The 57,671-nt window shown below is 55.0% G+C and carries 52 protein-coding genes, 1 tRNA gene and 3 pseudogenes (1 of these 56 running past the window's edge); 34 read left to right on the top strand and 22 right to left on the bottom strand.

The window, feature by feature from the left end:
- The 5 genes from GY33_RS0108005 to GY33_RS19725 all read right to left on the bottom strand — a co-directional run.
- On the bottom strand, positions 1-930 hold the 5' portion of the coding sequence (locus GY33_RS0108005) for a hypothetical protein (RefSeq protein WP_051822419.1). It extends 774 nt beyond the left edge of the window; the window shows 930 of its 1,704 coding nt (coding positions 1-930); its start codon is at positions 928-930; its stop codon lies beyond the left edge, outside the window.
- Entirely contained in the window at positions 927-1,436 is a 510-nt protein-coding gene (locus GY33_RS0108000; protein WP_031386839.1) for a hypothetical protein, read from the bottom strand. Before GY33_RS0108000 ends, GY33_RS0108005 begins: the two co-directional genes overlap by 4 nt.
- Positions 1,437-1,444: 8 nt before the next feature.
- On the bottom strand, positions 1,445-2,005 hold the full coding sequence (locus tag GY33_RS0107995; protein ID WP_031386838.1) for a hypothetical protein: 561 nt from the start codon (positions 2,003-2,005) through the stop codon (positions 1,445-1,447).
- A gap of 3 nt (positions 2,006-2,008) precedes the next feature.
- The gene (locus GY33_RS0107990; RefSeq protein WP_031386837.1) at positions 2,009-3,967 is read right to left on the bottom strand and encodes a type IV pilus biogenesis protein PilM; all 1,959 of its coding nucleotides are present in this window, start codon (positions 3,965-3,967) and stop codon (positions 2,009-2,011) included.
- 123 nt (positions 3,968-4,090) lie between these two features.
- A complete protein-coding gene (locus GY33_RS19725) occupies positions 4,091-5,515 on the bottom strand; it encodes an AAA family ATPase (protein WP_051822418.1) in 1,425 nt (474 codons plus the stop codon).
- 545 nt (positions 5,516-6,060) lie between these two features.
- On the opposite strand from GY33_RS19725, the gene GY33_RS0107980 reads away from it, so the two are divergent.
- From GY33_RS0107980 to GY33_RS0107965, 4 genes are all read left to right on the top strand, one after another.
- Entirely contained in the window at positions 6,061-7,227 is a 1,167-nt protein-coding gene (locus tag GY33_RS0107980; RefSeq protein ID WP_031386835.1) for an LL-diaminopimelate aminotransferase, read from the top strand.
- 78 nt (positions 7,228-7,305) lie between these two features.
- Positions 7,306-7,812, top strand: a complete 507-nt coding sequence (gene folK / locus GY33_RS0107975) for a 2-amino-4-hydroxy-6-hydroxymethyldihydropteridine diphosphokinase (RefSeq protein ID WP_031386834.1) — start codon at positions 7,306-7,308, stop codon at positions 7,810-7,812.
- 104 nt (positions 7,813-7,916) lie between these two features.
- On the top strand, positions 7,917-8,879 hold the full coding sequence (locus GY33_RS0107970; RefSeq protein ID WP_200874850.1) for a restriction endonuclease: 963 nt from the start codon (positions 7,917-7,919) through the stop codon (positions 8,877-8,879).
- A gap of 10 nt (positions 8,880-8,889) precedes the next feature.
- Positions 8,890-9,150, top strand: a complete 261-nt coding sequence (locus tag GY33_RS0107965; protein WP_031386832.1) for a transcriptional regulator — start codon at positions 8,890-8,892, stop codon at positions 9,148-9,150.
- A 275-nt stretch (positions 9,151-9,425) separates the two neighbouring features.
- Here GY33_RS0107965 and GY33_RS0107960 read toward each other — a convergent pair whose 3' ends face one another.
- Positions 9,426-10,337, bottom strand: coding sequence for a lysophospholipid acyltransferase family protein (locus GY33_RS0107960; protein WP_031386831.1), 912 nt, complete (start codon positions 10,335-10,337; stop codon positions 9,426-9,428).
- A 250-nt stretch (positions 10,338-10,587) separates the two neighbouring features.
- Between GY33_RS0107960 and GY33_RS0107955 the strand changes: the two genes are divergently transcribed.
- From GY33_RS0107955 to GY33_RS0107870, 19 genes and pseudogenes are all read left to right on the top strand, one after another.
- The gene (locus GY33_RS0107955; protein ID WP_031386830.1) at positions 10,588-12,342 is read left to right on the top strand and encodes a hypothetical protein; all 1,755 of its coding nucleotides are present in this window, start codon (positions 10,588-10,590) and stop codon (positions 12,340-12,342) included.
- Positions 12,342-13,418 (top strand): glycine cleavage system aminomethyltransferase GcvT, encoded by a 1,077-nt coding sequence (gcvT, locus tag GY33_RS0107950; RefSeq protein WP_031386829.1) that lies wholly within the window; start codon positions 12,342-12,344, stop codon positions 13,416-13,418. The genes GY33_RS0107955 and gcvT overlap by 1 nt, the downstream gene beginning before the upstream one ends.
- Before the next feature lie 21 nt (positions 13,419-13,439).
- Positions 13,440-14,216, top strand: coding sequence for a 16S rRNA (uracil(1498)-N(3))-methyltransferase (locus tag GY33_RS0107945; RefSeq protein WP_031386828.1), 777 nt, complete (start codon positions 13,440-13,442; stop codon positions 14,214-14,216).
- 41 nt (positions 14,217-14,257) lie between these two features.
- Positions 14,258-15,070, top strand: a complete 813-nt coding sequence (locus GY33_RS0107940) for a hypothetical protein (protein ID WP_031386827.1) — start codon at positions 14,258-14,260, stop codon at positions 15,068-15,070.
- Positions 15,067-16,284 carry a replication-associated recombination protein A gene (locus tag GY33_RS0107935; protein ID WP_031386826.1) on the top strand — a complete coding sequence of 406 codons (1,218 nt, stop codon included), beginning with the start codon at positions 15,067-15,069 and terminating at the stop codon, positions 16,282-16,284. Before GY33_RS0107940 ends, GY33_RS0107935 begins: the two co-directional genes overlap by 4 nt.
- Positions 16,285-16,583: 299 nt before the next feature.
- Positions 16,584-17,555 carry a flagellin N-terminal helical domain-containing protein gene (locus tag GY33_RS0107930; protein WP_031386825.1) on the top strand — a complete coding sequence of 324 codons (972 nt, stop codon included), beginning with the start codon at positions 16,584-16,586 and terminating at the stop codon, positions 17,553-17,555.
- 153 nt (positions 17,556-17,708) lie between these two features.
- Positions 17,709-19,382, top strand: coding sequence for a flagellar filament capping protein FliD (gene fliD, locus GY33_RS0107925; protein WP_031386824.1), 1,674 nt, complete (start codon positions 17,709-17,711; stop codon positions 19,380-19,382).
- Between the two features lie 70 nt (positions 19,383-19,452).
- Positions 19,453-19,935 (top strand): flagellar export chaperone FliS, encoded by a 483-nt coding sequence (gene fliS, locus GY33_RS0107920; protein ID WP_084184957.1) that lies wholly within the window; start codon positions 19,453-19,455, stop codon positions 19,933-19,935.
- Between the two features lie 102 nt (positions 19,936-20,037).
- A pseudogene (locus GY33_RS21960) lies at positions 20,038-20,133 on the top strand (zinc-ribbon domain-containing protein); the annotation flags it as partial.
- Positions 20,134-20,400: 267 nt separating this feature from the next.
- The gene (locus tag GY33_RS21390; RefSeq protein ID WP_162531421.1) at positions 20,401-21,063 is read left to right on the top strand and encodes a YIP1 family protein; all 663 of its coding nucleotides are present in this window, start codon (positions 20,401-20,403) and stop codon (positions 21,061-21,063) included.
- A 37-nt stretch (positions 21,064-21,100) separates the two neighbouring features.
- Positions 21,101-21,436 carry a hypothetical protein gene (locus GY33_RS0107910; RefSeq protein WP_031386821.1) on the top strand — a complete coding sequence of 112 codons (336 nt, stop codon included), beginning with the start codon at positions 21,101-21,103 and terminating at the stop codon, positions 21,434-21,436.
- A gap of 27 nt (positions 21,437-21,463) precedes the next feature.
- A complete protein-coding gene (locus tag GY33_RS0107905) occupies positions 21,464-22,174 on the top strand; it encodes a hypothetical protein (protein WP_031386820.1) in 711 nt (236 codons plus the stop codon).
- 104 nt (positions 22,175-22,278) lie between these two features.
- Positions 22,279-23,079 (top strand): inositol monophosphatase family protein, encoded by an 801-nt coding sequence (locus GY33_RS0107900; RefSeq protein WP_031386819.1) that lies wholly within the window; start codon positions 22,279-22,281, stop codon positions 23,077-23,079.
- Positions 23,080-23,109: 30 nt separating this feature from the next.
- Positions 23,110-23,625 (top strand): ribosomal protein S18-alanine N-acetyltransferase, encoded by a 516-nt coding sequence (gene rimI / locus GY33_RS0107895; RefSeq protein WP_051822415.1) that lies wholly within the window; start codon positions 23,110-23,112, stop codon positions 23,623-23,625.
- Complete coding sequence (locus tag GY33_RS0107890; RefSeq protein WP_031386817.1) at positions 23,622-24,812, top strand: phosphoglycerate kinase; 1,191 nt, start codon at positions 23,622-23,624, stop codon at positions 24,810-24,812. Before rimI ends, GY33_RS0107890 begins: the two co-directional genes overlap by 4 nt.
- Positions 24,809-25,579, top strand: a complete 771-nt coding sequence (gene tpiA / locus GY33_RS0107885) for a triose-phosphate isomerase (protein WP_031386816.1) — start codon at positions 24,809-24,811, stop codon at positions 25,577-25,579. The genes GY33_RS0107890 and tpiA overlap by 4 nt, the downstream gene beginning before the upstream one ends.
- A gap of 21 nt (positions 25,580-25,600) precedes the next feature.
- Positions 25,601-25,966, top strand: coding sequence for a preprotein translocase subunit SecG (gene secG / locus GY33_RS19065; protein ID WP_035271578.1), 366 nt, complete (start codon positions 25,601-25,603; stop codon positions 25,964-25,966).
- Between the two features lie 17 nt (positions 25,967-25,983).
- Positions 25,984-26,070 (top strand) — tRNA-Leu (locus GY33_RS0107875).
- 232 nt (positions 26,071-26,302) lie between these two features.
- Entirely contained in the window at positions 26,303-27,544 is a 1,242-nt protein-coding gene (locus GY33_RS0107870) for a tyrosine-type recombinase/integrase (protein WP_031386814.1), read from the top strand.
- 300 nt (positions 27,545-27,844) lie between these two features.
- Here GY33_RS0107870 and GY33_RS0107865 read toward each other — a convergent pair whose 3' ends face one another.
- The 6 genes from GY33_RS0107865 to GY33_RS0107845 all read right to left on the bottom strand — a co-directional run bounded on the left by GY33_RS0107865 (position 27,845) and on the right by GY33_RS0107845 (position 32,668).
- Entirely contained in the window at positions 27,845-28,288 is a 444-nt protein-coding gene (locus tag GY33_RS0107865) for an NIF family HAD-type phosphatase (protein ID WP_031386813.1), read from the bottom strand.
- A gap of 84 nt (positions 28,289-28,372) precedes the next feature.
- Complete coding sequence (locus GY33_RS0107860) at positions 28,373-29,227, bottom strand: PDDEXK family nuclease (protein WP_031386812.1); 855 nt, start codon at positions 29,225-29,227, stop codon at positions 28,373-28,375.
- 85 nt (positions 29,228-29,312) lie between these two features.
- Entirely contained in the window at positions 29,313-29,858 is a 546-nt protein-coding gene (locus GY33_RS19720; protein WP_051822414.1) for an SMI1/KNR4 family protein, read from the bottom strand.
- Positions 29,859-29,939: 81 nt separating this feature from the next.
- Entirely contained in the window at positions 29,940-30,830 is an 891-nt protein-coding gene (locus tag GY33_RS20985; protein WP_152555137.1) for a hypothetical protein, read from the bottom strand.
- Between the two features lie 513 nt (positions 30,831-31,343).
- Positions 31,344-32,087, bottom strand: coding sequence for a metallophosphoesterase family protein (locus tag GY33_RS0107850; protein WP_031386810.1), 744 nt, complete (start codon positions 32,085-32,087; stop codon positions 31,344-31,346).
- The gene (locus GY33_RS0107845; RefSeq protein ID WP_031386809.1) at positions 32,078-32,668 is read right to left on the bottom strand and encodes a restriction endonuclease subunit S; all 591 of its coding nucleotides are present in this window, start codon (positions 32,666-32,668) and stop codon (positions 32,078-32,080) included. Before GY33_RS0107845 ends, GY33_RS0107850 begins: the two co-directional genes overlap by 10 nt.
- Before the next feature lie 142 nt (positions 32,669-32,810).
- Here GY33_RS0107845 and GY33_RS0107840 point away from each other — a divergent pair, with 142 nt between their 5' ends.
- From GY33_RS0107840 to GY33_RS21420, 6 genes are all read left to right on the top strand, one after another.
- Complete coding sequence (locus tag GY33_RS0107840; protein ID WP_031386808.1) at positions 32,811-35,015, top strand: type IV secretion system DNA-binding domain-containing protein; 2,205 nt, start codon at positions 32,811-32,813, stop codon at positions 35,013-35,015.
- Between the two features lie 46 nt (positions 35,016-35,061).
- Positions 35,062-35,757, top strand: a complete 696-nt coding sequence (locus GY33_RS0107835; RefSeq protein ID WP_051822413.1) for a metallophosphoesterase family protein — start codon at positions 35,062-35,064, stop codon at positions 35,755-35,757.
- Positions 35,758-35,914: 157 nt separating this feature from the next.
- The gene (locus GY33_RS0107825) at positions 35,915-36,397 is read left to right on the top strand and encodes a LexA family protein (protein ID WP_084184951.1); all 483 of its coding nucleotides are present in this window, start codon (positions 35,915-35,917) and stop codon (positions 36,395-36,397) included.
- A gap of 19 nt (positions 36,398-36,416) precedes the next feature.
- Positions 36,417-37,118 carry an SOS response-associated peptidase gene (locus GY33_RS0107820; protein ID WP_035271575.1) on the top strand — a complete coding sequence of 234 codons (702 nt, stop codon included), beginning with the start codon at positions 36,417-36,419 and terminating at the stop codon, positions 37,116-37,118.
- 141 nt (positions 37,119-37,259) lie between these two features.
- A complete protein-coding gene (locus GY33_RS0107815) occupies positions 37,260-38,540 on the top strand; it encodes a Y-family DNA polymerase (protein ID WP_031386804.1) in 1,281 nt (426 codons plus the stop codon).
- Between the two features lie 104 nt (positions 38,541-38,644).
- Positions 38,645-38,821: a hypothetical protein gene (locus GY33_RS21420; protein ID WP_162834854.1), complete on the top strand. Its 177-nt coding sequence runs from the start codon at positions 38,645-38,647 to the stop codon at positions 38,819-38,821.
- Positions 38,822-38,842: 21 nt separating this feature from the next.
- Here GY33_RS21420 and GY33_RS0107805 read toward each other — a convergent pair whose 3' ends face one another.
- From GY33_RS0107805 to GY33_RS0107775, 7 genes are all read right to left on the bottom strand, one after another.
- Positions 38,843-40,285, bottom strand: coding sequence for a type I restriction-modification system subunit M (locus GY33_RS0107805; RefSeq protein ID WP_031386803.1), 1,443 nt, complete (start codon positions 40,283-40,285; stop codon positions 38,843-38,845).
- A 12-nt stretch (positions 40,286-40,297) separates the two neighbouring features.
- Positions 40,298-40,813: a GNAT family N-acetyltransferase gene (locus tag GY33_RS0107800; RefSeq protein WP_031386802.1), complete on the bottom strand. Its 516-nt coding sequence runs from the start codon at positions 40,811-40,813 to the stop codon at positions 40,298-40,300.
- 6 nt (positions 40,814-40,819) lie between these two features.
- Positions 40,820-41,095: a type II toxin-antitoxin system TacA family antitoxin gene (locus GY33_RS0107795; protein ID WP_031386801.1), complete on the bottom strand. Its 276-nt coding sequence runs from the start codon at positions 41,093-41,095 to the stop codon at positions 40,820-40,822.
- 152 nt (positions 41,096-41,247) lie between these two features.
- Entirely contained in the window at positions 41,248-42,603 is a 1,356-nt protein-coding gene (locus GY33_RS0107790) for a restriction endonuclease subunit S (protein WP_031386800.1), read from the bottom strand.
- Positions 42,603-45,374, bottom strand: coding sequence for a type I restriction endonuclease subunit R (locus tag GY33_RS0107785; RefSeq protein WP_031386799.1), 2,772 nt, complete (start codon positions 45,372-45,374; stop codon positions 42,603-42,605). The genes GY33_RS0107790 and GY33_RS0107785 overlap by 1 nt, the downstream gene beginning before the upstream one ends.
- Before the next feature lie 411 nt (positions 45,375-45,785).
- Positions 45,786-45,995: a hypothetical protein gene (locus GY33_RS0107780; RefSeq protein WP_031386798.1), complete on the bottom strand. Its 210-nt coding sequence runs from the start codon at positions 45,993-45,995 to the stop codon at positions 45,786-45,788.
- Positions 45,996-46,113: 118 nt separating this feature from the next.
- Positions 46,114-46,956 (bottom strand): WYL domain-containing protein, encoded by an 843-nt coding sequence (locus GY33_RS0107775; protein WP_035271571.1) that lies wholly within the window; start codon positions 46,954-46,956, stop codon positions 46,114-46,116.
- A gap of 96 nt (positions 46,957-47,052) precedes the next feature.
- Between GY33_RS0107775 and GY33_RS0107770 the strand changes: the two genes are divergently transcribed.
- From GY33_RS0107770 to GY33_RS0107755, 4 genes are all read left to right on the top strand, one after another.
- The gene (locus GY33_RS0107770) at positions 47,053-48,411 is read left to right on the top strand and encodes a hypothetical protein (RefSeq protein WP_051822412.1); all 1,359 of its coding nucleotides are present in this window, start codon (positions 47,053-47,055) and stop codon (positions 48,409-48,411) included.
- Between the two features lie 457 nt (positions 48,412-48,868).
- Complete coding sequence (locus GY33_RS21680; RefSeq protein WP_235185494.1) at positions 48,869-49,192, top strand: hypothetical protein; 324 nt, start codon at positions 48,869-48,871, stop codon at positions 49,190-49,192.
- Positions 49,170-54,152 (top strand): coiled-coil domain-containing protein, encoded by a 4,983-nt coding sequence (locus tag GY33_RS0107760; protein WP_031386794.1) that lies wholly within the window; start codon positions 49,170-49,172, stop codon positions 54,150-54,152. The genes GY33_RS21680 and GY33_RS0107760 overlap by 23 nt, the downstream gene beginning before the upstream one ends.
- A 50-nt stretch (positions 54,153-54,202) precedes the next feature.
- A complete protein-coding gene (locus tag GY33_RS0107755; RefSeq protein ID WP_051822411.1) occupies positions 54,203-55,324 on the top strand; it encodes a Wadjet anti-phage system protein JetD domain-containing protein in 1,122 nt (373 codons plus the stop codon).
- A gap of 237 nt (positions 55,325-55,561) precedes the next feature.
- Here the strand turns inward: GY33_RS0107755 and GY33_RS21825 are convergent.
- Positions 55,562-55,672: pseudogene (locus GY33_RS21825) on the bottom strand (hypothetical protein); the annotation flags it as partial.
- 33 nt (positions 55,673-55,705) lie between these two features.
- Here GY33_RS21825 and GY33_RS21820 point away from each other — a divergent pair.
- Complete coding sequence (locus GY33_RS21820; protein WP_031386792.1) at positions 55,706-55,924, top strand: hypothetical protein; 219 nt, start codon at positions 55,706-55,708, stop codon at positions 55,922-55,924.
- 43 nt (positions 55,925-55,967) lie between these two features.
- Here the strand turns inward: GY33_RS21820 and GY33_RS21815 are convergent.
- Positions 55,968-56,114: pseudogene (locus GY33_RS21815) on the bottom strand (ATP-binding protein); the annotation flags it as partial.
- A 1,158-nt stretch (positions 56,115-57,272) separates the two neighbouring features.
- Positions 57,273-57,671, bottom strand: a 399-nt coding sequence (locus GY33_RS21330) for a site-specific integrase (protein WP_035271569.1), incomplete at its 5' end; no start/stop codon positions are given.

The raw sequence follows: 57,671 nt of genomic DNA, 5'->3' as shown, positions 1-57,671 counted from the left end.
CGTGTCCTTTGAGGTCTGCACAATGTGCGCCTTGATATGCACCTGGGGACGAGGCTGATCAATATGCTCCAGAAGACGCAATATTTTTGTCGTGTCCGTGCGCGTCGCATGGACCACCAGGGAGTTGGTGTCGGGCTCGAAATGGATGGAACCGCGGAGGTTGCCGAATTCATCACGGGAGAGAAAGTGCATCAGTCGATCGGTAAGCGCTTTGGTTTCTTTGATTTTTGTTGTAGATTGACTATCTCTAATTGAAATGTCCTGGGTCCATTCGGTTTTTGATTGATGCTCATACGTTCTGCCACCACCACTTCCAGTAATATACCGTAACTTGATGACACTCGTAACCAGAGGGTCGGGCCGTCCCCTTTCCATGGTCAGGGCCTGATGCTTTCTGAGCTTTTCCATCAATTCGATGTCGTTGTCGATGTCGACCCGCGAATACACTTGCAACACGTCGCCTTCCCAGAAATAGGCCAGTCCATGGCTGCGCAACAGGCCGCGAAAGGCGTTGTCCCATTTGACGTCCTGAAACTTGAAGCTCGTCACTCCGTCAATCTTATGGACCCCGGGCGCGAGAACGAGGTTGACATTCGCGGATCGTGCCAGGAGCATGAGTACGTCGGCAACCTTTTGATCTTGTATCACGTTGAGAAAATTCAACGTATGGGTAGGTAGGGGGCGTACCGGCTCGACGTCCACATCATCAAGAATCGTGATCGGCTCCACATATACCTCGGAGACGACCTCCGGAGGGATTTTCGTCGGAGTGAAGGCCCGATATTCCTCCTCCTTGTCGATCCATTCCTGGATGCGATCATCAAGAGAATGAGTTTTCGGCGCACAGCCGAGCAGCATTGGCAGGGCAACTAGGGCCAGGCAGAGTAGGCAGGCGGAAACGGCCCCAAAAAACGTTGCGTCTTGATTCATAGAAAACCATCCTCAAGTGTGTATTCTTTACGCCAAGCGACCTCGCCCGATGCGGCTCGAAAGACGATGACGACTGACTTCGGGTTTAGAGTAAGAACCTCGAAACCCGGCTCCCTCATCCTCTCCCCCTCCGCGTAAGGCCTGCCGTTGATCATGGCCAGCCGGACCTCGTCCGTTTCCAGGTAGCCCTGATAAACGAATTCCGGCAGAGGGTCCGGGACTGCTGCCTCGGTCTCGTTCCGCTCGGTTGCGGCGATGTCCGGAGAGTGGCGATGAAAGGGGTTGCCCGGCCAAGGCAGCAGGGCCTCTTGCATGACGTGTCTTTGGCGCGGGGAGAGCCTGCCCTGGTCCGCCGCATCCGTGGCCGCCTTGACCTGATCCAACAACATCTGGCGGTCCTGGACGGTGCTCGCGGTTTCCCGCTCATCCGGCCAGAACATGGCATACGCTCCATATCCCACGGCCACAATCATGGCCAGGACCAGTATTTTCTCCCTCGTCGCCATACTTGACCTCAACTTCCCTCGTCCATGCGCACGCTGACGCCGACGCGAAACTCCTCCACGTCTGCTCCGCCGGATATTTCCAGACGTTCCAGGCGGTGCAGCCACGGCTGGGCTAGAAGGGTTATGAGCAGGTCGCGCAGTTGTGGAAACGGGCCGGCAAGCCGAAGTTCAGCAGCCAGATTGTCTTGCGTGCTCAAGGAATCAGGGTGCGGCGTGACGCCCAACAAGCCCAACCTGTGTGCCTGTTCGGCCAGGAGGCTCAGCTTATATACGGCTTCCTCCGGGCTTTTCGGCGTGTCCTGGATGTCCTGCCGGTCTCCGACCACCAGGCTGGATGCCTCGCGCAGTTGCATGGTCAGGCGGGCATGGATCGGCGCGAACAGCTCCTGTCGTTCCAGGGCCTCGCGGCGGTCCTGGATGGCTCGGTCCAGGGAATTGTTTTTTGCGTAGACAGGCAGCAGGAACACCGCCAGAAAGACGGCTATCGCCGATCCGCCGATCAGCAACGGAAAAACGCAGGCCGGCGTGAAGCGAATGGAGGCGGTGATGCGTTGGACAAGTCGGGACATGGGTTATCCTCGCGGTGCGCTCAGGTGCAGCGTGACCCGCATGGCCTGGCCGACACCGGGATGGTGTTCGATGGTTTTGCCGTGGATCAGCGGCACGTCGAACAAGGGGGAATTTCGCAGTGTGAAAAGATATTCGGACAGGGCGGTATTCAGGCCGTCAAAGGGCCCGGTGACCAGCAGGTCGAGCGTGATGGTGGTCGATTGCGGGCTTGACGAGTCTTTTGGGCTGCTTTTATCCGGTGCGTTGTTTGCGGGAGCTGGGTCCAGGCGAAGATGAAGGATCCGGATATAGTCCGGCGTGAGTCTGGAAACCTCCCCAAGCAAGGCCACTGGCTTCAGGTTGTCGCTCAGGTTGGCGATCCGGGTTCGCTCTCGACCCAGGTCCGCGGCCAGACGCAGAAGCATGGTTTCGTCCACCTGGGGATGAAATGCGGTCAAGCGTTCGTCCAACTGTTGCAGTGTTCGTGCCTTCTCCCTCGCCGTGGCCTGTTCCAGCCCATAAAGCAGGCTGAGGATCAGCAGGACAAGAATGGTCGCGGCGTAGACGGCCATATTGGCGTGTTCCACAGCTTTGGCCGTTTGACGCTGCAAAAACGTCTTGAGGAGATTGATGGAGCCGTGCTGCTCGCATCTCGTCAATGCCGCCGCCAAGTCGAGGCCGCGCACCTCATAGGGAGGGAGCATCGCGGCGACGTCCGAATGCAGGGCCGAGTCCGCCCCCAACGCCCCCAAAGACCGCACCGGAGCGCCAAGTTCGGATGAGAGATATCCAAGCAAGGCCTGATTCGAGCTGAGTGTTCCCGTCAGGACAACCTGTTCTGGCCGGGGGTAACCCAAAGTGCGCACGGTATAGTCAAAAGTTCGTTCCACTTGGCGGGCCAAGCGTTCGCAAACCGGCGTGATCATCCGAAACACGTCTTCGGATGTAACGGGCGGACAGGCGGCTTGCGGCGGCGGGGCTTCGGCCATTTTGTGCAGCAAAAGATCAAGCGCTGCTTGATCATTTAGAGGCTGCGCGGGATTCTCGGGCAAGGCGTCGGCCAAGTCGGAGGTCGCGTTCTCGCCTGACTCCGTGTCAGCCCTCGTGGAAATGTCTTGATCGAAGTCGTCCAGCCTGATGATGATCTCGACGTCGTCATTGTCCGAGGACGATTCCCGAACCGCGGTTGGAGCGACGGAACGTTTCTCGCTGGTGCAGACCGTTGCCAGGGCTTCAGCCATGCTTGTCATCCCGGTCTTGATCACGCGACTAAGCAGAATTCTTCGTTGCGTGTAGAGATCGATGCGGGTGGAGCGGTCGGAGATATCCAGCAGGGCGAAGGTGCTCTCCGGAACGTCGCAGCAGCGAGACTGGAACATGCCCTGGAATGCCAGGGGAGCCACCGTCAGCCCGGCCAGAGGCAAGCCCGCGGCGGAAAAAATGCCGCGCATCCGGCTGATGTCCGCGCGCGGCGCCAAGCAGGCCAGCACGGCGACCTTGGGAACCCCCTGGTCCTGCACCTTGCCCTGAATTTCAAAGTCCAGGACGAATTCCTCGTCGTCAAAGGGGTGGTCCTTGCGCACCCGCCACGGGATCATCTCGCCCATTTCCCAGAGGGGGATGGTGGGCATCTTCAAGGGAATCACCTCAAACCTGGAAGACGCGACGTGGCTCCAGACGATCAAATCGTTGAACTGACCGCAGAGCGAAGCGGCTTCCTCCCTAAGGAAGGCCGGAAAACCAGAGTCTCTGGGGGTCAGGCCCTGGGGATAGGACGTATGGCGGGAGGCCAGAAAAACGTTATCCTCTCCGCCGGTCAGAACCATCCGCAGCCCGCGGGCCTCTAAGTCCACGCCCAGAAAGCGTCCCTTGCGCTTTTTCAGAGAAAAAACAGAGCTGAACGCTTTTTTCCTCGACGGCAAAGCCTTGGTCTTGCTTTGTCCGGTAATGACGTGCAGCAGTTTTTCCGTGGCTTGGCTCATGACAGTTTCCGGGGCGACAATATCCGCGCTACTTCATTCAAAATGTACTCCAAATCTGAGCAGGTACGTATGTTTTGTCACAATTTCAGCGGATGTGGAAAAAACTTGCGCACCCATCAAACTTCATTCCCAAACGAATCGGTAGTTTTGGCCTTCGGCCTCGACCACCGAGGTCTTGATATCCTCATCTCGCAATATCTCCAAGGCTTTCTGTATGGCCTTGTCCGAGGTGTCGAAGTGGTCAATGTAGACGATGTTCCAGTGCTGCCCTTTATAGATCACGTGGGCCATGCCGGCGGATTCGTGACGGGTGCGCACCGCAAGCATGACTTTCTCGGCAAGGCTTTGTTGTAAAAAAGCCCCCACCTGCACATAGAATCGCGAGCCGGTAAAAAAACGTTCCAGTTCAACGGCTTGACTCTTATCTGAATTTGCATTCCCTCTAACATGCGTGGAATTGGACGCAACCTGTTCCTCAGCCGGAAATTTTTCATTCTCTAGAACGTCGCTCATGTTCTCCGGCAGTGACTCAGGTTCCTCGGGTTCGGCATCCATGCGGAATTCAAGCGGGATAGGCCTCCTGAATTCCGAAGGAGCGATCACTGTTTCGCTTCCCTCCGGGAGGGCTGGTTCCGAGATGATATCCATGTGCAATCTTCCCGGAATCCCAAAAAATCCCGCGAACAGCACAGCCGAAACCAGCAAGAGCAAGCCTGGAGGACGACGATTCTCATCCCAGCCCAGAGGCCGGGCGCAACTCAGCACGACGTTGCGGTCCGCCTTGGCTTGATTGTTGACGATCAAGGCCATCAGGGCCTTGTGTCCGAGGTGCATGATTTTTCGCGGGGTGCCGCGAGACGCTCGGTAGAGGGCCCAGTACGCCGGCCAAGTGAATAGCTCCCTGGAGGTGCCGGCAAGGCTGAGCCGATGACGAATCATCGCCCTGGTGTCCCAGAAGTTCAACGGCATCAGGCGGCAAAACTCGTTGATTCTGTCCTGGAAGTTGGGAACCTCGGCCAGAACAATGTCAAATTCCTCCTGGGCGAAGATGATGACCTGTAAGAGTTTCGCGTCGTTGGTCTCGTAATTCAACAACTCTCTGATCACTTCCAGACATTCGGGCACGAGCTTCTGGCCTTCGTCGATGATCAGCACCAGGATTTTTTGATTTTCCTGGGCTTCCAGGAAAAGATGTTGCTGCAAACCCTCCATTATTTCACGGTGTGTGGCCTCGGTCGGGGGAGAAGTCCGCAGGAAACGATTGTAAAGGGTGGTGAGCAGTTCTCTCGGGGTTGAAAAAGAGGGATCAAGAATTAAATGAGGAACAATGGTCTTGTCCTGGGATAACCGCTGGATCAGGGTGCGGCAGAGCGTACTCTTGCCCAAGCCGATCCGCCCCAGACAGACATTCAGGCCGCGGCGCAGGCGGACGGCGATTTCCAGTCGATGTAGACAGCTGGAATGGTTATGAGATTTGAAAAAAAAGACTGGGTCCGGAGAGTTGGAGAATGGCTCCCTGGTCAACCCCAGCAATTCAAAGTAGTTCACGCCTAAAGTCCTTGCGATGCGGGGTTGTTCCTTGCCGAGAAAAAATGAGCTTTTTATGTCCAAGAAAGTCGAGCATGGTCGCCATAAAACAAATTCATCTTACCCAAACCCTGATTTTTACGCAAGAAAACGTAATTCTTTTGCCTCTCTCCTCCTCAATCAATTGAGAACGCTCTTTGTGCTGTAATATGGGCCCCCTTTAGCAGTCCGTTGAAAAATTCCCAATTGCTGCGTCGCCGCAAAAAGTTCAAACTCTCACGTATGAATAAATACGCTTCGACCTTGAACTTTTTTTTGCTCCTTGCACTTGGGGTTTTTGAACGGACTGCCGGATAAGGACTTATTCAACACTCAGTTAGGCCTCTGGGACAAGCCTCCTTTGCGTTGCCCTCCATGAGAAAGGCCTGGGTTTGACTTCACGAACCACTATTTACTAATCTTTTTTTGGGTGACGGCTATCCCGGTGGTTCCGGGAGGGCTTCTTTCGTTTTCACCGTCGACACGCCACCAACCGGGTACCTTCAATTTTCAAGGAGATTCAAAGCATGCCGATTTTCAAGCCGGCGCGCCGTCTGGCGCAGCTGCCGCCGTATCTGTTCGCCGAAATTGACCGGGTCAAGAATGAAGTCAAGGCCAAAGGAGTGGACATCATCGATCTGGGAGTAGGGGATCCGGATCTGCCGACTCCGGACTTCATCATCCAGTCCATGAACAAGGCCGTGGCCAAGAGCGAGCATCACCGCTATCCGTCCTACTCCGGGTTGAACTCCTTTCGGGATTGCGTGGCCAGATGGTACAAATTCCGCTTCGGCGTGGACCTGGATCCGACCTCTCAGGTGCTCAGCCTGATCGGTTCCAAAGAGGGTTTGGCCCATTTTCCCTTGGCTTTCGTGGACCCCGGCGACCTGGTCATGACCTCGACGCCCAATTATCCGGTTTATCCCATCGCGACCATGTTCGCCGGCGGAGAGACCCATTTCGTGCCGCTGACCGAATCCACGGACTTTTTGCCGGACCTGGACGCCATCCCCGAAGACATATGGAAACGGGCCAAGGTTTTTTTCCTGAACTACCCTAACAACCCCACCTCGGCCATGGCTCCACGAAGCTTTTACGAAAAGCTGATCGCCAAGGCCCGGGAGTTCGGAACCATCCTGGTTCATGACGCCGCGTATTCGGAAATGTACTACAATCCGGCCAACAAGCCGCTCAGCATCCTGGAAATCCCGGGGGCCATGGACGTGGCCATCGAGTTCCATTCTCTGTCCAAGACCTACAACATGACCGGCTGGCGCGTGGGCATGGCCGTGGGCAATCAAGAGTTGGTCCAGGGCCTGGGCAAGATCAAGAGCAACATCGACTCCGGCATCTTCCAGGCCGTCCAGGAAGCCGGGATCACCGCCCTGGACCATGGCGAGACCTTTGCCCAGGAGATGCGGGACATCTACAAGGGGCGACGGGACGTGGTGGTGGCGGAACTGGCCAAGATCGGCCTGGAATGCCGCTCCCCTGAGGCCACCTTCTATGTCTGGACCAAGGTTCCTCAAGGTCGGGATTCCACCGGATTCGTGGCCGAGGTGCTCCAGAAAACCGGAGTAGTGGTCACTCCGGGCAACGGTTTCGGAACGCCTGGAGAGGGCTATTTCCGCATCGCTCTGACCGTGGGCGAGGATCGTCTGCGGGAAGCCTTGGACCGGATCGCCAAGCTGTAATAATGGCAGGGGAGGGGGGAACATGACGTTCTCCCCTTTCTTTTTTGAATTGATCGAAATCAGTCTTCACGTGCGGGCATGACGCAATCCCGAATCACGCGGGCGTTCATCAGTCTGGGGTCGAATATTGGAGATCCGGAAGACAATTTGCGGCAAGCCCGCGACTATCTGAACGACCTGCATGAGGCCCGACTCGGGCCATGTTCTCCCGTCTATTTCACGGAACCCCAGGACCTCCGGGACCAGCCTTGGTTCGCCAATCAGGTCGTCTCCCTGGACTGCGGGCCGACCTGGACGGCTCAGGAACTCCTGCGAACGCTCCTTCAAATCGAAGACCGGATGGGACGGGTGCGCGAGCAGGACAAAGGCCCGCGGATTGTTGACCTGGATCTGCTGCTTTTCGGCTCACAACGTCGCGAATCTCCTGAACTGACCCTTCCGCATCCGCGCCTTCGTGAAAGAGCATTCGTCCTCGTTCCCTTGCACGATATCGCCCCGGAACTCGTCTTTCCCGACGGAACAAGGCTTTCCGAGGCGCTTGCCCGCTTATCCTTTCAAGTCCGCGGGTGCCGGATTCATCAGTAAGGAAAAGGCTCATTCCGGGGAATAAGTTTGATTTTTCAGGATCGACCTCGTAATGAATTCGGCTTGGGGCGGGCCCTACCTCTCCATAAAAGAGACTGAAAAGAGTGAACACCGACAAGAAGAAGCGTAAAGCGGAATTTGTCCAGTGGATGGGACCACTACTGGATGCGCTCCGAGAGCTTGGCGATACCGCAACGCCCCAGGAGGCCTCGGATTTGATCGCGCAAAGATGCGGTGTTCCGGATGCGAAAAAAGAGGAGTTGACGGAATCAGGCATTGCTCGGTTCCACAATCAGGTCTGCTGGGCACGTCAATATCTCGTTTGGGAAGGGTTGATCAGTTCCGCCAGGAGAGGCATCTGGACGCTGACCGAACGAGGAAAGAAGACGAGGCTGACCGAAGCAGAAGGACGAGACATATTCAAGAAGTGGGTGAACATTCATACCCAAAGAAGAAAAGCGAAAGAGCAAGGTGCTTCATGTGCTTCGGAGACTCAGGAAGATATCTCCGCCAAGCCGCCCGAAGCAGAGTGCGACGACCCGCTTGTCGGTCAAGGTGACGCACCGACGGAAATGGAAGAGGTGAAGCTTCTGGACGTCCTGCGGAGAATGACGCCCAAAGGGTTTGAAAAATTTTGCAAATATCTGCTTCGCGTTTATGGCTTTGAAAAAGTTGAAGTTACGCCAGACGGCAAAGACGGTGGTGTTGATGGATACGGAGTGTTGCAACTGAATCCGTTTGTTTCATTCAAGGTTATTTTTCAATGCAAGAGATACACGGGCACTGTTTCCAGAGCCCAGGTCGGAGATCTTCGCAACGCCATGCTTGGGCGGGCTGATAAAGGGATCATGATCACGACGGGGATTTTTTCTGAAGACGCGAAGCGGGAGGCGACTCGGGAAGGAGCGCCGCCTATTGAACTGATTGATGGGAATCGCCTTGTGGCCATGCTGGAGAAAGAGGAAATCGGCGTTGTTCCGCGTACGGTCTACGATATCGATTACGCCTTTTTCCGAGCATATTTACCAGATAAGCCGGAACCGGCAACGTCGGGAAACGGCGGGTAGAGGAGTTTTTATGCTGAAATTTCTAATTTTTATTGCCGCGGCTTTCATTTTGTACAAGCTTTTGGCCGGGGATCTCCAGAAGAAGAAAGAGGTCAAGGAAAAGGAAAGTGAAAACCTGGCCGCCAACGGCGTGATGACCAAGGATCCGGTTTGTGGGACATACGTTCCGGTGGGCAGCGACATCCGGATCAAGGAAGGTGAGACGGTGCATTGCTTTTGCAGTTATGAATGTCGGGATTCGTATCTGAAGAAGCTGGAGACTGGAAAGTAGTTCCGAGTTTGAAAAACAGGGTGCGCGGATTCGTAATCCGGGGCCGTGCAGATTACGCAAAAAGCCGCTCGAATTTTTCGAGCGGCTTTTTTGTGATCCACATTGCCATCGTCGAGAAGATAAGCTCGAAAGGGCCAAATCAAAACTTCAAGTGAAGACTTCCGGAAAGAAAACAAGTGATTTCAATGGTTGCATTTGTGTCCCATAATGTAAATTATGTAAACTTTGATTCGTGTTGGGTTATTTTGAACGTGCCACTGAGGATTTGCCCCCCCTTATCCCTCGCCCTTCACCTCGTACGTTCCTTCTCCTTCAGGACGCGTTTTCCATCGGCGGTGCATCCAGAACCATTGTTCCGGATAGCGACGCACCATTCGCTCCACGGCCTGGGTGTAGAATCGGGCAATGGCTTCCACTTTTTCATGACGATCTCCGGGTATGCTCTGGACGTCCAACGGCGCTTCACAAACGAGTCGGAACTTATCCGAAGGCTCACGAACCAGAAAAGCGGGCCAAACCAAAGCTTTGGCCCGCAAGGCCAGTAAAGCCGGGCCGATGTTAACCGCGGCTTCTCGTCCCAAAAACGGCAAAAAAACCGCTTCTTCCCTCCGGCAATTGTGATCCACGAGAAAGCCACTCAAGCCATTTTTCCTCAAGTTGCGCAAGACCTTGGGCGCGGCCTGTTCGTGTTCGACGACACGCACCGTCGGTTGGCTGCGCATTCGCCGAATGACGGAATACAAGTGTTGATCGTGGGTAGCTTTGACGATCACTTGCTTGTGTTCCTGAGGGGTTATCAGGTGCAGCAACCCACTTATAAGTTCCCAGGCGCCAAGATGCGCCGTGGCCGCCACACAGGGCCTCCCCCGCAGCTCATTAAGGGTTTCGTGAAAAAGTTCCGGATCATCGAGAATCAACCGATCCCGGACGAACCGCCAATCTATCCTCCGACACAGCAGGATTTCCAGAAAAGATCGGCCGTTGTGCAGAAAGCTGTTTCGAGCCGCGGCACTTGCCTGGCCCGTGTCCAGCCCCAGACGCTCCATGATGGCTGTCGCGGCCAGCCTGCGTCGTGACGGCACTACGGCCCAGATCAGTCGGCCAAGGCCTGCCCCCATGACTTGCACATGCCGAAAGTCAGCGTGCTGCCCAAGAGCGGCCAGTGTTTCATAAAAGATCGTGCGCATGCGGTTTGTTAATCTTTAGCTTTAAGTCTTAGATTTAAAAAATTGAAAAATATGACTTTATTGAGTTTGTGTTCTAGGCCGGCCAGCTGGGAGGACAAATAGGCCCTGCAAGTGGCACGACCGCATGTTGTTTTTTGACAAAAACTCGGATAATCTTTCAAAATGTATACGAATTGCATGGAAGGCACATGAGAATGAAGCAGTTGAAGCGCCTCTTTTTTCTCCATCACGGTCAAACGCCCTTCTCGCCATGAGTATTATCTGGGAGCAGGCGTTTTCTCAAGTCCAGGATATTGCCTGGGCCGATCCTTGGACGTTCAAAGGCCTTCCGGAGTTCGGCACCCTTTCTGAATTGCGCCGTTTTCTGGATATGGTGCATATCAAGTATTGCTTGATTAAACCTTATTTTGAAACGGCCAACTACCCTCTTGTCGAAGCCAGGGAACTCCTACCTTCCTTTGACGTAGATATCTTCGAGTACAAGCACCTGCCCGGGTTCAGCCTGGTGGCCCTCGCCAGACCCCTTTCCTATTTCCAGGAAATCTTTCAATTCGACATCCTCCACTCCCCTTTCGAGCACCTGGACCAGGGCGACCAGACCGTTTGCCCTCTGGAAATTCAGATCTCCCGCCAAAATCAGTTGGCTTTTCAAAGTCGCCTGCCCAGACAGATGCACGACGAGTTTCAGTATTATTTTTCCGAGCGGGACCTGACCGCCCTGGAGCATTATCCGCGGGTTCTCTCCTTTCTTTTGCGCATGGAGCGCGGGCATGTTTTCTCCCAGCTTTCCCAGGGGCCGTTCATTTTTTCCGGCATCAACGCGTCCTTCCCCTCGGACCTGGACAGCGAACTGAAACGCTTCGGCTTGCGCATCGGCAAGTTCAAGGTCGGCGACAATCGCTGTTACGAATATCACCGCAATTTCGTCTATCAATTTCTCATGGAATTGTACGGCTTCCCTATTGTTTCGGAGCGCAGGACCTCCTCCGCGCTGTTCGCGCGACGGCTGTTCAAATTGAGCGAGGATTTTTTGGTCCGGGTTTTGGGTCAATCGGATCGGACCATCACCACCCTGTACACCAGCCCGCAATCCAAATCCTATCCGCAAGTGGACAAAGTCGCCCTGGTCCGAGTCGATTCCGACCAAGTGGAACTGATCAATCATCTTGGAGACCTGGGAGCTTTTGTCGACGCTAAAAAACACGTCGTCATCCTGCGGGTGACCTATCGCCAGCATCGCTACGACCGGAACAACGTCCGGCAGGACCGGGCGCTTTCCGTTTTGCGCCAGGAGATCATCCACCCCCTGTCTGGCGAGGTCTGCTGTGAAGCTAACGTGATCAAGGACATTTCCAACATGCTTCTGAAGCTGAACGACATCGTCAAGGGCGAGTTCGCCGGGTCGATTCGCTTCAAGAAGCTGGAAGTCGTGGAAAACACGGACACCCACGAAAAACGGCTGAAATTTCTGTTTGCCTGGTTGTCCAAGCACCAGCGCAGGATCATCGGATACAGCGACGAGTTCTACTCCGGAGTGGTCAAGGTTTTGGACGGCTATCTCTTTGAGCAGGGTAATTTGGACGTCTTCAAGCAACACCAGGGACTGTACACCGACGTCTGGTCGCAGTATTCCTACATCCGGCAGGCCCGCAAAGTCCGCATTCTGGAAGATTTGACCCAGCGCTCCCGCAAAGGCCAGCCCCTCTCCTGGCTGGACATGCTCCAACAGATGAATGACATCCTCCAGGATTTCAAATTCGAGATCCATCCGTACTTCGGAAGCCTGATGGAACGGGTCGTCAACTTGTGTCAACGGGTTCTGGGCAATGCCTATCTGAACAAACGTTACGTACAGCTTAAGGACGACGAAGCCAGTGCCTACGGACTGCGGGTCAAGACCCAATTTCGTCGGCTGGTAGGATTGGTGGACGAGCTACGCGGCATTCACAAACAACGACCGGAGTCACGCGACTCCGCGCCGGAAAAAGAGAAAAAGGGTTCGTGATGCATAAGACACCGTTGCATGCATGGCACTTGGACCATCAGGGCCGGATGGTCCCGTTCGCCGGATGGGAAATGCCCGTGCAGTACGGCCCCGGAATTTTGGCTGAGCATGAACAGACCCGAAAAAAGGCTTCCGTGTTCGATATCTGCCACATGGGCGAATTCCTCATCTCCGGAGAGGACGCGGAGGAAGCTCTGGGACGCGTCGTGACCCACAACCTTCACAAACTGCGTCCAGGCAGGGCCGGGTATGGTTTTCTCCTGAACCAGGACGGAGGAATTCTGGACGATCTGATCATCTACCGGTTGGAGCAGGCCCGTTTTCTGCTCGTAGTCAACGCCGCCCGAATCGACCATGACCGGGAATGGCTCGAGAGCCTCTTGCCGTCCGCGGTGGCCTTGGAGGACGTTTCCGGACAGACCGCGAAGATCGACCTGCAAGGTCCGCTTTCCCTGGAAGTGTTGCAAGGCGTCGTGCCCGGAGACTGGCGGAATTTAGGGTATTTTTCCTTCCGCAAGCTGCTGTTTCAGGGCGAGGAAGTTCTGGTCAGCCGTACCGGGTACACCGGGGAACTGGGGTATGAAATCTATCTTCCGTCATCGTCGGCGCTTGCGTTCTGGGAAGCCTGCCTGCGAGACGACCGGGTGCTTCCAGCCGGACTCGGGGCCCGGGACACTCTGCGCCTGGAATTGGGCCTGCCGCTGTACGGCCAGGACCTGGACGAGCACCACACTCCGGCCGAGGCCGGGTACGCCGCCCTGCTCACCTCCCCTGCTTCTTATGTGGGCAAAGGGCGTCAGTTGGACGTTCGGGAGCGCCTGACTCCGCTGCTCATCCCCGGACGACGCAGCGCTCGCCATGGAGACATGGTCTATGGTGCGTCCGGAGACGTATGCGGCCGGGTCACCAGCGGCAGCTTCGCCCCGTCCCTGGGACACGCCGTGGCCCTGGCCTACGTGAACGAACGGTTGGCCGAGGAACCGGAGTTCCTGATCCGGACCGGGAAGGCCGAGTTGACCGCGCGGCGAACTACCCTGCCTTTTTACACCCAGGGAACCGCCCGAATAAAGCTTTAGGCGACCTTTCCGCGTCAAGCCGTGAAATCTCTCTACCTGGCCCCGGAACAATGGCGAGAGCCGTTCCAATTAGAAGGACCGGAAGCCCATCACCTGCTCACCGTCTTGCGCGCTCGTCCGGGAACCACCGTACGCCTTTTCGATGGACATGGGAGGATCGGTGATTTCATCGTGCGGACCGTGACCCGGAAAACAGCCCGCCTGGACCTTCTCTCTCAGCAACGGCTTCCGCGTCCACGACGGGAAATCCATTTGGCCATGGGTTGGAACAAGGCTTCGCGTCGTGGGTGGATATTGGAAAAAGCCGTGGAACTGGGGGCCGCGGGGTTGATTTTTTGGCAAGCCTCGCGCAGTCAAGGAAAGGTTCCGGATCAACCCAAGGAGAGCTGGGTCGATCACATGATCAATGCGGCCAAGCAATGCGGCAATCCCTGGCTGCCCACAATCTCCACCGTTGCCGGGGGACCCGACGAGGTGATCAGCTTGTGCTCCAGCTGGGCTCATCAAGCTTCTATCCAGGATTGGTCCCAGGCAGGTCCGGAGATCGGGAAATTTTTGATCTGGGAAAGTGTTTCTCCGAGCGATCTGTTTGATCCGGGCCAACTTCCTGACTCCGGCCCCGTGCTCCTGGTTTTCGGACCGGAAGGCGGATTGGCCGAGGGTGAGGCACAAGTCTTTATCGACAACGGCTACCTGCCCCGCTCCCTGGGCCGGTCCACCCTGCGCTGGGAAACCGCCGCTCTGCTCTGCCTCGGGCTATGTTACTGGCGGACCCAGAGCGGCCTGCCAGAACCCTGAGTGTCCCAAGTTAAATCCATATCATCCCGCGAGTCCGCCCCATGTACTGTCCCAAATGCAAGCACACCAGTTTTGATCACCTGGCGACCTGTCCCAAGTGCGGCTACGACTGGCAGTCGATTCGCTCTGCCCTGAACCTGAATTGGCTCCAATCAGCCGGACATGAGTGGCTGCCCGAATCCGCCTCTGAACCGCCGGAGGCAGTGGTGGAACCGGAGACTTCAACAGTCCCGGAGCCGATGGATTTCGAACTGGATGTTGAGGCCGCCGAACTCTTCGCTTTTGACGAACAAACCTCGGATTTTGACTTGTCGCCGCCTGAAGAGTCCGTGCAATCGGAAGATACCCCCGCTGTTTCCGTTGCCGCGTCGGCCCAGGATAATTTCGAGGTCGCACCCTCAGGCACACGGATCGAGCCGGATGTGGCGGACGATACTCCCCTTGAAGCCGACCTCTTCCAGGCTGAGGTCGTGTCAGTGGATGATGCCGATACGACAGCATTTTACCAAGACGGCGACACAAAACCCGATTTCTCCGAAGAAGCCAAAACCACCGAAGAGGAACTGCCGGTCTGGGAGATCGAATTGCCCCAGGACCTGCTTCCCCAGGACTATTTACCCGAGCCGGTTGGCGAGGAGCGCGGTCCCGTGGGAACGGGCGACGAGCGCGAACAGGATGACGTCGAGGTGGTCGGGGATATTGCCTACGATTTTTCCGAAGTAGAGGTGGTCCTTCCGGAACTGGATGAAGCGGCCCAGCCTCCTGCCTCTCGCGACTCCGGGTCGCCGCCAAGCCCAGATGGTGGCGACGGTACCGAGCCACCCTCCCCCGGCGATCACAAGGAGGGGCGATGAGCTTTCAACAGCCCCTGGCCGCGGCCATTCGCCCGACCAAACTGGAAGATTTCGTCGGCCAGGATCATTTACGGATCAGGCTGCAAGCCCTGTTTCAGGCCAAGCGCATGCCCAGCCTGCTGCTTTTCGGCCCTCCGGGCTGCGGTAAATCCACCCTGGCCCTGCTTTTGGCCACTTCCCGCAACCAGCCCTATTTGCGTCTGAGCGCGCCGGAAGTGGGGCTGGCCAATCTGCGCAAGAAGCTGGAGAACATGGAAATCCTGGTACTGGATGAACTGCATCGGTTTTCCAAGGCCCAGCAGGATTTCTTCCTGCCTATCCTGGAAAGCGGAGAAGTCACCCTGCTGGCCACCACCACGGAAAACCCGTCCTTCAGCGTGACCAAGCAACTGCTTTCGCGCATGCATGTCCTGCGCCTGCGGCCGCTGAACCGCCAGGAATTGACCACCCTGGCCAAGCGCGGAGCACAAAGCCTCGGGGCCGCCATCCCCGAGACCAGCCTGGAAATTCTTGCCGGTTTATCCAATGGCGACGCGCGGAGCCTGTTCAACCTTCTGGAGCTGACCGCGGAATTGTCGCCGGAAAAATGGGCCGAGGACAAGCTGCGGCAAGCCTTGCCCGAAGTGGTTCTGCGCGGGGACCGGGAGGGCGACTCCCACTACGAGCTGGCCTCCGCGCTGATCAAGTCCATTCGCGGCAGCGACCCTGACGCGGCCCTCTACTACCTGGCCTGCCTCCTGGAAAGCGGCGAAGACCCCCGCTTCATCTGCCGTCGCCTGATCCTTTCGGCCTCCGAAGACGTCGGCTTGGCCGATCCCCAGGCCCTGAGCCTGGCCGTGGCCTGCCAGCAGGCCGTGGAATTCGTGGGCATGCCCGAAGGCTTCATCCCCTTGGCCGAAACCACCGTCTATCTTTCCCTGGCCCCCAAAAGCAACGCCACCTATGCCGCCTACTTGGCGGCCCAGAAAGAAATCCGCGCCCACGGCCCCCGGCCCGTCCCCCTGCACCTGCGCAACGCCTCCTCGGCCTTGCAAAAGGAATGGGGCTACGGTCGCGGCTACAAATACCCCCACGCCTACCCCGACGCCTGGGTGGAACAGGACTACCTCCCCGCCGAAGTCAACCTCCGCTTCTACGAACCTAAACTCCAAGGCCAGGAGCCACGGCTCAACGCCTGGCTGTCCAAGTATCGGAAGAAGCGGAACGTTGGCTGACCGAATTGTGAGTTTTCAAAATCATCCCCTCTAAACGGCTTCTTTTTTGCAAATCACTTCCTGTCTAGCCTTCCGTACAGCCGGATACGGAAAGCTTTTCCCCTTGCCATCACAACATGACGGGTGAGGAAAAATCAGCATTTCTTGTGAATTCTGATTTCACTCTAAAGTTTTTCCTCCATCCGTCGATACAGTAGTCAAATACTGGGCGGCCCCACCCGCGGCGGGTGAGGATCATGTCCATGATGGACGGTTTGACGCCCAGGCAAGGAAGCCAACATATTCAAGGAGGAAGTGCTATGTTAAGTATTAACAACAACCTTATGGCCATGAACGCGGCCCGCAACCTGAGTGGCAATTATGGCGCTCTGGCCACGTCCACCCAGCGTCTTTCATCCGGTCTGCGCATCAACAGCGGTGCCGACGACGCTGCGGGATTGGCCATTCGTGAGTTGATGCGGGCGGAGATCGCCTCGCTGAACCAGGGCGTCCGTAACGCCAACGACGCCATCTCCATGATCCAGACGGCCGACGGCGCCCTGGCCGTTATCGACGAAAAGCTGATCCGGATGAAGGAACTGGCCACCCAGGCGGCCACCGGTACCTACAACTCAGACCAAAGGTTGATTATTGACTCCGAGTATCAGGCCATGGCCTCGGAAATCACCCGAATCGCCAATGCGACGAAATTTAATGGCATTTATTTGTTGAATGGAAATCTGTCCGGACAATCTGGCAGTGATGCCGCAGGCAACCCTCATAATTGGAGGGATGGATTTGATGGTAGTGGTTTGAAATCAACAGGTCCTTTGAAGGTTCACTTTGGCCCATCGAACGACAGTGCCGAGGACTATTATTACATTGCTATTGGTAATGCCACGGCATCGGCTTTAGGAGTTGGAAACGCATCTGACGGCACGCGTAGCTCAGGAACTATTGGAACCTCAGTACTTGAAAATGATGCCGGCTACTCGATTTCAACACAGCAGGGGGCACAGCAGGCATTGAATGCTCTTGAAATGGCAATCCTCTCCAAGGACAACATTCGAGCCAGCCTCGGCGCCTTGCAAAACCGGCTGCAGAACACCATCACCAATCTCCAGATTCAGGCTGAAAACATCCAGGCCGCGGAATCGCGGATTTCGGACGCGGACATTGCCTTGGAAATGACGGCATTCGTGCGTAGCCAGATTCTGACCCAGGCTGGAGTGGCCATGCTCGCCCAGGCCAACTCCCTGCCCAGGATGGCCATGCAGCTCATCGGCGGCTAAACATCAATCAGGGCTTGATCTTCAAGGCCGGGCCCAGTCCAGGGTCCGGCCTTTTTTGGTGATGGCGGTCAATATAATACCGTGGCATCAACTTTGCTTGTAAAATCATGAGGTAATTCGAACCGGCAACTATTTCCCGACAAGGTCGAATCTATGGATACCGAAGCCCTTATATCAGGATCGATCAACTTTACCGGTCTGGGGTCTGGAACAGACTTCAAGACCATGATTGAGCAGTTGATCAACTTGGAGCGCAGACAAACCGCCCGCTTGGAACTCTGGAAAAAGGAGTGGGAGCAGAAACAGGAGGGGTTTCGGGAGCTGAACTCCAAGATGCTTACCCTGCGGACCAACCTGCAACAGATCAACACCATGGCCAAGTTCATGGTCAAGGACGCGGACAGCGTCAACAAGAACGTGCTCACGGCCACGGGCACGGACAAGGCCCAAGTTGGCAGCCATGTGCTTGAGGTTCATCAGCTGGCTCAAAATCATATCCTGACCAGCACCACCACCAAGCCCAGCACGACCGAGGACATCACCGACGGCTCGGCACGGGTGTTCAGCTATTCCTACAACGGCAAAACCAGGACGTTGAACCTTCCGTCCGGTGGCAGCCTTGAGGGGTTGCGCAACCTGATCAATACGGACCCGGAAAATCCGGGAGTTCGGGCCAGTATCATCAAAAGCGCGGATGGCGCCCACCACTTGCAGCTTCGAGGCATGGACCTGGGGGCGAACAAGACGATTACCATCAATGGTACCACCACTGTTCCTGATTTTGCAGACACGAACTTCAACGAAACCCAGGCTGCGCAGAACTCCAAGCTGAAGATCGACGGCTTTCCCCCGGGGGAGGATGATTGGGTTGAACGCTCCACAAACACGATATCCGACTTGCTGGAAGGCGTAACCATAAGTCTGCGCCAAGCCGGCACGACCACGCTGAACATTGCCGTGAACAATGAAAAGGTTTTGGATAATGTTCGGGAGTTCGTTGATCAGGTCAACGAGGTGCGAGCCCAGATCACCAAGCTGACCAAGGTGGACCAGAGCGGCAACGGGTCCATCCTGACCGGCAACTACGCCATCCAGATGATCGACTCGCGTCTGAAATCCATTACTTCCGTAAAGGCTATCGGCTTTGACGTAAACAACGACGTCTTCAGCTCCCTGGGCATGATCGGGATCACTACGGATGCCGATCAAGGCTCTCCCACGTTCGGCATGCTCAAGCTGGATGAGGAAGTTTTGGAGCACTCGCTGCGTAATCGGCCGGACGCTTTTGCCCGTGTTTTCGCCGCCGACTATATCGGCTCCAGTGATTCCCAGGACTTTCGGTATTTATCCAGCATCGACGGAGTGACCAAGGGTGGCGAGTACAACGTAAAATATACGGTCAGTGGAGGCACGATCATCAACGCGACCATCAACGGCAATCCGGCCAGCTACAGCGGCAACGGAGAAATCACCGGTATGAGCGGTAAACCTGAGGCTGGTATGGTCATCAAGGTGGACGACCTGTCCGTGGATGGCGACTACTCCGGCAAGGTTTTTCTCAAATACGGAAAAATCCCTGAACTTGCTGACGCTCTCCGGGCTTTGACGGACAGCAGTAGCGGGCCGCTTAAGATTCTGGAAGAGAACTACGACGACATCACAGAAGGAATCGACAGAAAGATCGAGTTCGAACAGCGTCGCATCACCCGCATGGAGAGGGACTTACGCGCTCGGTTCGCTCGTTTGGAAACCTTGCTCGGCTATTACGACCAGCTCGGCGCCTCCATAAGGTCACAGCTTGGGCAGTTGAGTTCGGACACGAAGTAATCCGGGCGGCACCGAGTGTCATCTTGGTGCTCAGTCGCACGTTCGATACCTTCAAGATTGGGAGAAGAGTATGTACAATGCCGCGAAAGCCTACCTCCAAACCCAGGTCACCACGACCAACCCCGGAGACGTCGTCGTGTTGCTCTATGGAGGGGCGATCAATTTCTTGCAGCAGGCCAAGCAGAAAATGAAAGAACGGGATATGGAGCAAAAAGGACTGTTGATATCCAAAGCCTTGGACATCATCGGAGAACTGGACAGCAGCTTGAACACCCAGAAAGGCGGTGAGCTTGGCGAGAATCTGCACAAGCTTTATTTCTACTGCAACACGCGGTTGCTGATGGCCAACCTCAAGCTGGACCCCAAGCTTATCGACGAAGTGATCTCCATTCTTTCCGGACTCAAATCCGCGTTCGAGGAGATCAAAAACCAGAATCCAGCTACGTTTTCCTCGACCACCTCCACCATGACCGCCCCTGGCTCCGGCTTCGCTGCTCCGGAGACGAATACGCCGACCACGACCATGCGATACGCCAGAAACGCCTACAAGTAATCACCCGGCGAGCCGCGCACGGCTTCAGGCTTGCTTGCTTCTCTCCTCGGGACGGGCTAGGAATGAACGAAGTTGTTGAACGTTTGTCCCCGAGGAAACACCATGGAAATCACCTGTCCCCAATGCGGCTTCGCCAGGACCGTTTCAGACGAAAAAATCCCGGAACGGGCGGAGATCGCCACCTGCCCGAAGTGCAAACATAAATTTCAATTCCGTACGGCGGGCGAAACCGTTTCTCCCCCCCCCCTGCTTACGGACGCTCCGTCCGACAAGCCAGACACCCGCCACTCCCAAACTGAATCAGCCCAAACCGAACCGGAAAGAACTCCTGAAAGCGACCCCGTCCAGCGAGCTTCGAGGGCCGAACACCCCGAAGCCTCATCGCTTGAGAGAACACCCCCCGGCAAAGCTTCACCTGAGAAAGCTCCATCCGATAACGGCGATTTCTGGGACAGCCTTGCGTCCATGGGCTCACCTCACCAGGAAGCCCGAGACGAAGTACAACCCGAAGAGGTTACCGAGGACGGTGAAATCGAAGTTCCCTGGGAGCGACTGGATATTTACGGCTTTTTCCCCGGCATCTGGGAGACCATCAAACGGGCCATGCTCCGTCCGGCGGCCTTTTTTCAGGCAATGCCCGTGGGCTCCGGGCAAATCAAGCCATTGATTTTTTACCTGCTGGTCGCCGAGTTTCAGATCGTCCTGCAGATGCTTTGGGACATGACCGGCGTGACATCGGGCATGACCGGGGAAGGCGAGGCCATGGGGATCAGCGCCGTGATGCTGCTGGTGGGGTACCCGATCATCCTGACCATGCTCTTGTACGTCATGGCCGTGCTGGTTCATGCCTGCCTCAACATGGTCGGGGGAGCAACGCGAGGCTTCGAGGGAACCTTTCGGGCCCTGACCTACGGCAGCGCGCCGATGGTGTTGACGCTGGTTCCATTCGTCGGTCCCTTGGTTGGAGCGATCTGGTCTTTGGTCGTCACCTTTTTGGGCTACAAATATATTCATCGGACGACAACGGCCAAAGTCATCCTGGCCATGTTGCTCCCCTTGATCCCGTTTATTCTTCTGCTGGCCATCGTCATGAGCATGGCTCAACGCAGCGGGGCGCCGGTTTTCTGACCTACGCCGCAACCGAGGCAACGGAGAATTTGTCGACATGCTCTCTTGGCTGAAACAAATTTGGTCAAATTACCGGGATTCCCAGGAAATTTCCAAGCAAACCAAACCGGAGGCATTACTGGACCTTTCACGGGAAGTCCGGGCCTTAGCCGCGGCGGTGAATCGCTTTTGCGTCAATGAGCCGCGGCTTCGGACCCGTCTGATGAAAGTGGAACGGGAAATGCAAATGCTTGAGGAAATCATCGAGCGTCCGAACTTTCGGCTTGTTACTCCCGAGAAACGGCTCCAGTTACGGGAGAATCTGATCGAATCCCGCGAACACTTGCTCGAAGCCGTCAAGGAGGCCCCCACGGCCTCTTCCTTGCCTCAATAGCTGCTTGCTCCAAGGAGAGCATCGACCATGCGCAAACGGAACGGACTCGGCTTTTGGATACTGCTTTTGGCCTTGGGCCTTTCAATGCTCACCGGCTGCGACATGGTCCGGCAAACAGGGGAATATGTCGGAGTAATTGGAAACTACTGGGAACCCCGCATCGGTCCCCAGGAAGTGACCACTGACGCCCCGATTTTTCGCGGGCCTCCCGTGATTTCCATTTACCCCAAGAACAACCCAGCCGCCCCGCTCTCGGCCATTCTCTACCCCATGCAGGTCACCCAGCCCACGGACAGTCCCATCATCCTGGGCCGGGCACTGGGCCGTATTTTTTGGCAAACCTGGAGTCAAGCCTCGGTCTTTCCGTCCTTTGTCTACGAGGAAGACGCGATCTGGCCGGGACTCCCCAGAGCCTTGGCCAGGGCCAGAGCCTTGGACGTAGACCTGATCGTTCGCGGCGAAATCCCGTACTTTCTCAGCGGCGGCTCAAGGGGAACAACCAGTATCAGCATGCGGCTGGAGATATTCGAAGTGGAGGGCGGCCAGCGCATCTGGATCATGGAACACGCCGGACGCATGGAGCCCCAACCCCGCCGCGACTACATCATCGCCCACCACACCCGCCGTCTCCCCGAAGAACCAGTCTCCTCCATCATGACCATCCTGGCCTGCGACCTGGCCATGAACGTCGGCCAATGGAACAACAATTGGGAGGTCTATCCGGCTTGTCCCTGGTGAAACGGGACTAAGGCGCATGATTTGGTGACGGCGGTTCGCTGCTGGAAGATCGGCACTTGATTCGGCGCCTTGGCATCCGTTCTGTTTCCGCATATGTTCACTGGATGACCGACCACGCACTGCTTCTCCCAAAAACCATCGACATCGTCCGCGAAGCCGGTGACCTGCTGATGCGGTACTGGCACGCTCCGAGGGAAATTCGCCATAAGGGCCGGATCGATCTGGTCACCACCGCGGACTTGGCCCTGGAAAAACTGCTTAAGGAACGCCTGGGCGCCCTGCTCCCCGAGGCCGATTTTCTGGCCGAAGAGTCGGCCACGGCCGAAGATCTGGGCAAAAAACTGAACAGCCCCACCTGGATTATCGACCCCCTGGACGGCACCACCAATTTTGCCCACGGTTTTCCCTTTGTGGCCATTTCCGTGGCTCTGTGGAACGAGGGAGATGTCCAGCTCGGGCTGGTCCACTTGCCCGTACTCAACGAACTGTTCCACGCCGCCAAGGGCCGGGGAACCCATCTCAACAACGCTCCAGTCCATGTTTCCACCGTCCCGGATTTGGAAAATTCGCTGGTCGCCACCGGATTCCCTTACTCCGTACGTGAGCAGTTGCCGCCGATCCTGGGATGGATGGAAACCATGCTCAGCCTGACCCAGGGGATCCGTCGGCCCGGCTCAGCGGCCAGCGACCTGGCCTATGTCGCTTGCGGCCGCTTTGACGCGTTCTATGAAATCAATCTCAAGCCGTGGGACATGGCCGCGGGTTGGTTGCTGGTCCGCGAGGCCGGAGGCGTGGTCACTCGGATGGACGGTTCGGCGTTCGACCTGCGCATTCCTTCCATCCTGGCCGACAACGCCTTGGTTCATACGGAGATGGTCGAGGCCCTGGGAAGGACCGAACGCTGATCCCTGCGTACCAAGAACCAACTCGCCACCGTGTTTCGCGTCTTTTTGCTCTCCCGCGACGAACTTCCGGAAGCCGCGGCGTTGGAAGCCGATCACTTTTCCGCGCCTTGGTTCCCTGAACAGTTCCAAGACGGCCACGACCGGGGCACGTGCCGCGTGCACGGCATTCGCGACGGTACGATGCTGATCGGTTACATTAGCTGCCACGTTCTGCCTCCGGAAATGGAAATTTTGAACATGGCCGTTCGCCCGGGCTTCCGGGGACGCGGCCTGGGTCGGGCCCTGGTGGCCGCTGCTTTGAAACACGGCGCTTCCCTGGGAATCGAACTGTGCCACCTGGAAGTGAACGAAACCAACGGTGCCGCCGTTCACCTCTACACGACGCTTGGTTTTACGCGGATCGGACGCCGTCGGGATTACTACAGGTGCCCGGAGGGAGCGAGAGACGCTATCTTGATGCAGTGTGATCCTCGTCCGCATATGCCGTCAATATACGCTTTACATGAAAACAGCCCTGTCGCATTCAAGCCAGGAGGAGACCGATGAGCATTACGTATTTGAAAGACGTCGAAGTGCGGAATAAACGCCTGTTGGTCCGTGTGGACTACAACGTGCCCATGAATCAGGGAGTCATCAAGGAAGACAGCCGCATCCGGGCCAGCCTGCCCACTTTGAAGCTGGCGCTGGAACGCGGCGCGGCCCTGGTGCTCTGCTCCCATATGGGACGCCCCAAAGGCCAGATTGTTCCGGAGCTGAGCCTGCGGCCCATTGCCCGCCGCCTTTCCGAGTTGCTGGGACTGGACGTGGCCATGGCCCCGGACTGCGTGGGGCCCGAGGTGCAGGCCATGGCCGAAGCCCTTGAGCCCGGACAGATTCTGCTGCTGGAAAATCTGCGCTTTCATGCCGGGGAAACCAAAAACGATCCGGATTTCAGCGCTCAACTGGCCAAGCTGGGGAACGTTTTCGTCAGCGACGCCTTCGGCACTGCCCACCGGGCCCACGCTTCCAACGTCGGGGTGGCCAAGTTGATCCCGGTCTGTTGCGCTGGTTTATTGATGCAGAAGGAGTGGGAGTACCTGGGCAAGGCCCTGGCTGATCCCAAGCGCCCTTTTGTGGCCGTTTCCGGCGGGGCCAAGGTCTCCGGCAAACTGGAACTGCTGAACAATCTCCTGGAGAAGGTGGATCGAATGATTATCGGCGGAGCCATGGCCAACACCTTTATCAAGGCCCAAGGCTTCGACGTGGGCTCTTCCCTGGTGGAAGACGATCTTCTGGACACGGCCCGAACCGTTCTGGCCAAAGCCAAGGAGCGTGGAACGGCACTTTATCTTCCCGTGGACTTTGTTTACGCCGACGATCTCAAGTCCGAGCGGGCCGACGGAGTTTGTCCGTTCCAAAACATTCCCGCGGGCAAAATGGTCCTGGACATTGGTCCGGCCACTCAAGCGCTGTTCGCGGAAGTTCTGGCCGGGGCTGGAACCGTGGTCTGGAACGGCCCCATGGGTGCGTTTGAAAACCCGGCCTTTGCTTCCGGCTCCATGCACGTGGCGGCCTCCGTTGCCGAGTCCGCCGCGGTGAGCATTGTCGGGGGCGGCGATACGGACGCCATGCTCCACGCCTCGGGCATGGCCGACAAGGTCAGCTTCATCTCCACCGGGGGCGGAGCGTTTCTAGAATTCATGGAAGGCAAGGATCTCCCTGCCTTCAAAGCCCTAAAGGAGTGTGCCGCATGAGCACGGCCCCAAAAACGTTGATCGCCGGAAACTGGAAAATGTATAAAACCGAGGCTCAGGCAGTGGAGCTGGCCGCAGCCTTGTCCGCCGGCCTCCGTGACTCCTTGCCCGAGGACCGTGAAGTCCTGCTGTTGCCGCCCTTCACCGCACTCAAGGCCGTGGCCGAAACCATCCGTGGACAAAGGCTGTTCCTGGGTGGGCAAAATTTTTATCCATCCGCTGAAGGTGCTTTTACCGGAGAAGTCGCCCCGTTCATGCTCGCGGACGCCGGATGCACCCACGCCCTGGTCGGCCATTCCGAACGCCGTCACATACTCAAGGAATCCGATCGATTCATCGCCCAAAAGACCGCCTTTGGGCTACAGGCCGGGCTGCACATGATTCTGTGTGTCGGCGAAACCCTGGACCAGCGTACCCACGGCAGCGTGGAAAACGTACTCAAGGGACAATTGCGCCTGGGATTAGCCGAGGTAAATAAGGACGGCGTGACTCCGGACCGACTGACCATCGCCTACGAACCGGTCTGGGCCATCGGCACGGGCAAGGTAGCCCAGACCGAGGACATCGTCGCGGCCCACGACCTTGTTCGCAAGACTTTAGAGGATTCCTTCCCGCATTGCGGCGACAAAATCCGCATTCTCTACGGCGGCAGCGTCAAGCCGGACAACGCCGGAGCGATCCTGGCCCTTGACAATGTGAACGGCGTGCTGGTAGGTGGCGCAAGTTTGCAGGTCGACAGCTTCACGGCCATTGCCTCGGCTGTCTGAAATATCGCAAGGAGCACCGTTTTGAACGCACTGATTATCACCATTCACGTTTTGGCCTGTATCTCCCTGGTCATTCTCATCCTGCTGCAATCCGGCAAGGAGGGAATGGGCGTCATCTTCGGCGGAGGCAGTAGCTCCGTCTTTGGCAGCAGCGGCGCCGGGGGGCTGCTCAAAAAGCTGACCATCAGCGTGGCCAGCATTTTCATCATCACCTCCCTGAGCTTCACCTACATGAGCGGACAGCGTATCGCCGAGGAATCCGTGATCCTTGACTTTCCTGCTGATTTACCGCAAGTTCCCTCCACTCCCGGCAGCATCGAAGAACAAATTTCGATCCCCGCGGAACCCCAAGACGTCGCTCCGCAATCACGGACCGAAACGCAGTAATCTTACGCAAATCAAACGCCGAAGTGGTGGAATTGGTAGACACGCCATCTTGAGGGGGTGGTGAGGGAAACCTCGTGGGGGTTCGAGTCCCCCCTTCGGCACCAAGAGTCAATCCGACGAAAACCAGCTAAGTTTAAAAAGTCAACAAAATCAAAGGAGAAGCCCGGAAATGTTGTCCGGGTTTCTCCTTTTTCTTTTTTCTCGTCCTTTGACATCCAGCTTTTTATTGGGGTATCTCGTGGGGTATCGGGCTTCAGCGGACTATTGAAGCGAAAAAGTACCCCACTTTCACTTCCGAAACTTACAGCCCAACAGGCTGTTACGGAGGCATCCCCCATGCTCACCGACAAGGCGATTCAGAACCTTGCGCCGAAGGAAAAGCCCTTCAAAAAATACGATGCTCAGGGGCTGTACATTGAAGTCAAACCCGGCGGCAACAAACTCTGGCGTTTCAAGTTCACCTTCGTCGGCAAGGCCAAGCTGTTGGCGCTGGGGAAGTATCCAGCCATGAGTCTCAAGGCGGCCCGCCAAAAGCGCGACGAGGCTTTGGTCAAGCTTTCCCAGGGCATTGACCCTGCGTTGGAAAAGCAGCAGCGCAAGCAGGAACAGGTCGTCCAGAAACAGGTTGCGGACAACACTTTTGAGAAGGTGGCTCGGGAATGGTGGGAAGCGAACAAGGATACTTGGTCCCTCAACTACGCCGGGACCATTTGGAGGCGCATCGAGGCAAACCTTTTGCCGTGGATCGGGAACAAGCCGATCAGCATGATCGACCCTCCCCTCCTCCTGACTCAGCTTCGGCGCATTGAACAGCGGGAAGCCCATGAAGCGGCCCGGAGAATCGCGCAAATATCGAGCAGCATTTTTACCTTTGCAATCGGCACCGGCAAGGCGGAACGAAACCCGGCTGCTGAGATCAAGGGCGTGTTGAAGAAAGTTCCCGTCCGTCATCTGCCCGCCATCACGGAACCGTCCGACATTCGCAATCTGCTTTTGGCGATGGACGGCTTTGACTGCTCATACACGGTTTATTGCGCCTTGCAGATGAGCATCCTTGTCTTCTTGCGGCCCGGAGAACTGCGCAACGCCACCTGGGAGGAAATCGACTTCAAGGAAGCCTTATGGTCGATCCCCTCGGCACGAATGAAAATGCGCAAGGACCACCTCGTCCCTCTGGCCGACCAGGCAATGAAGATCCTCAACGACCTGCGTCCGCTCACCGAGGGCACCCCGGGAAACTTCATCTTTCCCGGCGAACGGCTGAACGGGCGACCCATGAGCGAAAACACCGTGAACGCCGCCTTGCGCTCCCTCGGGTATGCCAAAGAAAAAATGTGCGCACACGGCTTCCGGACCCTGGCCAGTACCCGGCTACACGAATCAGGCAAGTGGGATTCCCGCGTCATCGAAGTGCAGCTGGCACACACGGACAAGAACACCATTCGCGGAATATACAATCGGGCGATCTACCTGGATGAACGCCGCCGGATGATGCAGTGGTGGGCGGACTACCTGGATCAACTCCGAGCTGGTGGAAAAATGTTACCGTTTCCGCAAGCTGAAGCCGTGAACGGGTAAGGAGGCGAAACTTCTTGAGATGTAGCAAATTGCTGAGGATGTTTGCTACAGATCTGTGCCCAGATTGGTTCCAACCGGCGACGTACGCTTGGCGGGGGAACCGGAAAAGGCGATTTTCAAGGTCTTGGTCGAAAAAATTCGTTAGCAGCGGCCAGCCAACACCCACGGACAAAACCCGCTGTAAATAACACTCTGTACTATTGTAGAGACTTCAATTTTAACTCACAGAACGGGGCCAAGCGCGAAGTGCGCGGCCCTGAGCGCCGGCCGTAAGCCGCGGTCCATGCTGTCACGGCCATGTTAGCCAGCATGGCAACCCCACTCGTTTTCGAGAACTTGCCTGACCCGCTGGAGTTCAGTGTCGTCTGCTGAATACGGCGTCGAGTACGTATCGATCGGAAGCCATTGACGGCGCTGTTCCTCGATGACGTAACCCTCGTAATCGTCGATCAGAAGCGTTCGTTCTACCGTAGTCCCTTGGATCATAGTAAGGTCCTTGACGCGGCCATTCCAGTGGACACACTCGACGTTCTTGAACCAGGCCGGAGCGGAACCCTCTGCAACAAGATTGGCGGTGACCTCCCGCACCTTGCGCTCTGGAACCGATGTGTAGAGGACGAGCCTTGGAACCTCTCGTCGGCAGAACTCAAGAAAGTCGTGCAAACCCGGCCGTGCGATCTGACTCACGGCATTCGAGACCAGCGTACCTTCAAGATCAAGAGCGAGCACCTCGAGTCGAGCCATGATTACCCTCGTCTGGCTAACGATTAATTCACCGGCGAGCTTTAGCGAGTCCGGTGGAATGGCTTGTTGGGTATTTAATATTCTTTACCTTACGAAAATAGATGCCCTACTCTGTATTTGCACAGTTCGTGTTTCATCTAACAATTTTGCTTCAACAGAATTATTGTTTTCAAATTTAATCAGGTAAGGTTGCAATTGGCTTTGCAAAGAGTCAACAGTTATTTCATCGGTATCACTACGAATTATGCATGTCGCACTAGGTATGCTATGGTCAAGTGGTTTCACAGTAATGAGCAAACCTATTACCATAGGATGTTCATTTTGAAGGTTTAACTGTTTAAATGATGTTGAATTAAAGTCATCTGCAAGGATCATTGGCTGATCAGGATCCCAATAATTCGTGATCACATTTTGACTAGCTGCGATTCTTGGATCTATCCCCATGACTTGTATGAATTCTCTATAGTAGTATTCAAGAATTAGTGAGGATATTTTCGGACCATCCCAAAAGTGAATTGGCTTAGCATATCTGCTTAATTGTTGTATTATTTGTTGTTTTGCTTGTTCTGTTATGGCTCCGGTTGTGGCCACCACCCACCTATTTATACGATATATATGACCACTAGCTATATCACTTATTTCTTTTTCAAATGCTTGAGAGCCTTGGGTAATTAGGCTTGTTGTTTCGCCTAGCCCTATGTTGCCCTTTTTAACTTGAACGCCGGTGTAAAAACGTAACATATCAGGGCCAAAGTTCTCATAGTATTCTATATCATTACCTAACTCTGAGGTGCCACCAGTAAATTTTATCTCTCTAAGCTTTAGAGCATTTCTTACACTAAATGAATTAAGACATGGGATAATTATTTTATTTGTAATGTCGTTTTCGATCCATTGACAGTTTAATAGTAACTGATGGATCATCGCTGGTGACATCATTATCGTTATTCCTTTTTATACCCAACGCCTCAAACACCGGCTTGGTGAAGTTGGCGGCTTTTTTGGAACAAAAAAGATGACAGCTTTACCAAGTTTGCGAACTTTGACTTGTTAACTGCTGTACTCCCTCCCAGTGATCGAGATAGCCCTCATCTACCGTGAATTTACCCTGTTTAAAAATCATTAGCTTTGATTCAAACCACTCTTTGAAGGAACCAGCAATACCTTCTTCAATGCCCGAATCATGCACATGCATCACAATTTCACAGGTTTCCAGATTTAGAGCCAAATGGTCACCTTCGCAATCTGTAATAGGAAGGTACTTTCTTGACCACCACTCGATTGGATCAACATCACCACTCTCATTAATTTCATTGAGCATGCGATAGGTTTTTATAATTGCTTCCGTAGAGAGTAATGTACCTTCTTCAAACAGTGTTTGTAACCGAGATGGATCATCTTGGCCATTATCTACTATCAGGTAGGTCTTGAAATCATTCGGGAGAGTATTGCCAACTTCAGATTCAAGGACATTCAAATCCTCTTCAGTTGACGGGCCATTCAAAGTAGCAATAACTGTGGGAACGTGTTCTTTCAAAAAGCCCTCAATTTGATCCCATATATCCTTCATGCACTGATCCTTCTTTGGCAGTTAACGTGGAATTCACCGGCGAGCTTCAGCGAGTCCGGTGGAATGCTTTGCTGGCTAATATTATGTTTTAAATAGAGTGTCTACAGCATTTATTTTTAATGTTAAATTTTTGTTTTTATAATCATCATCTTGAAAAACTTCAGTCGTTGGCTCAAATACTTTGCTATAAAGCCATTTGTGAACTGGATATCGCAAGTCTAGTTTCACTAAAGGATTAGAATTATATAAAAAGAGAGCTAGATCGTTAATTATTCCTTCTTTTATTATAACAACATGCAACACAATGAATAAGCATGGAACATTTCCTAAATCTTGTTCGATTGCTACAATACATGACTCTTGTTGATTTTCATTAAACATCTCTTCTAAGAGTATAGTTTCTCCACAAACTATGTCAGAACTTGTAGTTTCCGATAGGTGGCTATAAAAACGAATGTAGTCTAAGACTGTGATCAGTTTTTTAGTTTCAGTAATTTTTCCATTTTCTAGGTTCCCTAGATTGAAATGGTGTACTACTCCTAAATTAGCACTTATAAATTGATTTCCATTGCTAGTGTATTTTCTCTTGTGAGCATATTTATCCAATTTTTTATTCAATTTCTGCAAATAGCATTCGTGGTGGCAGGACGAAGCATCAAAAATCGAAACGTATTCCCCTGGTTCTTTATTTTGTATGAATTTGTCCAAAAAATCTTTTGGCACATCGGTTTCACAAGTTTCAAAAAATTGGCTTTCAAAAAGCATTTCACTAGATGGTGATATTACTTCTATAAAAAATAGTCCTTCTATAGGGGCTTCTCTTATGTTGTCAGGGCCTGAAACTAGATCTGGTGTGTATTCATACCCATTTTCTTTCAGATAATCGCAAATGTCCTTATTGTTTTCCCCTTTTCTAATTCTTGGAAAACCTTCTTTTTTAAAAAATTCCAGTACTAAGTCTTCAGAAGTCATTTCTTTAGTCTTAAGCCAACGCGGCGCTCACCAGCCGAGTCGTTCGGCAGGCCGAAGGCCTGACGGGCGGCTCGGTTTGATGCAGCGGCATTGTTCTGCCAGGCGCGCGGAGCACGCGGGTCAGTACAGTGTTATTATACGGAATTAAAAAAAACACCCCTACATATTTCCCTGGGCCACAAGAAAGGTCAAGCCTGCTCTTGGCTCGCTTGCTTTCTATTATCAGCGAATCCGCCCTTCCCCGACGCTTTTCATCCTTCAGCCTGGACTGGAGCCGGAGCAAGAAAATTGTCAAGGATGCTGCTGACCGTGCTGCAGGTCCGTATGCCAAATGTCTTTGCGATACATGGAATAAAACTCCATCATGGGGGGATTGACTCAGGTCTTTTATCTTGATGTTTTTACATATCCTCCATTTTTCGGGAGATCAACATTGCTGGTGATCTGCCTAAAATTATCACCAATCAGATTCATGGCCACCCCGATTTTTTCGAGTTCGACGGAAAAGCAATGCTAACCTGTCAACCATTCCCAGGCTCTTCCTCTTCCCGAGTACTCAAGATCAGAAAGCGCCGTCCATTTCCTACCCGAAGCAATCTCACCAGTTTTATAAAAATGAAAATGCGCAAAGTACCATCGCAACGGCTTCAGACGCTTCAACGCTTCCTCCAAAACATCGCAACTTGTATCCGCTGTCATGTCCCACTCAGGCCAGCAATACGGACCCATTGCTTCATCCATGCCGAACGACCACGGAGCAGTGTGCGATATTACCATGTCCGCGCTTTCCGGCAGCACATCGAGCACGTCCGGTGTCAGGATTTCCTCATCCCACCAGTCGTCGGGATCACGCAGCGGCCGGTCCACAGACCTTGCTCCGCCCAGAAAACAGACCTTTTCTCCCGAGGGCAGATCCAGAGTTGAGCCCCGCGGCATGTAGTAGATTTCAGGGCCGACCTCAAAAGGCTCAACCCTGCCCCCGGCCTCTTTCCACCTGGAAAACAGCGACGGATAATGCTCGTGATTTCCATCGCACCAATATATTTTGGTGCGCTTCCCGTTTTGCAAGGTGTTCTTGATGGCGGTTGCCGGATCGAATGGCCGGACAAAGCCCTGAGTGACACTATCCAGCCGTACTTCTTCCGGATAATACCCAAAATCGCCGCACTGAATGATTATATCCGGCTGCTTGCTGTTTATCAGTTCATTCAACCTCGCAAACATGCCGTGCACGTCACCGAGAACCATTATCCGCATTCTTGCTCCAATCGTTTCTCCAACTCTAACCGGACTCGCATTTCTTCTTCTGCAATTTCCTTGAACAGTTTTTGCTTTCTTTCCTGCCAACCTCTCCACATGCTTGCGATTTCCTGTTGTTCTTCCAAGCTCGGCATGGGCACGGGCAATCTCTGCAACGCCCGCATGCTGACCATGGGATGCGCTCCCCTGGCGACTTGAGCGAAATACCCTCTGGCATACTCAGAATTCAGATACATGGCCAAAAAATCCGGCAGAATCGAACGGGAAATAATGCTCAGGACAACGATCAACTGACTCGCAACAACATTTTTTGGCACATCCTGATCAACCAGGGTCGCCACCCGTTTCCCCATTCTTCCGTAGAACAGTATCTCGCCCGGCCGAAGCAAGTGCTTGTCGATGACATCGCCAATCCCCTCCACGCGAATCCGACGCAACTTGTTGTAGTCGATTGGCTTGTCCGGCTGCACATCCATCGGCAACACCATGCGAATGTTTCCCTGAGGATCCTCGACAATTTCTTTCCTTGTCGCGAACCCTCCCCTTGCCACCGTTACATCAGTTAGTTTTGTGTTCATGACTAAACTTTGCTTTGTTTGTATTGACATTTCAATGATAGTATGTATATACTAACAAGCAAAAGTCAAGGCCCTCAGGAATACCGAACATGAGATCACCAAAATTCAGTCATGTCACTAATCACATGAGGAGGGGCAGAGTATGAAGGTTGAAGCCCACAAGCTCCGGAAAGCATTTCAAAATCGTGACTCGGCGCTGATCATGAAAAACATGATCGGTCACAGGCATCATGCCTCACCCATGCCAACACCTCTCTTTCGATTCGATTCAGACAGGGTGATCAGCATGGCTGAAGCCGGCCACAATGTGATCATCCTTGGTGGAACAGGCCGTGGAAAGACAACAGGACTCGTGACACCGATGCTGTCCAGGCTGATACAGGCCGGATATGGAGGGTTGATCATTGACGTGAAAAACACCTTTGCTTCGGATCTGCGCAAGCTTGCAAGGTCGTGCGGCCGTGGCGACGACATCGTCGAGATCGGAACCCATCCGGAGGCGGTGCCGGTGAACATCATCGCCGGGTATGGTTTCCAGGAACTCAGCATGATGATGGAAAGCATCCTTATGCATGGCCTTGAGCATACCAAGAATGTTGACTGGCTGTACAAAGGGGTCAGGCTCGTGACCGATTGCCTGTACCTGTTGCGATTGCTCGAGCCAGAGAATCCACCGGCTTGGACACCGACCCTGGCCTTGTTGTCGAAAATGATCGCAGATCTTGCCTTGGCCAGAGATGTTTGGAAATACTGGCTGGTTAATGCGCGGCCAAGCGTGGAAGGCAAGGAATTCCAGGCCAAGATTGAATCTGACGCTTTCCATATTTTTAGGGTCCAAAAGGATCAAGGGACAAGGTTATCGGGAGAATACGACCAACAACTGACCTGGCAGCTTTCCAACGCCAGAAAAGTGTTGAACGCATTTGAACACGCCCCCTTAAGCGAGAAGCTGTCGGCAGCCGGAGGGCTTGCGCTGGACCTGCGCAAATTGATCCTGGATCAGGCCAAGATCGTCCTGATCCGCTTTTCGTCCAGCTCAGGCGCTCCAGGCAAAACCATCGCCAGAATGCTCAAGGAGCGATTCTACTCCGCGGTCTACACCAGGTACGATTATTCTCCCGCAGGATCTGATGCCAGGCCCGTTTTCACGATCATGGATGAATTCCAGGATATTTTGAATCTGGATGAACAATCGAGCCTGGACGACTTCAGCTGGTTTTCCAAAGCTCGTGAATTCAAGGTGATCAACGTCGCGGCGACCCAGGCCATGTCCAGTTTGTACCGTAATGGCCTAGAGCACCGGACCCGAGCCATGCTGTCCAACTTCGGCGCCAAGATTATTTTGCAGACCGACGACCCCGCGACAGACGCCTGGACGCAGACGTTTTTTGAAGCGGAAAAACCCGTACAGAAACTGAACAAGGCCGAGGCCATCGTTGCCAAATACGCCTTTCCTGATCGCCGCCTTGTCGTCAGTATCGAATCCGTTCAGAAAGAGCATGACCGGATCAAGGCGCGGCTGGCCGCCCTGCAACCGGAAACAGCCAAGGTCATCCCAGCGGGCCAGTGCCAGATGGCCCTGATTCGCGAAATAATCCAAAGCACAAGGTGGACCAAAAAATATCCAAAATTGGCCAAGCTGCTGCCACGCTTCAAGGACGTCCTGAGTGAAACAGCCTCGGTGTCAATAACAGTACGGCCAGGAAAATACTTGTTGAAAACTCTGGTTGATTGTCTTCGTCAGGCACGCAAAAACAAAGCATTTATAACCTGCATCCGCGTGGGGACTGACGGGGTGGAGATCGAATCGACCGGCGGCGGCGCATGGCTGAGTCACTACATGCGGGAATGGAAGATATGCTCTCTTTGCCATAGGAAAGACGATTCCGTCGACAATTACAAAACAAGCAAGTCCAATTGCTGTCTGGAGTGCTTTTTTGAACAGCAGACGGACATGTCGTTTTATGTGCGCAACTTTATTCAAGAATATCACATGCTCCTGGCAAAACCTATCGACATCATCTCCTATCCTTACGCTTGGGACAAAATTCTGCACGCCGCGGCCAGTAAAATGCAGAAAGCCCGGCTGGCTGTGCCAATCAAACGGGTGACGACATGGGGCGCACGCCTGAATATTCAGGTGAAAAATATGGAGGGAATCTTTTTCCAAGAGCGAGAAGGCGTGACGAAAATTTTGCAATCCGCCGCGCGGGCCAGCCGAAAACTTTGCGTTTGTTGTGGCAGGGTCGTCAAAAGGTCAAATAATTTTTCAAAAAAAGAATTTGTTCTTTGCGACACATGCGTCGCCCAGGAACAGAAGGCGCAATGGATAGAAATGCAGTCTTGACATTAATGTCGTGAGCACGAGCTGGTCCACAAATCGATATATTCAAATGCGAAAAAGCGTTCCAAGAATACTTCTTGCCGGCGATACGCACGGCTGTTTCACGCATGTGCTAGAGGCAGGCAAGGCGGCAGACGTAGTGATTCTCTTAGGCGATCAAACTCCGAAACAGGACTTGCAGGCTGAACTTGGAAAATTTGCTGAAAAAACATGGTTTTTACTCGGCAACCATGATTCTGACAAAAGAGAATATCTCTTGCGGCATCAATCCATGATGGATCGTTGTCTGCATCGAAAAAGGATTGATTTCGGCGGCATAAGGATAGCCGGTCTCAATGGCGTTTTTCGCACCCGCTACGTAACAGTGCAAAAAGACACCAGGCTGCATGAAATGGACAGGGAAACATCAAACTGCAAGACACGTCAGCAATACACCCAAAGACACGGAAATATTCCCAAGCTTGCAACGTCCATATTCGCCGAAGACATCAAGGCCCTTGCCAAGCTGCGCGCTGACGTACTCGTGACCCACGAAGCCCCGCAGACGCACCGTTATGGCTTCCAGCTCATAGGCGACCTGGCCCAGGCAATGGGCGTCAAGCTTCTTGTTCACGCCCATCATCACGAACGCTATGAGGCGGACATCGCGGGCAAAATCCGGGTTTTGGGGCTTGGCATGCCGACGGGATACAACTCCAGACAGGGATTGGCGTGGCTTGATGATCAGCTGCAGGTTAAAAACTGAACTGCCCATATCAAACAAATGCATGATTTTGAACAGTTGGAGAATGGGTTGCATTATTGTCCCCTCCTGCGCCTGCTCAGCTTTACCTCCTGGGGAATGGCGGTTCCGGACTTCCAGGGTCATTGCTTCGCTGAAGAATGAACGTTAGCATCACCCCATGTCGCATCACGAACATACTCATTTTGATCAGATTCGGCAGATTCCGCTTTCCAAAGAGCTGTCCTTGATTTCCGGCGTCGCCAAAGGTCTGGATGTCGAACTGCCGCTGTATTTGTCGCCGGTGACGGCGGGCTTTCCGTCCCCAGCCGACGATTTTCTGGAAAAGCGATTGGACCTGAACGATTACTTGGTGAAGAACCCGGTGGCCACGTATCTGGTCCGGGCCTCTGGCGATTCCATGCAGGGCGCGGGCATCCATGACGGCGATATTCTGGTGGTGGACAAGTCCGTCGAGGCCACGGACGGCAAGGTGGTCATCGCAATCGTTTATGGAGAATTCACGGTCAAGACGCTTCGAAAAAGAAATGGAAAGGCTTGTCTGGTCCCGGCCAATGCCGAGTATCCGGTGGTCGAGCTCACGCCAGAAATGGACTGTGAGGTATGGGGCGTTGTGACAAGTGTGATCCGCAAAATGCCCTGAACCACAATGGGACTTGACGATGTGCGGACGCTTCGCCCTCTGGATCACCCTGATCATTCCCGAGCACTACGGACTTGTTGAGCCCGAGGAGCCCATCCTGCCCAGCTACAACATCGCGCCGGGCCAGGAAATCGTGGCCGTGGTGCAGACGACCTCTGGCCGTAATATCACCCGCCTGAAGTGGGGCTTGATCCCTTCATGGACTCGCGATCTGGGCAAATCGCCGAAGAGCATCAATGCCCGGTCAGAGACGGTCTGGGACAAACCCTGCTTCCGTTCCGCCGTCCGGCACAGGCGGTGCCTGATCCCGGCCAACAGGTTCCTGGAATGGGAAAAGGTCGAAGCCAAAAAACAGCCCTACCTGATCCGCTTCGAGAACCTGGAGCTGTTCTCCATGGCTGGCATCTGGGAATCCTGGCTGAATCCGGAAACAGGCGAGACCATCGAGTCCTGCGCCATCCTGACCACCAAGGCCAACGAGGCGGTGGCCGCCATCCATGACCGGATGCCGGTGATCATCAAGCCGGAGGATTATGCGACGTGGCTTGCGCCGAAGAGCCATCGGGAGCAGATCGAGACCTTGCTTCAGCCCTTCGCCGACATGCCCACCCAGATGTTGCCGGTCAGCACCAGGGTCAACAGCCCGAAAAACAACGATCCGGAGTGTATTGTCCCGGTCCTGCTGCCGGACGACACCCAGCAAGGTGTTGATAAAGTCTGAATCCACAGGCTGTTCAAAAAACCTGCTGACAAGGCGTAAAAAAAGTTCAAGGCCGAGGCGTATCTCGTCATACGTGAGGGTTTGATCTTTTTACGGCAACGCAGCCAGCAGGGATTTTTCAACAGCCTGCCAAGGTTGATCATGCCGCCCTCGACCATCTTCGCCCTGCTGGACTGCAACAATTTCTACGCTTCCTGCGAGCGGGCGTTCAACCCCAAGCTGCGGGACAAGCCCATTGTAGTTCTGTCCAACAACGACGGTTGCGTGATTGCCCGGTCGGGCGAGGCCAAAGCCCTGGGCATCCCCATGGGCGCACCAGCCTTCAAGTTCCTCCCTTTGTTCAGAAAGCACGGCGTGCATGTCTTTTCCTCCAATTTCGCCCTGTACGGCGACATGTCCCGCCGCGTGATGGACACGGTTTCCCGGTTCACCCCGGACATGGAAATCTATTCCATTGATGAAGCGTTCCTGCGTTTGGACCGGATGCACGACGATCCCATTGACTTGGCCCGCAAGATCAGGGCCACTGTCTTGCAATGGACGGGCATTCCCGTGTCCATCGGCATCGGCCCGACCAAGACCTTGGCCAAGGTGGCCAACCGGGTGGCCAAGAAGCAGCCCGAGCACGGCGGGACGTTCAGTCTTGTGGATTGTCCGGATCAGGACCGGATTCTGGCCGGGATCGAGATCGAGGATGTTTGGGGCATTGGCCGGCAGTACAGCAGGAAGCTGCGCGATTTCGGCATCCGCAATGCCTTGCAGTTCAGCAGGCTGGACAGGGATTGGGTCAAGCAGCGCATGACCGTTTGCGGAATGCACACGCTACTGGAACTCCAAGGCATCCCCTGCATTCCGTTGGAACAGTCCGTGGCCACGCCCAAGAGCATTGTCTGCTCCCGCACCTTTGCCAAGGCCGTCACGGACAAGGACAAACTGGCGAAACTGATCTCGGGCTACGCGGCCAGGACCGGAGAACGCCTGCGCGGCCAGAAGTGCGTGGCCGGACAGCTTCAGGTCTTCGTGCTCACGGACCGCTTCCGGCTGGACAAGCCGCAGTACGGCAACGCAGCAACCGTCTCCCTGGCCGTGCCCTCAAGCCACACGCCGGACCTGATCCGGGCAGCCCGGATGGCCCTGGAGCAAATATTCAAGCAAGGTTACGAGTACCGCAAGGCCGGGGTAATGGTTTTCGGGATCGAGAAAGAGCAAGGTCGCAGGCTGCACCTGTTCGAGCCTTCTCCGGAGGAGCGAGCACGGAGCAAAGCCCTGATGGAAACCATGGACCGGGTCAACGCCAAGTGGGGGGCCATGACCATGCGCGTGGCCGCGGAAGGCACGGAAAAACGATGGGTGATGCGCCAGGCGCATTTGAGCCCGAGATATACGACGGATTGGAAGGAGTTGCCGAGGGTGTCTTTCTGATGACTGTGTTTTTCTGATGACCTGCCGATTCGAACCAGCTGAATTCCTAAGCTTGGGAGTCCAATGCGGTCAGGCTCAGGGGGTATTCTTCGGATGGAGGATAAATGACTGAAAACTGCGCAAAGTGTCGATTCAGGGCGAAGTACGACGCCAACCCGAAGTCATTGCTGGGGAGGCTCTGGCGCTGGCATATCAGGTTCTGCCCAGGCTGGAAAAAATACTACTCTGCTTTGCCCCAGATGGAGAAAAACGCCCTGGCCGTGAAATATGGTCTGAAATAGCTTTGCCTTCAGGCCCCGCTCTCACTCAACATCTTCAGAAAGCTCGGCGCTGACCCCGCGAAACTGTTCCAGGGCCGCTTCCAGGTTTTCGACGATGGCCGCGGCGAGCACCGCCGGTTCCGGCAGCCCGTCGATGTCCTCCAGGCTGTCGTCCTTCAGCCAGAAGATATCCAGGTTCAGCTTGTCCCGCCGGGCCAGTTCCTCGTAGTTGAAACGCCGGAAGCGTTCGGTTTCCCGGCGCTGGTGATAGCAGCTCACGAAGTCGTCGAAATCGCCGTCGGCCAGCCGCTTGGTCTTCAGGGTCTTGTGGATGTTGGTCCGGTAGTCGTAGACCCAGAGTTCCCGGGTCTGGACCTCCCGGGAGGCCGGGCGCTTGTCGAAGAACAGCACGTTGGCCTTCACCCCGGGGCTGTACCAGATGCCCGTGGGCAGGCGCAGCAGGGTGTGGAAATTGAAGCCCTCCAGGAGCCGCTTGCGGATGCCCTCCCCGGCCCGGCCCGCCTCGAACAGCACGTTGTCCGGCAGGACCACTCCGGCTCGGCCGTGGGTGTCCAGGATGGTCATGATGTGCTGCAGGAAGTTGAACTGCTTGTTGGAGGTGGTGAACTTGAAGTCCTCGCGCTCGTAGTGCTCGCGCTCCGTGGTCACCGCGCCGTCCTCGCCCACCACCTTGTAGCTGGACTTCTTGCCGAAGGGCGGATTGGTCAGCACCACGCCAAAGCGCCTGCCCCCGTCGCCGGCCAGGGCGTCGCCCTGGACCACCGGGCTGGCGCTGTTGCCCAGGCCGTGCAGGTAGAGGTTCATGGCGCAGAGCCGGACCACCTCGTCCACGATGTCCACCCCGGTGAAGGCGTCGTGGCGCAGGGCGCGCAGCCTGTCCCGGTCCCGGGTCTGGGTCTTCATGTGGTCGTAGGCCGCGAGCAGGAAGCCGCCCGTGCCGCAGGCCGGGTCGCACACGGTCTCGCCGATTTTGGGATCCACGCATTTGACAATGGCCTCGATCACCGGCCGCGGGGTGAAGTACTGCCCTGCCCCGGACTTGACCTCCGAGGCGTTGCGTTCCAACAGCCCCTCGTAAATCTCGCCCTTCACGTCCACCTGCAAGCCCACCCAGGGCCCTTCCTTGTCGATCAGGCTGACCACGCGCTTCAGCTTGGCCGGATCGGACAGCTTGTTCTGGGCCTTGCGAAAGATCGTGCCGATCAGCCCGTCCTCGCGGCCCAAGGCCTCCAGCGTGCGGCGGTACTGCAATTCCAGCGCGTCGCCGTCCTTGTTCGCCAGTTGGGCCCAGTTCCACTTAGGCGGAATGGCCGACCCCTCGCCCAAAAGCTCCTCGCGTTCCAGGTCCATCTTCAGGAACAGCAGATAGGTGATCTGCTCGATGTAATCGCCGTAGGAAATGCCCTGATCGCGCAGGACATGGGCGTAGTTCCAGACCTTGGAGACGAGTTGTTCGTTGCTCATATTGTGTGGGGTTCACTGATTTGGCTTGGGAAACAGCTTGATGATCGCTTGCATAGGAATGAACATTCGCCGGGGTGAATCCGGGAAGGGCGTGAAGTCATAATGGCGATAAAAATGGGCCGCCTTGTCATGCATCGCCTCGACCACCACCGCGGCAGCGGCCACGACATGGGCTTGCCTGGTGCATCTGTGTAGCGCATCCAACAGAAGATGCTCACCCAGACCTTGTCCGTGAAAACGGCGATCCAGGGCCAGTCTGCCGATAAGGATGGCCGGAACGACCGGATAGCGAGGAAGTCGCGCGGCCAGGGTTTGCGGCAGCTCAACGAGGTCGATGCTCATTGAAGACAGGGTGTAATAGCCGATGACTCTGGTCTGGCCTTGTTCGCACAACACGTAGGGCACGGCCGCGAAGCGCCTGGCATCCTGACCGGCCTGCGTACGCAGGTAAGCATCCAACTCGGGGATGCCGCAATCAAAAGCAGATCGGTCGTGCCCCTTGCCCAGTATCTCGATGCAATGCTTCATGCCAGCTTATCGGCTGGCCAGATAGCGTTTTGCGGCCTTCTTCAGTCTTTCGCTGGGCTCGGCCTCGCCAATCAAGGCCTCAACAAAAATTTGCCGATCCCGCTGACTCAAGGCCATGACTTCCTGCTCGCGAATGGTCCTGGAGGCAACCTCCTGGGCGCAACTCACCACGAAATCAGAGACAGAACATCCCCTGATCCTGGCGCACAAGATGAACATGCTTTTCTGCTCAGGCGTGACCCGTGCTTCCAGCCGCTCGCTGCGTAAGGTTTTGACTTCCATGCCGTCCCTCCCCTTTTGTACGGAACAATGCCGTACAACACCCGAAACTGTCAATATTATTTCAACGAGCGTTTAACTCGGCGGCAGTCCTCCTGACGAACTACTAAGAAATTCTTAGCAGTTGCATCCTCTGCCTTCAGGGTGTGTCGTGCTCATGGCTTGGCCCGCTTACGTGTTCTCTTTGCTGGCCCCGCAGCCCGCTCGGCCCGGATGCGGGCCAGCAGCTCCGATGCCGGTTCATCACTGGGGTCTTGCGGCACCAGACGACCCGCGAAGGCGTCTTTGAGGATGGATTGGCGCAGGGCGGCGGAACGGGTGAGTTCGGATTTACAAAAATCTTCAATGACCTGAATTCGATCAAGTTCATCTTGTAGCCGCGAAACGATTTCCCACTGCTCCCGAATCGATGGCAGCATCAGTCTAACGTCGCGAATATTCGCGAGGTTCAACCCTGGTTTGCCGGCCCCGTAAGCAAACTCTTCCAATTGCTTTCGGCCACCAGCCTTTGCGATCAAGAACCAGTAGATGAACTTTGGATCGGCGGATTCCTTTAGCCTCAATAGCCCCACATGCTGGCTTACGTAGGCCTCCTCCTTGATGTCGACGTCCACAAGAGCCGTCTTAGTGACGTTTGCTCCAGTAATGGTGATGAGTAAGTCGCCCCGTTGCACCAACGTTCGGGTTCCCTCGGATTTTTTTGGTAAGTTAACAAAAGCCACATCATCAAGGTCAAGTCGGTCGAATTTTAGGTTTTGAGCTCTTATGAACAACGCCCCGCTTGGGGCGTAGTATTTTGCCCAGCCGCGAGAGCCAGAGGTCAGGAATTCAGTCACATCGCCCAGCATAATTTCACGCCAATCAGGAACAGAATTCGTAATGCGCCAGTCGGCGGTGAGAAGGCCCGTAACCGCAGCCTTCAGGACGGATTGACGATAGCGAGCGAGCAGCTTCTGCACTTCGCGCAACGTCTCTTCGCCCTTGTCCAGCCGGGCGAACAGGGTTTCGATCTTTTCGACGATGCGGCGTTGTTCGTTGAGGGGGGCGAGAGGAAATACCTTGGTTTCAAGGTACCGCTTCGGTACCCGCTTCTGCCCGACTGCTCCCGTCATTTGATGCTGGGCTTCATGTCGTACGGATGCTGAGGAAACAAAAAAGTAAAGAAGTTTCCTATCCACGGCTTCCATCGGCCTCAAGACATGAAACTCCGTGGTCCCAAAGCCCACGCCGCGTGGCAAAGACGGCACCACCGCCATTTTGCCGTTCTCCATGCAGGGTGTGATTTTTGCGAAGAGCACATCGCCGGACGCGAAGGGAGTGAAGCCAGATTTTACTTTTCCGAAAGGCCGTCGCTCAAGGGTATTAATGCGGCCGGTCTCAGCTTCAACAGCCGGCATTGGCACGAATGGCATCTCGTCTTCATTGCGAAATATGCTCTTATCGATTCCGGGGTTAATTTCCACGATCTCCGAAAGAGGCGTCGAATGCCAAGACTGGGGGAACTTCTCCATCACGCCACCAACACCCCTTGCAAATCATCCAGCATATCGTTCAATCCCGGCCCCAGTACCTTCCTTGCCTGCAATATCCCGCCTTTGTCCGCAAGGCTGGGCGCTTCCTGGAAATCACGCGGGGTGATTTCGGCGTTGGCGGCGATGAAGGCGGTGATGGCGCGGAGCCAGTCTTCCTGCTCGGGGGTGTATTCCCGGCCGGCCTTTTTTTCCCGGCCCATCCAGAGATTGAACCGCCGCTCCACTACAGCGCTGAAGGATTCCAGCGCCTCGGTCTGGCCCAGGGCAAAGCGGACCAGGCTGACCACCTCGGTCAGTTGCTCGTCCACCGGCGCGCCGCGGATCTTGGCGGCGTCCAGGCGCTTGTAGGCCTGCCAGACATTTGCCGTGGTCAGGTAGAGCGGCGGGTCGGTCATGCGCCGGACCAGTTCGCGGATCGCGGCATAGGTCAGGCGCTGGCGGCCTTGGGGCTGGTTGTAGAGGATCTGCAAGGCGGTCAGTTCGTCGCGGTTGTCCACGATGAACTGCTTGAAATTGGTGACGGTTTCCTCGGCCCGCTTCTTGTCGAAGCCCGCGCCGGTCAGTTCATCAATGGTGATCTCGTCGATCACGATTTCGGTCTTGCGCTTGATGTCCTTGAGCAGATTGCGCACGGCAGGCTTGTCGAATGGGCGGCAGGCCGCTTCTGTCAGCTCTTCGACGACCGCGCGTTCCTGTTCCGGCGTGGCATTCCGGCCGTGGCGCAGGAGGATGGCGGCCTGTTGGGCGTCCGGGTCAATGGCGTCCAGCAGGGCGTTGGCCAGATCGCGCGGGGTTTGGCCGCCCGTGGCCTCGGCGATGCGGGCGCGGTCCTCGGGGGCCAGCTTGCGGTCCAGCATGGCCAGGCGTCCGGCCAGGGAGGACAGCGCGTCCTCGTCCCGGCGGCCCATGGCGATCTGCTCCAGCAGGGCGTCGAAGCTGATGGACTTCTTGCGCTCCAGGGGCTGGGAGGCATTCTTCTTGGTCTCGGACACGCCCACGGCGTCGATGAGAATGAAGCGGGTCTTGGTCTTGGCGTCCGGCGTGACCGACCGCAGATCGGCATCCGGAATGGTGCGCACGCCCCGGCCCTTCATCTGTTCGTAATAGCCCTCGGACTTCACGTCGCGCATGAAGATCACCACCTCCACCGGCTTGATGTCCGTGCCCGTGGCGATCATGTCCACGGTCACGGCGATGCGGGGGAAGGGATCGACCCGGAAGGTCTTGATCAGCGTCTTGGGGTCCTCGCCGGTGTTGCGATAGGTGATCTTCTTGGCAAAGTCGTTGCCCTCGCCAAAGACCTCGCGCACGGCATGGACGATCTCCTCGGCGTGGTTGTCATCCTTGGCGAAGATCAGAGTCTTGGGCAGCCACTGGCCGGAGCGGTCAGGGAAGAGTTCGGTGAAGACCCGGTCCTTGAAGGTTTGCAGGACCGTGCGGATCTGATTCGGGTTGACCACGGAGCGGTCCAGATCCTTGCCGGTGTATTCCAGATCCGCGTCGAGCTGTTCGTAACGGACCTTACGGGTCCGCTTGTCCCGCACCGGCACCTGAAAGCCCGCCTCGCCGGTCTCCACCTTGCCCCCGTCCTCGGTGACCCGGGTGCGGATTCGGTAGATTTCATAACCCACGTTCACCCCGTCGGCCACGGAGCGTTCGTAGGGATACTCGGCCACCAGGTTCCGGTTGAAGAAACCCAGGGTGTGCTTGGACGGCGTGGCGGTCAGGCCGATGATCTGGGCGTCGAAATACTCCAGCACCTGCCGCCAGAGCCCGTAGATGGAGCGGTGACATTCGTCGGTGATAATGAAGTCAAAGGTCTCGATGGGGATGGCCGGGTTGTAGGCCAGGGGCAGCGGCTCGCCCTCCTTGCCCTGCCACTGCTCAAACCCGGAAGCCTCCTCGGCTTCCTCGGGCAAATCCTGACCCTTGAGCAGGGAAAAGAGGCGCTGGATGGTGGTGATCACGACCTTCGCGTCCGGGTCGATGCGGTGCGAATGCAGATGCTGGACAATGTAGGTGTCCGTGAAGCGGTTCGCCGCGCCGGGCGGATGAAAGTTCTGGAACTCCTTCAAGGTCTGGTCGCCCAGGTTGTTCCGGTCCACCAGAAACAGAATGCGCCGGGCACCGCCATAGCGGATCAGCCGATAGGAAGACGAGCAAGCCATGTAGGTCTTGCCCGCGCCCGTGGCCAACTGGACCAGGGACCGGGGCCGATCCTCGGCCAACGACGCCTCCAAACCGGTAATCGCCTCGACCTGGCAATCGCGCAGCCCCTTGCGGTCCAAAGGGTCCTGGATCGGCATTCGCCGCAAACGGGCCCGTAAGGTCTCCGGCTGGAGCAACCATTCATGCAGCGTCTCCGGACGATGAAAGGCGAACAAACGGCGCGATCGAGGCTTGGGATCGCGCTGGTCGCAAAAAAAGGTCTCCTCGCCGGTGCTCTCATAGTCAAAAGGAAGCGGATCACCCCAACAAGCCAAATGCACCGGCAACCCACCCATATACCGCCCCGCCTGATCCGCCACCCCACTCAACGTCACCCCGGCCCTCTTCGCCTCAATCACCCCGGCGGCCTTGCCCCCGACGAACAGCAGGTAGTCGCAAAACCCACCGGATAACGAAAACTCGCGGACGGCCACGCCCAGGCCCGCATGGCGGTCCAGTTCGTGCCGGTCCTGGAGTACCCAGCCTGCCTCGGTGAGGAGCTGGTCAATTTTTGTGCGGGCGTGGCGTTCGTTGTCGGTCATGGGGGTGTGGGGGTGTTTTGAGGTGGTGGGTGCTGGTTAGGTGTAAAGTTGTGCTCACCTCCAAAACTCAGGAACGTGATACTCGCGGCGCATCCGCTGCAGCCCTGGATTGGGCCACACTCGTCTGGCCGCTATCGATTACAACGCGGAACCGAGAGCGTTGTTCCTTCAAGGGCAGGATAGATCCTCTGGCAAGGTGAACGTTCAACTTTTCCGAGGAAGATCCGATGTTGCTCAAAAATTCCTTTGGTATTTTTTGAACAATGCGAGGAAAACGAAAAAAAAGCTCCGGCCGCAGGCCAGCATAAACGGGACGCGGCGATAAACGCAAGGAACAGTCCGGAAAATCAACAAATTAGGCTGCTGGAGCCACCCATGGATCATGACGTCATGACGACATGATATCATGCCCTAAGACTGCTCGGGGCGAGCAAGCGCCCGGAATTTCTCGCAGCGCTCCGGCGGAATCGTCTCTTCTCGCTCAACGGTTCCGTCCGGCAGGACGATCTTTCGTACGTAAGCGCCATCTTCGCTTGGCGTGAATGTGGTTTTTCGAACCCACGGCAGGCCACCTTTCGCCCCTATCTGCTCGACCAGTTTTTCCAAGGCCGCATTCGACATCCGTTATCTCTTTGGTGACGCTCCAAACAGACCCGCGCATGGATGCGTATTCCCAATGAAACACCGTGCGCAAACTCCAAACATCCAAAGAACATCATGCCGTCATGACGGCATGACGTCATGACCCTCTCCCCTTGCCCATCTCACTCAAAACTTCGGGGTTCAGCAAAATAATCTGTTGTCTTCTCGGCTCCGGGAAGGGAGTCCCCGCCAAATTCCAATGCTCCAACACGTACCAGAGCATCGCCCGTCGCAGGCGAAACACCGCCCTGCCCTCATTCATGCAAAAATCCCTTTCAATGGCAGCCCTGGCGCCGGACTCAAGTCTTGGGTCCGGACCGAGCACGAGATCGACATCCTCATGCCAGTCCTTGTCGGCTGTAGGGTTGCCTTGCGAGAGAACACCCCGCGCTGTTTCAAAAACACGCCCCAGCACAAAATCCTTGAAAACCTGACTGCGATGACAAAAGGCTCTCGCGTGCCAGCGCTGACCGTCATGCCCAAACGCATGGGGAGTTACATCGCGCCAAGCCGGCTCCGGACTTGAAAGCGATTGATAGAGAATCCCAAGCCCTCGCTTGTCGGCGACGGCAGACAGAAAGGCGCGCAGAACATCGGCCGACAAGGCGCGTTGCGGCGACGGCATGCGCAACATCTCGGGCATGTCGCCGAGGTGTGAGTCGCCCAACAGAACATGGCCCAACGCCCTGTCGGGATCGGTGGAAATGATCGCCGGCTTGAACTTATCCCCTGGGCGATACGTTTTTCCTCGCGGATCATAAAAGATATTGCCCGGAGCGAGCTCTTCATATTCGCGAATCGTCAAGCTGGCGTGCGGCCTTGAAATGCCGAAATGCTTGACGATGTCTATATTCCCGCACCTTCCCGCCCAAAAAAGACGAGATTCGAAAAATGCAAGTCTATGAAAAGACTTGGTGTCCTTGACAGTGAGTTTTGACATGGGCTAGAAAAAACGTACCTTTAACTTTAAGTGTGTGATCAAGATAATAAAACAAAGCGACGCGGCCCGCAAGTGCCGCCCCTGAGGTGGTAAAAAATGGCCTGGCGAGACGTCATGGTGGCCGCAATGCGGCTGGTCGACCTCTACGACACGAGACGCGAACTGGGCGCGGCTGCGACGTCCCTTCGCGCTCCCGCAAGGGCTGACAGCGCCGACGATCACCTGGCTGGGGTGTTTTTCGATCTGGGGACCGCGGCCCTGGAGGCGCTTGACGTCCTGGAGGACGACGCCCCCGGCGCTTTTTTTCTTGTCCAAGACGTCTTTAATCATTTGCGAGACGATTTTCCGAATTGCGATATAAACGACTTTCACAGCGTCGTTCAAAAGCTTTCCATTAGATACCCGCTGTATTTCGCCCGCGACGCAGTCTTGCTTAAAGACACGGCCCTGATTGAGCAATCTCAAGCCGGCAAGAGGATCCGCCTGGGGCAAAAAGGCCGCCTGGCGCTGCACCTTTCGGAATCATCCAGCGATTGGATTTACCTCGACATTGATGCCGCGGGCATTGTCAAGGCTATAACTCACGGAAATTTCGGAGATGTGGAGCGGTTCAGCTCTGAACTCGCAAAAAGGACAAAGAATGCGAACCTCGAGGTACGAGCCATCCTGGAAATGCCGTTTGCCGAACTTCAGGCGCAGGCTCTTTTCAAAAAAAACGCCCTGTATGTTGAGACCGTCAGCAAAACTCAGGACATTGTCAGCGAGGCCTCTCATTTGATGAAAAGCGACAAGGCGGCTGCCGAGCTTGAAGAGTGGCTGGAATTGCACCCGAACAACGAAGGAATTGAACGAAACATCAGAAGGCAATTGCACAACACCCTTTCACTCATTGAGGCGCTGACCAGAAATCTTTCAAGAGTTATTGAAGCCGTCCAAAGAGGTTCCCGGACTGGCGTTCGCACTCCAAACTTTCAAGCGGCGGCAAAAAGCGTGGTCCTGAAAGATGGATACGAAAAAAACGCAGATTCCGTTCTCAAGGCTTTCGTCTGCCCCGAGAGCATTCACGAAAGCATTCAAGACGTCATACAGCGCATAGAGATTGAAACTCCTAAAAAACGCGAACCCAACAAAATCGACCAGTCCGGCGCCAGCCCGGCCGCCACGGAAGCGTCCGCGTTTGTGCAAATATACGGGGAAGAACTCCTCCGGCGGGCGTCAAAGGGTTCGGTGTCGCTTCTGGACCTGGTGGCCGAAGCCGCATGTGGAGCGCATACGCTCGAAGGACTTGCGGAACTCGTTGCCGCATTTCTTGACGCCGAGTCCATGGGCTTTAAAGACGACTTCATTGTTTGTCCCGGCACGACTACACGATTTTTTTCAATAGACGGCAAACGAATCCGTGTCCAAGACTTGATTTTCCAAGCAAAAACGATGGAGTCGCCAAATGTTTCATGATCCTGAAGTTCTTGCACGCCTCACAAACTGGCTTTTTGCACACCGGCAAATCCGGACCAGAATCCCCAAGGGCCTTCGATTCAAGGACGGAGAAAAAGACCTGGTCATGGAGATTGAGCACCTCAACAGCGACCACGTTGCCTACCTCACGGATTATTTTTCATTCTCCGGTTTTTCCCTCCAAATATTCAGTTGGACCGAATATCCCGGCATTCCCACCGGAGGACAAATTTGGTGCATAGTCCGTTCCGGCGACAATCCCCCTCCTTGGATTTCCCAAAAAGAGGCCCGACTGCGTTTCGGCTTGAGGGGGGACTCTTCCCGCGACGCCAACGTGTGGGCTTTTACCCTTTACCTCCATTACCTGCACCTTGCATACACAAAGCTTGATCGCCACCCGCAAGAGATCTCCAGGTATGTCGACGTCGTGTTCACGGAGGAAGCTCTTGTCCAAATCGTGCGTGAATTTGTCAACAAGCTTGCCGAGGAACACGCCAACAAAACAACCGCGGTCTCCATCCTCACAAACGAATCAGGACAGGAAATCGAGCGCCGAGTCTCAAACTTTCTTGGCTTCCTGGACTCCACCGGCTGCATCAGCTTCAACAAGAACGACAAAGCATATTCGCAAACACTTTTGGGCGCCGCGGACGTTGCGGAGCACTATAGCAGGGAAATCACCTACTTGGTCCCGCGACCGGAAATCAACTCCGAAGCATTGAAAGAAATCCTTGTGGAAGACGAGCCGGAGGACGATAATGAGCCTGATCAAGAGAATTGAGATTACAAATTTTTTAGACAGCAAGGGCAGGGACGAATGGGCCCCGGACATCGCCTGGGAGACGCTTGACCTCGCAGCCAAGTCGACGATCATTCTGGCGCCCAACGGCACCTGTAAAACTTCTTTGACCCTGGCCATCTTTGCCCTGCTGACAAGGAAAAAGTCCTTCATCAAGCAAGTGAAGTCAAAGATGTCGCCCAAGGGCGCACGAAGCAACATGTCGCATGTTCGCATCGAATTTTTTCGGCCGCACGACAGATATCTGGTTCAAAGAAGCCTCGACCCCGTTGGCATGCCTATCAGCGGCGACACCTGGGTTTTCGGCATATGCGGCCACAACGACAACAGCGACAAGCTGATTTATTATTTTTTCAGGGGGACGTTTGATACGGTTCCCTTGGCCTTTGCCGCAAACGACGTAATCACTCTGATTCCGGATCCGGATATCGCAGATTCAGTGAAGGCCGCTCCCGAAGGGATCTATGATGTCGGCAGCGACACGTGGAAATCTCTGATCGGCGATCACATTCCCCGCCGACAACTGGATTTGTTGCAGCAGTTTCAAAACAAGGGCGGGGGCGATCACAACGCCCCTCTGTTTCCCGTGATCCAGAAAGGCGCGGAACGTTACGACGAGGCGTTTTTCTATCAGCATGTCGTGCCGCAGCTTGTGTCAGGCATTCATCGTCCGGACCCGGAAGACAGCGACGGCGATGCAGGGGCTGAAGAGTCCCTGGAAGAAACCCTGGTCAAGGGCTCATACGGGCTGCTCCAAAACAAGCACGACCTGGAAAAGACGAAGGCCCGGCTTGACGCTACTCAAGGGACCTTCAACGATCTGCGTTCCCTTTCTGAGCATGCCGGGGCCATCAATACGGCCGAGGCGGCGTACAAAAAGGCGCTGGGCAAGGTCGCCGAGGTCGGAGCCGCGCTTCGCGCCGTTTTGCACTCAGGGCTGCCAGGACTGCCCGTAATGGTTCTGCACGGCGATGCGCAAGTGAACAAACTTCTTGAGCACATGGCTATCAGCCCGGGCGAAGATGTCTACCTCCGAGCCCCGGGGATGGATGGGGTGATAAACAGCGCCCGAGATGTTTATCAGATACTTCGCGATTTCAAGTTGCGGAGCAGCAAAATTTCACAAGTCGTTGAAATTGTTACCCAGGAACATATGGCAAAAATTTCAAGGGCGCCTCAATCCGGTCGTTATCTGTCGGAAGCCGACGCCGTTGAATTCATCAAAAAAGTGCCTGAAACGTATCTTCGCGATTCGGCAGGCGACGTTGCAGCTTTCCGGGCGCAAAAGATCGAAATCGTCAAGACGGCCTTCGGGCATTTCCGCAAAAGGATCGACACGAGTCCTCACAGACGCCATCTGGCGCTTTTGGCTCAGAAGACAGAGGCGATGCGCGGCGCCGGCGCAGGGGTCGCCAAACGCATAGCCGGGGGCAACGAGGAAAAGGCAGCGCTCGAGGCCGGGCGGCAGGAACGGGAGGGCGTTCGTGCGGCATGGCGGCAAATGTTTGCCAGCGAGCTTTTTTCCCCCGATGAGATCGCCAATCCAGCCGCAGCGGAGAAAGATCTCAACGTCAAAAGAAAAGAACTGCGGGATTCGATAGAGATCCTAAGCGAGAATATCAACAGAATCGGCAGCGCCCAGGATGCGTTGATCAAGTTTCGCAAACAATACCCGGGCAGAGAGCCGTTGGACGTTTCGGCAGACCTGCAAGCTCGTCGCCAGGACTGCCGCAAACGGCTGACGACCACGGACAATGCGCTTGAATCACTGGATCATGAGCGTTGCAGGTGCAGGCTCCACGCAAAAAAACTGGAAATCCACCGGGAAGAGCTCCGACAAAGCGCTGCCGCGTTGGAGATGCAGGAGAAAAGCCTGGCTAAACTGCATCAGGCTTTCCCCGGAATGTCCGTGACCGAGATTGCCGCCAGCCTGGACGACAATGAGCGGGCGCTGCAGGACGAATTTGTCCGGCTGCAAAAAGCCTTACAAACGTCGCAAAAAAAGCACGACGAATTCGAAGTCGACGCCAAAAGGCAAATCAAGGACGCGGATAAAGAAACCCAATTTATAAGGACAAATTTTGAAACGCAGGCTGAAGGTCTTCGCAATTTATTCCCCGACCTGGAGGCCCTGGATGTTTTTAAAGAGCAGTACGGGCCTGAAGCCGATCCAGAAGCAATTAAAGCCGCTCGACAGGAAAAACTGCAAAAGCTTGAACCCAAAACCGCCAAGATTGAAAAGTCCACCGAAGAGCAGGCACGTTACCTTTCCGCGCTTGAACAAAAAAAGCTTGCGCCGGGAAAAATTTCTAATCTGGCATTGAGCAACATCCCTGGCGACCTGGATTACTCGCTTCTGCACCAAACAATAGAATCTTCCGGGATGTCTTCGGAGCGTAAGGCCCAGGCGCTGAAGCTTTTTTCCCCCTTGATTTTTTCTCCTGTCGTCAAAACCCCCCAAGACGCTGCCCGGCTGGCCGAGATATTCGACGCGAAGAAGTTGCCGGTCCCTGTCTTCCTTGAGCCCGGCCTGACAAAACTGCTTTCCTCGGGCGATTTCTCCGGCCTGGAAGATGTTGTATGTCCGTATCTCGGGGAGATGGCGGACATTTTGCTCCATCCGGAAAAATTGGAAAACGCTCGCAAAGTCGCGGAAAAACGGCTCCGGAACCTGAAGGCCAGGCACGAGGTCTTGCTGCGCGGCACGGTGGATTTGTCGCCCCGTTCGCCGGCCTCGATGCTCATTCGAAATGCCTGTGACAGCGTCACAAGGGGGAGCGAAGCAGGGGCCCGGGATCTCGCAAAAAAGATCCTGGCCGCAGCGGGAGCCTCCATTCCGGCATTTGAAGGCCTGCGGACATTTTTGCGTGAACGATCCGTGGGCACCCAGTCGAACGACGTCGAGTCGCACGGCTTGCTGAATGAATTTCCTGGGGCTGGGGACGAAGAAAGGCGACAGGCCTGGCTGTTAAGCGCCGAAAAAACTTTTGCAGGGCGCGTTGAGAAGTTGGTGCTCCTACGGAACCGACTCGAAGATGAAGTTAAGAGGACAAAGGAAAAATTCGCACAGGAAAAACATTTGCAAGACGAAGCCATTTCGCAGGCGGAGGCGACTCTTGCAGAGTTCCGTGCAAAATGTCGCGGGCAAGGCGACGTCGCGCAGGATCTGGCTCGAGCGACAGGGTATGATCAGAAAAAACATGCAGAGATCAAGGACGCCCTGGGGAAGGTCGAGTTTGAATTGAAAGAAGAAGCGGGCATGGCGACAGAGATTGAAGAGGAGCGAGATCGAGGTCGACAGAAGAGAGGAGACGAAAAGCTGCTGTTGCAAGGCTTGCGGCACCAGGCAGAGTCCTTCAATTTTGAAGCCTTGGCAGCCTTTATAGCGTCTGACGAAGGCAAAAACGTCTCCGTGCTGGTTGACGAACGTTCAAAGCAACATAAAAGCTTGGATGATATAGACAAAAAACTTCGTTTTCAGTTTTGCGAAGCGCAAAAATACGTTTCCGTAAAGGCAGAGGACGAGAATGCTGAGAGAAGAATTGGTGAAATCAAAAAAAATCTCGGCGAACTGGCGCAACAAGAAGCACAATTAAACGAGCAAGTCGCTAACCTGCTCGCCGTTTCCGAAAAGGTAAGAGGATACTCAAGATCCTACGACAGTTCTTTGGTTGATATCCAGAGGGAGATGAAACATTTCGCGCAAATTCTCGCGGATGTCGGGGATCTGGCCGACGTTGGCGAAAGCGAGGGAGCTTTGAGCCTCAAGCAATCGCTTGCAGGCATTCTTTCGGAAGAGGCGGGGCCAGAATCAAGGGAACTTGTCGATGCGATTGCGGAACTCAGCACAAACATAGCGAAATTTGAATCGTTCGACAAAGCGAGAAGGGCAAAAGATCGGCAAAAAGATCGGGACAATGCCCTCATCGATTTTCAACGCGAATGCGGTCGCTTTATCAAAGAGAACCGGGGGAGGGTTTCGGAATCTGTTTTGCTGGACGTTGAAGCGGCGAAGGCAAAGCCTTCTCTAATCCAAAGCCTTTTAGAGATCTTAAGCGCTAATGTTGCAGAAGAGCGCGGCGTTTTTGAAAAACTAAGTTGGACTTACCAGCATCTATGGGACAAACAAGTTGGAAGAATTGTGGGCATGTCGGAAAAGGCGGAAGATAACTTCAAACTGCTTAAACGTGTCTGCGCAAAACATGGAAAAAATGGGGAGGCCACATTCTATTTTGATGCGAAATTGGCCACAAAGGACGACATTGAACGCCTTGTTCATGCAACCAGGGACAAAATTGAAATCCAATCTGAAAAGCAACGGATAGAATTGGACAAAGGGAATATTACCAAAAAACAATTTGAAGACTCCATCAAAAAAGGAGATTTTTTAAGTGATGTCAGAAAGCAGTTTTATAAAATATTTTTTGGCAACCCTTCAATAAAATTTACACATTCACATATTCGCTGCGGACAAAAAATTGATTACTCAGAAATCAACGAGTCAAAAATAAGCGGCGGCCAGCGCGTCGCCTTGCAGTTATTGATGGTTGTGCGCCTTGCTGAATTTGCAAAGGAGCGCGACATGCAATCCAGCGGTCGTTCAAAGTCAGCAAGGCAGGCTCAAACGTTTGTGCTTCTGGACGGCATGCTTTCGTCTTTGTCTGACGACAAGTTAATCAATGAAAGTTTGAACGCTTTGCAAGCCTGTCAAGGGGTTTTTCAGCTTGTCGGCCTCATCCATAACAAGGGTTACGTCAACAATTTCAATATATTTCCTTCATTTATCGTGGCCAGACGATACGTTGAAAAAAACGATCCCCACACCAAAGGGCGCTGGGTGCGCTTTGAAAAGATCGAAAAGGACGAGAATATGGGCTTTTGGCACGCCCAGGTTGTTGCAGGGGGTTCGGAGAATCAAATGCAGATGACTGAGACAGCCTAATCGGCCTGTGCGACGATCAGCGAACAGGTTAAGCATAGTCGAGCGTCTATATGGATATCAAATTGGACAAGGCAGAAGATAAAGTTAGGCAGGGACTTCGCAAGTTGGCTCGCGGCCGGGAAAAGTTAAGTCCTGCGAGCATCCAGCAACGGCTGCTGAATGTATCAGGTTTGGACAGTATTGCCCTGCAAAAGGGCATGGCCGCGTTGAGGCGGCGTGGCGAAGTTAATGCGGGATCGTGGGACGAATATCATGGCATCCCCCGCACCATGTTGTCGCTGAACCTGTTGCCGTTGCCTGTCCCAGAACACCAAACATGGTGGGAAGAGGCTCTCGAGCGCTCCACCCTTCCAGAGGACGTCCGCAAGCTTCTTCGCAAGGACAACATCATCAAAAACGTCGAAGGGCTGTCAAAGGAGGATATGGGGCTGATCCTGGCAGGGTTGCTTGAGCTTAAAAACTCGGACAAGGGCAAATTTTCAGAATTTGTCGGCAGCGCCCGCTTGCTGTTGTCCAGCTCAAAATTGCTGGGCAGTTTCGGCAAGGCCGTCCGTGACGCTCTGTGCGGGCCTGGGGACTGCTTCAGACCCGCGCCAAGGTATGTCGTTGTAGCCGGGCCCCCGGCGCCTTCCGCTGTTTTGCTTATTGAAAATCCACAATGCTTCGAAGCCGCTGTCGAAGCCGGCGCGGCGGAAACAGTCGGCCTGGTTTCCGTTTACGGCTATGGTCTGGCTTCGACAGCCGTACACCAAGAGGTTGAGGCCTTCTGGAGAGAGTCCTTCGGAAAAGATTTTTCTGCTCTGATCCCTCTTGTTCGCGCTGGACAGCCTCCGTCGCTGAATCAGTTGCTTGCCGCCAAATCCGTGCTCTGGTGGGGAGATCTGGACCTGGCCGGCCTGGATATTTTTCTGCGCCTGAAAAAAAGGTTTGCGCGGCTGCGCCTTTCGGCCCTATACGGCCCCATGGTCGACATCCTCAAAAATGGCGCCGGCCATCCATATGTCGCCTGCGTCGGCAAGGAAAAACAACCGTCGCGCTATACGCTGAAACGGTTGAATCATTCGGATTTGCACCCCCTCCTTGAAGTTTGCGCCCGAAGGGCCGTTGACCAGGAGGCTGTTCCGAAAGAGACAATTGCCGCGCTGTGCTCCGCCCCTCTTGCCCCATCATGATGTCATGACGGCATGATAAACGAGGCACCTGATCTTTTTCACTGCTTGCGCCAGCCATGTCCCTGGCATGACGTCATGACGAAAAAACCTATAAAGAAACTTACCACAGGATTATCTCATGCTTTCATGCTGTGGCAACATCATGATTGACGCAACTCGGCACGACATCCTTATTACCTGAAATCACGAATCACTTCTTCCCTTCACGACTTCTTGGCGTCCGGTAGTTCTTTCCGGTCAAAACGACCTTGTATGCGCCGTGTCTGATCTGATCCAAAGCCGAGGCCAGCAGTTGTTCGGGAACGCTTCGGCCCATTCGCTGAAGTCGAGATTACTGGTCATGATCGTGGCTCGACGCTCATAGCGTTCCGAGACAAGGTCGTGGAAGTCCTCATCCTGGCCGAGCGCATGGGCTTGAGCCCAAAGTCATCAATGATCAGCAAGTCCACCTTGGTCCAGCTGGGCCAGCTTCCGTTCGTAGTTTCCCACAGCTCGGGCCGCCTAGAGCATGCCAAGCAGCTTGGCATGGCTGATGTACAGCGTGTCGTGGCCGCGGCGTACGGCCATATGCCCCAGGGACTGAGCCCAGATGGCTTTTGACGGTGCCGCAAGGGCCGAGAATCAGCACAGGGGCCTTCTCGTCTATGAATCTGCTGGTGGCCAAGTCCCGGACAATGCCTTGGTTGATTCCGGCGTTGAAGGTGAAGTCAAATGTCTCCAAGGTGTTTTGGGCATTGCAGCCGGAGCGGTGTTGCAACTTGGCGAACTTTTGCTGTTGGCGCCGGGCCACTTCGTCCGCGACGAGCAAGGCCAGAAAGTCAATGTAGGGCAGCTTTCCCTCGATGGCTTCGCGGTTGCGGACCTCCGGTAATCAAGAATACCGGACAAGCGCAGCTGCTTGAGCAAGGGTAGTAGTTGGGGCATCGGGTGCATGACGGCCTCCTACTGCAACGGGAAGGTGCCACGGATAAACCGAGCTTTGCCGCCATAAGTTTCGCCCAGGGGCACGGTTTGTCGTGCGGGCTCCTAATCCAGTCCCTTTATCAGAATGCTTTTGACAGCCACATGAGTCGGCGTGTCGTGGACAATGGCTCGCGCACAGGCCGCCTCCAGTCTTTAATGGCCATATTTATCGGCCATGCGGATGACTCCTTGGGCAGAGCCCAGCGCATGGATAACCTCGTATTGGCAATAAGCACCTCCTGAGGAAGAGCTTGCCTGAGTTATCCAGCGCAGCATTCGAAACGAATGAACAGTGACGATTCAACTGGTCAATTTGGTCCGGAATACGCGGTCACTTTCATCCGGAATCCGTGGTCAATTTGGTCCGGAATACGCATACCCTTCCTTGGGAAAAATTAACAGGAAATGAATCAAATCTTGGCGTCTCAGATGAAACATTTTGGGGGTGCCCATTTGGCGATATTGGCGACCATCGCTTCGCGCCATTTTGCTTCGCACCAGGGGATCGCTTCGCGCCATATTTTGCTTCGCCAAAATCGTTCTCGGAATGGTTTTTTGCAAGGCTATTTTGATGTGTCGGGATGCCCAACTATGTAGCGTCGCCAGGGTGGATGCGGTGGTTTTTCCGTGCTTGAATGTTGTGGGATGCCTTTATTGAGTTTTGGTGAGCCGTTTTTATTGTTGGGTATGCTTTTTTGTTTTTTGGTGTTCCGAATTTTGTGGCATACCCCCCGTTACTTGTACGCGGAGCAAGCGCTACATGGACATGTTTAGCGCGCGTCCAAGTAGCGGTGATTGAAGGCTCGCAAGGCAGGTGTGGCGGGCATCCCAGGGTTTGAAGCGGGCATCCCGTTTTTGTTGGGTCGTGGTGCGGAAATTTTTGCTACATGGACAATAAGGCGTGTTACATGGACGAAATCCATCATGCTACATGGACGGAGAGCCGTGTTACATGGACGCAAAAATGCGATGTCGTTTCGAGTACTTATTCCTGTATAGGATCTTTTTTGAAGTGTTTCCTCCGCACCCCCATTAGAGAATCCATTGTGGCCGTTGGGAGATTCGGATTGACCCGGCCAACTCGACGTTTGCCGTAGTGCTCCGTCGCGGTGTCGACGACGCCGTGGCCCGCGAATACAGCCGTGGCCGCCGGGTCGTTATGAGCAGCTTTTTGATTGGCTATTGCCTGGTGTCTTGTTGAATACAAAACTATCCGTTTCCTTTTGGGAAAAAGTTTTCTGTTGACTCGCTGCAAAAGTCTGGAGCAGGCATTGTATGTTTTACGAAACTGCCTTCGGCGAAAGCCGCGCGCATCTTTCCAAGAAAGCTTTTCAAAAATCGTCGGTTTTTTGCGGTCATCATGCTTATGTCGATCGATCTGGTT

This window comes from Desulfonatronum thiodismutans, from assembly GCF_000717475.1.
GTDB lineage: Bacteria > Desulfobacterota > Desulfovibrionia > Desulfovibrionales > Desulfonatronaceae > Desulfonatronum > Desulfonatronum thiodismutans.
The sequence above is the reverse complement of the archived record's forward strand: the minus strand, read 5'-3'. Positions and strand labels throughout refer to the sequence as shown.

Coding starts and splice junctions, on each gene's coding strand:
- GY33_RS0107965 (WP_031386832.1), top strand. CDS start 8,890: ATGCTGAAATTTCTAATTTTTATTGCCGCGGCTTTCATTTTGTACAAG.
- GY33_RS0107835 (WP_051822413.1), top strand. CDS start 35,062: ATGCGAAAAAGCGTTCCAAGAATACTTCTTGCCGGCGATACGCACGGC.
- fliD (WP_031386824.1), top strand. CDS start 17,709: ATGGATACCGAAGCCCTTATATCAGGATCGATCAACTTTACCGGTCTG.
- GY33_RS0107860 (WP_031386812.1), bottom strand. CDS start 29,227: ATGATGTCACCAGCGATGATCCATCAGTTACTATTAAACTGTCAATGG.
- GY33_RS0107815 (WP_031386804.1), top strand. CDS start 37,260: ATGCCGCCCTCGACCATCTTCGCCCTGCTGGACTGCAACAATTTCTAC.
- GY33_RS0107900 (WP_031386819.1), top strand. CDS start 22,279: ATGACCGACCACGCACTGCTTCTCCCAAAAACCATCGACATCGTCCGC.
- GY33_RS0107940 (WP_031386827.1), top strand. CDS start 14,258: ATGTACTGTCCCAAATGCAAGCACACCAGTTTTGATCACCTGGCGACC.
- GY33_RS0107820 (WP_035271575.1), top strand. CDS start 36,417: ATGTGCGGACGCTTCGCCCTCTGGATCACCCTGATCATTCCCGAGCAC.
- GY33_RS0107795 (WP_031386801.1), bottom strand. CDS start 41,095: ATGGAAGTCAAAACCTTACGCAGCGAGCGGCTGGAAGCACGGGTCACG.
- GY33_RS0107770 (WP_051822412.1), top strand. CDS start 47,053: ATGGCCTGGCGAGACGTCATGGTGGCCGCAATGCGGCTGGTCGACCTC.
- GY33_RS0107840 (WP_031386808.1), top strand. CDS start 32,811: ATGAAGGTTGAAGCCCACAAGCTCCGGAAAGCATTTCAAAATCGTGAC.
- fliS (WP_084184957.1), top strand. CDS start 19,453: ATGTACAATGCCGCGAAAGCCTACCTCCAAACCCAGGTCACCACGACC.
- GY33_RS0107785 (WP_031386799.1), bottom strand. CDS start 45,374: ATGACCGACAACGAACGCCACGCCCGCACAAAAATTGACCAGCTCCTC.
- GY33_RS21390 (WP_162531421.1), top strand. CDS start 20,401: ATGGGCTCACCTCACCAGGAAGCCCGAGACGAAGTACAACCCGAAGAG.
- GY33_RS0107905 (WP_031386820.1), top strand. CDS start 21,464: ATGCGCAAACGGAACGGACTCGGCTTTTGGATACTGCTTTTGGCCTTG.
- GY33_RS0107825 (WP_084184951.1), top strand. CDS start 35,915: ATGTCGCATCACGAACATACTCATTTTGATCAGATTCGGCAGATTCCG.
- GY33_RS0108000 (WP_031386839.1), bottom strand. CDS start 1,436: ATGGCGACGAGGGAGAAAATACTGGTCCTGGCCATGATTGTGGCCGTG.
- GY33_RS0107850 (WP_031386810.1), bottom strand. CDS start 32,087: ATGCGGATAATGGTTCTCGGTGACGTGCACGGCATGTTTGCGAGGTTG.
- tpiA (WP_031386816.1), top strand. CDS start 24,809: ATGAGCACGGCCCCAAAAACGTTGATCGCCGGAAACTGGAAAATGTAT.
- GY33_RS0107870 (WP_031386814.1), top strand. CDS start 26,303: ATGCTCACCGACAAGGCGATTCAGAACCTTGCGCCGAAGGAAAAGCCC.
- GY33_RS0107890 (WP_031386817.1), top strand. CDS start 23,622: ATGAGCATTACGTATTTGAAAGACGTCGAAGTGCGGAATAAACGCCTG.
- GY33_RS0107755 (WP_051822411.1), top strand. CDS start 54,203: ATGGATATCAAATTGGACAAGGCAGAAGATAAAGTTAGGCAGGGACTT.
- GY33_RS0107960 (WP_031386831.1), bottom strand. CDS start 10,337: ATGCGCACGATCTTTTATGAAACACTGGCCGCTCTTGGGCAGCACGCT.
- GY33_RS0107865 (WP_031386813.1), bottom strand. CDS start 28,288: ATGGCTCGACTCGAGGTGCTCGCTCTTGATCTTGAAGGTACGCTGGTC.
- GY33_RS0107805 (WP_031386803.1), bottom strand. CDS start 40,285: ATGAGCAACGAACAACTCGTCTCCAAGGTCTGGAACTACGCCCATGTC.
- GY33_RS0107990 (WP_031386837.1), bottom strand. CDS start 3,967: ATGAGCCAAGCCACGGAAAAACTGCTGCACGTCATTACCGGACAAAGC.
- GY33_RS0107955 (WP_031386830.1), top strand. CDS start 10,588: ATGAGTATTATCTGGGAGCAGGCGTTTTCTCAAGTCCAGGATATTGCC.
- GY33_RS0107845 (WP_031386809.1), bottom strand. CDS start 32,668: ATGAACACAAAACTAACTGATGTAACGGTGGCAAGGGGAGGGTTCGCG.
- GY33_RS0107930 (WP_031386825.1), top strand. CDS start 16,584: ATGTTAAGTATTAACAACAACCTTATGGCCATGAACGCGGCCCGCAAC.
- GY33_RS20985 (WP_152555137.1), bottom strand. CDS start 30,830: ATGACTTCTGAAGACTTAGTACTGGAATTTTTTAAAAAAGAAGGTTTT.
- GY33_RS19720 (WP_051822414.1), bottom strand. CDS start 29,858: ATGAAGGATATATGGGATCAAATTGAGGGCTTTTTGAAAGAACACGTT.
- GY33_RS0107935 (WP_031386826.1), top strand. CDS start 15,067: ATGAGCTTTCAACAGCCCCTGGCCGCGGCCATTCGCCCGACCAAACTG.
- gcvT (WP_031386829.1), top strand. CDS start 12,342: ATGCATAAGACACCGTTGCATGCATGGCACTTGGACCATCAGGGCCGG.
- GY33_RS0107790 (WP_031386800.1), bottom strand. CDS start 42,603: ATGGAGAAGTTCCCCCAGTCTTGGCATTCGACGCCTCTTTCGGAGATC.
- GY33_RS0107910 (WP_031386821.1), top strand. CDS start 21,101: ATGCTCTCTTGGCTGAAACAAATTTGGTCAAATTACCGGGATTCCCAG.
- GY33_RS0107780 (WP_031386798.1), bottom strand. CDS start 45,995: ATGTCGAATGCGGCCTTGGAAAAACTGGTCGAGCAGATAGGGGCGAAA.
- GY33_RS0107775 (WP_035271571.1), bottom strand. CDS start 46,956: ATGTCAAAACTCACTGTCAAGGACACCAAGTCTTTTCATAGACTTGCA.
- GY33_RS0107760 (WP_031386794.1), top strand. CDS start 49,170: ATGAGCCTGATCAAGAGAATTGAGATTACAAATTTTTTAGACAGCAAG.
- GY33_RS0107800 (WP_031386802.1), bottom strand. CDS start 40,813: ATGAAGCATTGCATCGAGATACTGGGCAAGGGGCACGACCGATCTGCT.
- GY33_RS0107980 (WP_031386835.1), top strand. CDS start 6,061: ATGCCGATTTTCAAGCCGGCGCGCCGTCTGGCGCAGCTGCCGCCGTAT.
- GY33_RS21420 (WP_162834854.1), top strand. CDS start 38,645: ATGACTGAAAACTGCGCAAAGTGTCGATTCAGGGCGAAGTACGACGCC.
- folK (WP_031386834.1), top strand. CDS start 7,306: ATGACGCAATCCCGAATCACGCGGGCGTTCATCAGTCTGGGGTCGAAT.
- GY33_RS0107995 (WP_031386838.1), bottom strand. CDS start 2,005: ATGTCCCGACTTGTCCAACGCATCACCGCCTCCATTCGCTTCACGCCG.